Raw genomic sequence first — 56,732 nt, forward strand, 5'->3', positions numbered from 1 at the left:
TACGGTGACGACGGTCTGTGGTCGGGTTCGTTGTACGTCTTCGACCAGCGCCAGACCGTCGAGTTCTCCGATCATGCGGCGATCATCGGAACCTGTTCGCGCTGCGGCACTCCCACGTCGCGGTACATCGACACGGACGACGGCCGCGGTCGTGGGTTGGCTCTGGTCTGCACCGAGTGCGTCCCCACGTGACAGTGCCGTTGCCGTTCCGGGACGGCCTCGCACCGCTGCGGCATCGGTTGCCCCACGGCGAGCATCCGGCGACCACGCTCGAATACCTGGAGAGCGTGCTGCCCGGCGACGCGTGGCGGGCGACGATGGCGGCGGGGGAGGTGGTCGACGAGCGCGGCCGCCCGTACAGCGAGGACACGGCCTATCGCGCCGGTGCCGTCGTGCACTTCCACCGGATCCCGGAGCCCGAGGTGCCGGTTCCCTTCGAGATGGAGATCCTGCACGTCGACGACGCGATCGTCGTCGTCGACAAGCCCCACTTCCTTGCGACCATCCCGCGCGGGCGTCACATCACCGAGACCGCGACGGTGCGGCTGCGGCGGCTCTTCGACGAGCCGGACATCACGCCGGCCCATCGGCTCGACCGCGCCACCGCGGGAGTCCTGATGTTCACCAGAGCAGCCCGATTCCGCCGGGCGTACCAGGACCTCTTCGTCGACGGGAGCGTGGACAAGGAGTACGAGGCCGTCGCCGGATTCGACCCCGGCCTCACCTTCCCGCGCAGTGTCGAGAGCCGGATCGTCAAGGAACACGGCGTCATGACCGCGCACGAGGAACCGGGTGAGCCGAACAGCGAGACACGGGTGGAGATCATCGAGAGGGTGGGCGACGCGGCGCGCTACCGGCTCTTCCCTCGCACGGGCAAGACGCATCAGCTGCGCCTGCATCTCTCCTCGCTCGGCATCCCGATCCACGGCGACCCGTACTACCCGACGTTCACGTCCGTGGCGCCCGACGACTTCTCGACACCCCTGCAGTTGCTCGCGCGCCGGTTGAGCTTCACCGATCCGCTCACCGGCGACCCCCGCACCTTCCGCTCACGGAGAGAACTCCGGCTCGTCTGATTCCGGCCGGCCTCCGGCCTTTCCACTCTCCGACCCCGGCCGTCCTCCGGCCTTCCCGCTACATGAGCCCGTTGGGGTCGTCCACCTCGACGTCGTGGCCGTCGCCGCGCAGTCGCTCGATCAGCTCACCGAGCAGCCGCACCGCAGCTCCGTTGACCGCTCGGGCGGGCTCGAGCTCGAAGCCGATGCGTGTCGGCTCGTCCGGAAGGTCTGCCAGGACGCGGCTCATGATGTTCTCCGCGCCGGCGAACCGGATGTCGCCCTGCAGCTCGTACACCGTGCGGCCGTCCTCCTCACGGGCCCGGCGCACCGCGGAGTGACCGGACGGGGCGATGTCCATCATGTGCAGATCCATGTCCCGCGACAGTCGCTCGAACACCTCGACCCCGCGCACGCTGTTGCCCCGGTCGTCGAGTCGTGGGGAGTGGACGGCGATCCCGAGCTGACCGGGCAGCACCCCGATGATCGCGCCGGACACACCGCTCTTCGCGGGAATGCCGACGTTCGCGATCCAGTCGCCCGTGCCGTCGTACATCCCGCACGTGGTCATGGTCGAGAGCACCTGTCGCACGACGGCGGACGTCGCCACCCGCTCGCCGCTCTCGGGATGGACACCGCCGTTCGCCATCGTCGCGGCGAGCATCGCGAGATCGGGTGTGGTGACGTCGATGCTGCACTGCCTGGCGTACCCGGTGACGACCTCGTGTGCATCGCACTCGAGGACCTTCACCGAGGCGAGCATGTGGGCGAGCGCCAGGTTCCGGTCGCTCGACTCCATCTCGGCGTCGAACACGTCGTCGTCGATCGAGAGGTCGCGGCCGACGAACGCGGAGTGCAGCGCGAGGATCCGGTCGACGCGATGCTCCACGTCACGCCCCTCGACCAACGAGTGTGCCGCGATGGCACCGGCATTGATGAGCGCGTTGCGCGGGCGGCCGGTGTCGCGTTCGAGCGAGATCTCGTTGAACGCGTCGCCCGACGGCTCGACGTCGATCTTGCGGTGCACGGCGTCGAGCCCACGGTCGGCCAGCGCGAGGGCGTAGGTGAGTGCCTTGGAGATGGACTGGATCGAGAAGGACGAGTCCACGTCGCCGGCGCAGTAGACCGTGCCCTCGACGGTGACGACGGCGACCGAGAACACGTCGGGGTCGGCCTCCGAGAGGATGCGGTTGCCCGTGAGGACCTCGCCGCCGTCCGAGTCCCGGCAGGCGCGCAGCACGGCCTCCAGGTAGTCGGTGATCGGTGACGTCACCGTGGCAGCCACTCGACGTGCGCGCGCCGGAGGATGTCGTCGGGAGTGACGGCGTGCAGTGCGTCCAGGTAGGCGACCGCGAACGAGCCGGGCGCGGTGGCGGTCTCGGCCGCGATGTCGGCGGCGACCGTCGCGTGCGTGTGGGCCGCGATCGTCGCGACTCCGTGGTCGTCGACGGCGGCGCAGTACGCGGCGACGAGAGCTCCGAGCGAACACCCGGTTCCGGTCACCTTCGTCATGAGGACGCTGCCGCCGTGCACCGTCGCGAGTCCGCCCTCGTGGGCGATGTGGTCGATCGCCCCACTCGCGGACACCGCTGTCGAGTAGGCGAGCAGGCCACGTGCGGCGTCGACAGCGTCCGCCGGATCGTCCGAGCTGTCCACGCCGCGTCCGGACCCGTTCCGCTCGTCGGTGTCGAGTCCGGTCAGGCGGTGGAGACCGATGATCTCGGACGCGTTTCCCCGGACGGCTGCGGGTCGGTGCTCGAGAAGGTCGCGGGCGAGTGCGCCGCGCCACGGCAATCCACCGGCAGCGATGGGGTCCAGCACCCACGGGGTGCCCGCCGCCGCGGTGGCCGCCGCGGTGGCCAGGTACACCTCACGCAGCTGCGGCTGGGGCGTGCCGAGGTTGATCAGCACCGCGTCGGCCACCCCGGCGAACAGCGCCGCCTCGTCCTCGTTGTCCACCATGGCCGCACTGGCACCGGCGGCGAGGAGCACGTTCGCGGTGAAACCCGCTGTGACGTAATTGGTCACGGCGTGGACGAGGGGCGCGCGGTCACGCAGCGCGACGAGCGCGTCGGCCACGGAGGTCGTCGGGTCGGTCATGAGACGGGTATACCCGCTCGGTGCTTCGCGTCACCTCACGCGGTACCGGTGGCGCATGGTCCCCGGTGTGTTGTAGCCTTATCGCAGCTGACAGGTCGTAGTTTTTGTGTGTTCGTGTTCATGCACGCTCGCTGGGAACTTGTAGTTGCGAGCGTGTGCGTCTTTCTGAGGAAACTCGGAGTTCGTCACGTTCAGTGCCGGCCCGGGTTTCACACGGTGTGAAACTCGAAGTATCAGCTGTAGGGAGCAACACCATGACTCAGGGCACCGTCAAGTGGTTCAACGCCGAAAAGGGCTTCGGCTTCATCGCTCAGGAAGATGGACCTGACGTGTTCGTCCACTTCTCCGAGATCCAGGGCACCGGCTTCAAGAGCCTCGAAGAGAACCAGCGCGTCGAGTTCGAGGTCACCTCGGGCGCCAAGGGTCCTCAGGCGAGCGGCGTTCGCGCGATCTGATTTCGGAGTAACCCACCGAAACTTCACACTGGGGCCGGACACCGACAGGTGTCCGGCCCCAGTGGCATGTCCGGGGGTGGGTCGCACACAGGTTTTCGGGCGGACGCTCGGCGCTCGTTCGACGCTCGGGTTAATGTTCCATCACAGCCACGAGCGAAACGGAGCACACCCGTGCCGAACACCCTTTCCAGAGCAACACTCTCCACCGTCGCAGTCGCGAGCGCGTTCACCCTGGTCACCGCCTGTGGGTCAGCGCCGGAAGACAGCGCGAGCGGCGGATCCGACTCGGGTGACTTCACCCCGTGCATGGTCTCCGACTCCGGCGGCTTCGACGACAAGTCCTTCAACCAGCTGAGCTACGAGGGCCTGCAGACCGCGGCCGGCGAACTGAACGTCGAGCCGATCACGGTGCAGTCGAACTCCCCGACGGACTACACGCCCAACCTGAACAACCTCGTCGATCAGGGCTGCGGACTGGTGGTCACGGTCGGTTTCGCGCTCGCGGACGCCACCAAGGAAGCCGCGGAGCAGAACACCGACGTCAACTTCGCCATCGTCGACGACTCGTCCATCGAACTGGACAACGTCAAGCCGCTGACCTACGACACGGCGCAGTCCGCGTTCCTCGCCGGCTACGCCGCAGCGAGCTACAGCAAGACCAACACTGTCGGTACCTTCGGCGGATCGCAGTTCCCCACCGTCACCATCTTCATGGACGGCTTCGCCGACGGTGTGAAGTACTTCAACGAGCAGAAGAACCGCGACGTGCGCGTCATCGGTTGGGACGTCGACGCCCAGAACGGCTCCTTCACAGGTGGATTCGAGGCGAACGAGGTCGCGAAGAACACCGCGCAGGGCCTCATCGACCAGAACGCCGACGTCATCTTCCCGGTCGGTGGTCCGATCTACCAGTCCGCTGCCCAGGCCATCCGTGACGCGAACCGTCCGATCGCGCTGATCGGCGCCGACGCCGACGTGTACGTCTCCGACCCGTCGGTGTCCGACCTGGTGCTCACGTCGGTGACCAAGGGCCTCGCCACCAGTACCGAGGAAGTGGTCAAGGCGGTCGGCGACGGCTCCTTCGACAACACCCCGTACGTCGGCACGCTCGAGAACGACGGTGTCGGCATCGCTCCGTTCCACGATTTCGAGTCGCAGGTCGATCCGGCTCTGCAGGGTGAACTCGACACGATCCGCGCGGGCATCATCGACGGATCGATCACGGTCACGTCGCCCTCGTCGCCCAACTGACGATGGCGTCGAACGACACCGCGTCCACGCTCGACAGCAGCCCCGGGCACGACCTGCCGAAGCTCGAACTCCGGGGCATCACCAAGCGTTTCGGTTCCCTGGTCGCCAACGACCACATCGATCTCACGGTCGAGGCGGGCGAGATCCATTGCCTGCTCGGTGAGAACGGTGCCGGGAAGTCGACGTTGATGAACGTCCTCAGCGGCCTGTACCGGGCGGAGGAGGGCGAGATCCTCATCGACGGGGAGCGGCGCACCTTCGCCGGCCCCGGCGAGGCGATGACCGCCGGGATCGGCATGGTGCACCAGCACTTCATGTTGATCCCGGTGTTCACCGTCGCCGAGAACATCATCCTGGGCAACGAGAAGACGACGTTCGGCGGTCGCCTCGATCTCGACGCGGCTCGTGCGCTGGTACGGGAGGTGTCGGCCCGCTTCGGATTCGACGTGGATCCGGACGCGACAGTGGGCGATCTCCCGGTCGGCGTGCAGCAGCGCGTCGAGATCATCAAGGCGCTCTCCCGCGAGGCCGACATCCTGGTCTTCGACGAGCCGACGGCGGTCCTCACCCCGCAGGAGACCGACGAGCTGATGACGATCATGCGTCAGCTCGCCGAGGCGGGAACGGCCATCGTCTTCATCACGCACAAGCTGCGTGAGGTGCGCGTGGTCGCCGATCGCATCACCGTCGTCCGCCTCGGGAAGGTCGTCGGCCAGGCCGAGCCGACCGCCACCGACGGCGAACTGGCGTCCCTCATGGTCGGTCGCGACGTGCAGTTGCGCGTCGCCAAGGACCCGGCGCAGCTGGGGGATGCCGCGCTGGTCGTGTCGAACCTGACGGTTCCGGGTGCTGCCGGCCCGGTGGTGAACGACGTGTCCTTCGAGGTGCGCGCCGGCGAGATCCTGGCGATCGCGGGCGTGCAGGGCAACGGTCAGACGGAGCTCGCCGAAGCACTGCTGGGTCTGCATCCGGCGATGACCGGTCAGATCACGCTCGACGGTGCCTCGCTGGTCGGTCGCGACGTGAAATCCGTGCTCGACGCCGGTGTGGGTTTCGTTCCCGAGGACCGCACCGAGGACGGACTCGTCGGCGAGTTCACCATCGCCGAGAACCTCATGCTCGACCGGTCGCACGGCGGGCCGTTCTCCGCTCGTGGCAGCATCGTGCGGTCCTTCCTCCGGTCGTTCGCGTCGGAGAAGGTGTCGGAGTTCGACATCCGCACGCCGAGCATCGACACGGCCGTCGGCAGACTCTCGGGCGGTAACCAGCAGAAGGTCGTGCTCGCACGGGAACTCGGGCGCGATCTGCGCCTGCTCATCGCGTCGCAACCCACGCGCGGAATCGACGTGGGATCCATCGAATTCGTGCACAAGCGCATCGTCGCGACGCGGGACGCGGGCACCCCCGTCATCGTGATCTCGTCCGAGCTGGACGAGGTGTCGGCGCTGGCCGACCGCATCGCGGTGATGTACCGAGGCGCCATCGTCGGCATCGTGTCCGGCGACGCCTCACGAGAAGAGTTGGGACTGCTCATGGCCGGAGGCCACTCCACCGACGCGAACACCGAGGGAGCCGCGTGACCGCGACGGACACCGCGACGCCGCCGTCCACGTCCGAGTCGGTGCTGCGCAAGATCGCCAGTGGCAGTGTGCTGCTGTCCCTGCTGTCGGTCCTGATGGCGTTCGTGGTCGGCGCGATTCTCATCGCCGTCACCGATCCGCAGGTGCGTGAGACGGCGGGCTACTTCTTCTCGCGGCCCACGGACATGCTCTCCGCGATCTGGGACTCGGTCTGGGGCGCCTACTCGGCGCTCTTCCAGGGCAGTGTCTACAACTTCCGACGGCCTCGGTTCGCGGACGGTATCCGTCCGCTCACCGAGACCCTCACCTTCGCCACCCCGCTGATCGCCGCGGGTCTCGGTGTCGCGCTGGCGTTCCGGGTCGGCATGTTCAACATCGGCGGCCGCGGCCAGATGCTGATCGCCGCCGCGTGTGCCGGCTACGTCGGGTTCACCTTCGACCTGCCGCCCTACGTGCACCTCATCGTCGCGATCCTGGCCGGTGTCGTCGGCGGCGCGCTGTGGGGCGGCATCGCCGGACTGCTGCGAGCGCGGACCGGCGCGCACGAGGTGATCGTGACGATCATGCTCAACTACGTCGCGTTCTACCTGATCTCGTACCTGCTGCGCACTCCCGGCGCGCTGCAGGCACCCGGCTCCAACAACCCCAAGACGCCCGCGATGATGGACGACGCGATCCTGCCGTCGCTGTTCGGATCGAAGTACTCGCTGCACTGGGGCTTCCTCCTCGTCATCGCCGTGACCGCAGCTGTGTGGTGGTTGCTCGAGAGGTCGAGCGTCGGCTTCCGGTTCCGTGTCGTCGGGGAGAACGCCTCCGCGGCCCGCGTGGCCGGCATCAAGGTCGAGCGCGTGTACATCTACGCGATGGTCCTGTCGGGTGCTCTGGTCGGGCTCGCCGGTGTCGCACAGGTACTCGGTACCGTCACCACGGGTTTCTCCGCTGACATCGACGCCGGCATCGGATTCGACGCCATCACGGTGGCACTGCTGGGGCGCTCGCGTCCGTGGGGTGTGTTCGCCGCCGGCATCCTGTTCGGAGCCTTCAAGGCGGGGCGGCTTCGCGATGCAGGCCGCGGAGTCGATCCCCATCGACATCGTGCTCGTCGTCCAGTCGGTCATCGTCCTGTTCATCGCCGCGCCGCCCCTGGTGCGAGCGGTGTTCCGACTACCCGAACCTCGAGCGAAAGGGGTGAGCTGATGAGCACACTCGCCACGGCTCCTCCTGACGCCGGGTCCCGTCCCGCCGCCTCCTGGAAGCTTCCCGTCGTCCTGGGTGTCGTCACCGTCGTCGCGCTGCTGGCCTTCGGGCTGCGGGGCGACAGCGGCACCAGCACGTTCTCCCTGGCCAGTGACAGCGACTTCGTCAGGTTGCCGGACGTGGGGCTGCCCGCGCGCGCCACGTGCATCGCGCTCGTGATCCTGCTCGCCGCCCTCACGCTGGTCAGTGCGGTTCGCACCCGGGCGGGGCAGCGCACACCGGTGGCGGTCACCGCGGTGTTCGCCGTCGCGTTCGTCCTGCTGTTCCTCACGTGGTCCGCGGTGGGCGAGACCATTCCCGTGCCGGGCCTGCTCCTCGGAACCGTCGCCCTCAGCACGCCGCTGATCTTCGGTGCGCTCGGCGGCGTCGTCTCCGAGCGCGTCGGCATCATCAACATCGCCATCGAGGGCCAGCTCCTCGGCGGCGCGTTCGTCAGCGCGGTGGTCGCGACGCTCACCGGGTCGCCGTACGTCGGTCTCGCCGCGGCCCTCGTGGCAGGAGCCTTGGTGGGCAGCGTCCTCGCGGTGTTCTCCATCCGGTACTTCGTCAACCAGGTCATCGTCGGCGTGGTGCTCAACGTGCTCGTCGTCGGGCTCACCAGCTTCCTGTACTCCAAGGTGCTGGTCCCCAGCGCCGCGACACTGAACACGCCGCCGCGCTTCCCTCGCATCGAGATTCCGCTGCTCTCGCAGATCCCGATCATCGGTCCGGTGCTGTTCCGGCAGACGGTCATCGAGTACGTCATGTACATCGCTGTGGCGGCCGTGTTCGTCGGCCTCTTCCGCACGCGGTGGGGCCTGCGGTTGCGCGCGGTCGGTGAGCATCCGCGCGCCGCGGACTCCGTGGGTATCGACGTCGCACGCACCCGCTTCTGGAACGTCTGCCTCGCGGGGGCCATCGCCGGCATGGGCGGCGCGTACTTCACCCTGGGGTCGGTCGGTGCGTTCGGCAAGGAGATGACCGCCGGTGCCGGCTACATCGCCCTCGCCGCCGTGATCTTCGGACGCTGGGATCCCGTCCGTGCGACGTTGGCGGCCCTGCTGTTCGGATTCGCGTCCAACCTGCAGAACGTGCTGGGCATCATCGGCTCGCCGGTACCCAGCGAATTCATGTTGATGCTGCCCTACGTGGTCACCATCCTGGCGGTCGCCGGGCTCGTCGGGAAGGTGCGTGGTCCCGCCGCGGCGGGCAGACCGTATCCCTGATCGGCGTCCGATGTTTGTCGGGCGCCGACAGCAGGGAAACCCCCCCTGTGGACGGTCGTACGGCCGCCCGTGCTCGAAGAAGGGACACCCGGAACTCATGTCACGCATCGCAGTCGTCGGCGGCCACGGCAAGATCGCCCTGAAGCTCGCGAAGATACTGACCGAGAGTGGGCACCAGGTCACCTCGCTGATCCGCAATCCCGATCAGACCGCCGACATCGAGAAGACCGGCGCAACCGCCGTCGTCGCGGACGTCGAGGCGCAGACCACCCAGGAGATCGCCGGAACCGTGACCGGCCACGACGCCGTCGTCTTCGCTGCCGGCGCCGGGGGTGGCGATGCCGACCGCACCTACGCCGTGGACCGCGACGCCGCCATCCGCTGCATCGACGCGGCGTCCGCGTCGGGCGTCCCGCGGTTCGTGCTGGTGTCGTACTTCGGTGCCGGACCGGATCACGGTGTCTCCCCGGACGACTCCTTCTACGCGTACGCCGAGGCGAAGGCCGAGGCCGATCAGCACCTGAAGAACAGCGACCTGTCCTGGACCATCGTCGCGCCGTCCGGTCTCACCGACGACGCCGGCACCGGCTCCATCACCACCAAGGAGCAGGGAGCGACGGGCGCCTCGGTCAGTCGCGACGACGTGGCCGCGGTGATCGCCACCGTGCTCGACACCCCGTCCACCGCCGGCCGCATGATCGAGTTCGACCAGGGCGAGACGCCCATCGCCGACGCGCTGAGCTGACTCCCGGTCGGAACGGTCACCGGGTGAGAGGCTGGCCCGGTGACCGTTCGACTCTTCGCCACCGATCTCGACGGGACGCTGCTGCGCTCCGACCGGACCATCTCCGCGCGCACCGCTGACGCCATGGCGGCAGCGCGAGACGCGGGGATCGACGTGGTGTGGGCCACCGCCCGTGCTCGGCACTCCGTGCACGAGTTCGCCAAGCAGAGCGGTTTCCGCGGAATTGCGGTGTGCGCCAACGGCGCCGTCCTCATCGATCTCGCCGACGGGACACCCGTGATCACCGAGACGGTGGGGATGGACGTCGCCGTCGGCCAGGCCGCGGTCGACCGGGTGCGCGCCCTCGTACCGGGAACCGTGGTCGCCGCGGTCGGACCCACCTCGTTCGTCGCGGAGACGGGATACGCCGCGTTGTGCGTGTTCTCCGACCATCACCGCGACCCGTCCACCATGGACACTGTCGTGGGTGGTGATTTCCCGTCCGACAGCGACCGGCCTCCGGCCTTCCCGTGGTTGCGGGAGGACATGGTGAAGATCGTCGCCCGCCACGCCACCGTGCCGAGCGTCGATCTCTACCGCGCGTTGCTCGCCGGCGGTGTCGACGATGTCTCGGTCACCCATTCCGGCGCGCCCTACGTGGAGATCGCCGCGCGCGGAGTGTCCAAGGCGACCGCTCTGGCGGCGCTGTGCGAGCGCCGCGGAATCGCACGGCGGGAGGTTGCGGCCGCCGGCGACGCACGCAACGATCTGGAGATGCTCGCGTGGGCCGGCACCGCGATCTGTCCGTCCAATGCCATCCCTGAGGTGCAGGCTCTCGTCGATCGGGTGGTCGCGAGCAACGACGACGACGGCATCGCGGAGTACCTCGAGGAGTTGGCACACCCCCACGTCGGTCAGGGTTAGGCTACCCTCAGCTGCATGACCGACGCAGCGACCAGCGAGCAGACCAAGGGCTGGCAGGGCACGGTCCTCAAGCTGATGGGCGGCTCGGACGTGCTGCTGACCGTCCTCGCGGCGGAGGACGTCACCCCGCACTACCGTCGGTTGACGGTCTCCGCGGGTGGACTGTTCACGCGTAAGCCCGTGCATCCCACGATGTGGTTGCGCCTGTGGTTTCCCACCGACGACGGCAGTGCCTCGCTGCACCACCGTGCCTACACGGTCGTGAACCCGGACCCCGAGAACGACCGCTTCGACCTCGAGTTCGCGCTGCACGACGGTCCGGCCGCGCACTGGGCACGACGCGCCGCCCCTGGCGACACCCTCGAGGCGACCTTCCAGGGCTCGAAGTACGCGGTACCGGACCCGCTTCCCGCCGGGTACCTCATCGCGGGAGACAGCGCGGCACTTCCCGCGGTGAACTCGTTGCTGGCCGCTCTGCCCGACGATCTTCCCGTCACCCTGTGGCTCGAGACCGTGCACGACGGCGACGACGCGCTCCCGCTCGCGGCGACGAGCGCCACGCAGGTACATCGAGTACGACGGCGTGACGGCGGTGCCTCGATGGTGGAGGCCGTCTCGGCCGCAGCGTTCGACGCGTCCCGCCACGCCGCATGGGTCGCGTGCGACACGGTCACGACGCGCTCGATCGCGTCGATCCTGAAGTCCGACTACCGCGTTCCGCGCAGGTCGGTCAAAGCTCAGGGGTACTGGATTCCCTGAGCGTCACGCACGACGGGGGCTGTCAGGGACGACCGTGATACGTCTTGGCCGCGGTGGTGGACAGCAGGGCCACGATGACGAACCCCATCAGGCCGTTGACGATCGCGGAGCCGAACGCAGCGGTGATCGCTCCCGCGGCGAGGAACGGCAGCACGATGATCGCGACGACCACCAGTCCGGCGATCCAGCTGAAGAACGTGTTCGGTGACGGCACCGCCTGGAACAGCAGGAGCATGAACGCTCCGGCGAGGATCGCGGCGAGGGCGCCGTACACACCGGCGATCCAGGGATCCTCCAGTCCGTACATCCAGAACACGCTGGTTCCGGTTCGGTTGTAGACGGCCTGGACGATCGCCGTGGCCACCCATCCTGCGATGAACGTGGTGATGGCGGTGGCGACGACTCCGCCGATGAACGGGCCGACGTCGAACTTCAGTCCGGACGATGCGGGCTTCTGCGGTGCGTAGCGCTGACCACCGGGCTCGGCGTAGGGCTCCTGCCGACCGTAGGCCCGAGTGCGGTCGTCGTAGCCGTAGTTGCCGACGTCGCGGTTGTCGGAGTCGCGCGGGTAGCGATCGCTCATCTGCCCAGTCCTCTCGATCGGCCGCGCACGCGTCAGCGCCGCAGCGTTCAATGGCCCAACCCTAGCTGCGTGTACCCGTCACCGGTGGTACCGCACCGGCCCGTCGGATCTCGTCGTCGAGCGCCGCCGCGATGGTCTGGGCCGTGGCGGGCAGCACCGCCACCACGTCGGTCGCGTGCACCAGGTAGCGCCCGTCACCGAGCGCGTCGATCCACCGTCTGCCGGCGATCGCCTCGAGCGGGCCGTCGCCGCCGTGTCCCACGACGATCTCACCGAGCCCCTCCCGTGGCCCGTCGAGGATGTGGATCACGCGATCGCGGTCGGTGTCGCCACGCGAATCGTGCAGGTGGGACGACGGAGCGCGGACCACGTCGTCGCGGGACACGGACGACGGCGTCACCCGTCCCGCGCGGCGGTGGGGCAGCGCCGCCGTGAGGGTGTGGGTCATGCGCTCCGGTGGTACGGCGTGAACGTGAACCGTGCCGCCGGTGTCGGAGGTCGGTCCCGGGTCCTGGACCACCACGACGGCGAGCGGGAAGGCCGGAGGCCGGTCGGAATGGAGCGGGAAGGCCGGAGGCCGGTCGGAATGGAGCGGGATTGCGGAGTACGAGGTTGCGGCTCGAATGCGCACGCGTCGATCGCCCGACTCCACCCCGCAGGCGGTGACCTGGAGTCCGGGTCCGCCGAGCAGGGACGCGACGGCCAGCAGCGATCGGTCGCCGAGGCGGCGGCGGGCGGCCTCGCGTTCCGCACGCAGATCCGCGGCTGTGCGGGCGTGCGTGGTCCAGGAGAAGGGGAACGGCACTCGATCGCGGCCGATCCGGTCGAGGAGTACGGCGAACTCGAGTGACGTGAGGTGCCACGAGGCGACCCCCGTGGGAGCCGCTCGAACGATCACCCGATCACCGGGGGAGCGACGAGTGGGAGCTCCCCGACCAGGCGGTCGCCGTTGTCCGCCGTGACCAGGTAGCCCGCCGTGGTGTGGTCGCCGTCCTGGTCTCCGCCGGCGCGGCTCCCCGGCATCATCGCGCCCGGTCCGGAGGCCGCCGCGCGGGTGCCCGCGCCGGAACCGCCCGCGCCGGCTGAGGTCGCGCTCTGCAGGACGGGGCCGGTGGTACCGCCCGAGGGGCCGCGCCCGGACGAGGATCCCGGACCGAGTGTCCGCGCGCCCGACCCACCGGATCCCGCCGATGACCGCTGCCCTGCGGTCCCGTACCCGGCGGGGGTCGAGCCGCGCCCGAAGCCCGCGGGTGAAGTCAGGGCAGGCCGGGATCCCGACGGGCCGACCGGTGCCGTGCTCACGGGTGCGACACCCGGCGGCGGAGCTGCGCCGTTCGGGGTGCTGCTCGTGCCTGCTCCCGCGGAGTTCTGGGCGGCGGCCGCAGGCTGTGGCCCTGCGACGGGCGTCGAGTCGCCGACCGACGCCGCCGTGGTCGGTGCGGGAGTCGCCGCGAGCGACGAGAGTGCCGTCGAACCGAGCGATGCGGCGTCGACACCTCCGCGCATGCCACCGGCCGCCGAGGACGAGGAACCCGACGCGGACCCGCTCGCCGGATCTCCCGGCGGCGTCAGCACCGGCACGCCGTGATCGGCTCGGACGGCGGTGGGGACGTAGGTGCCGTTCATGACCGCCACGGCCTCGGCGCGCCGCTCCTCCTCCTCGGCCATCATCGCGGTGATCGATCCGGCCGCGCCGACGGGTCCGAGGAACGCGGCCGTCATCGCGGTGCGCGCCCAGTCCGACGGTGTGAACGACTGGGGGGCGGGCATGGTGGCGCGGGTGAGCGCGAACCCGTCGCGGGACTGCTCGAGCTTGCCCGCGACGATGTCCATGAGGTCGAGGGTGCGCAACGACTCGGTGCGGTACGTGGTGATCGCGGCGAGCGCGGAGTCGGCCGCGGCGCCCTGCCAGTCGGTCCCGAGCACGGCGCCGAGGTCGTTCCACAGGGTCCACACCAGTGCGGTCGCCCGGGTGTGGGCCTCGCGCCACATCGCGGCACCGGAATCGAGGAGCTCCGGCGTGAGTTCGGTGGTGTTCGCGAACATCTCGGGGTGCGACATGCCGTCGAACGCCTCCGGGACCACGACGCTCGCGCCACTCGCCGTGTCGCCCACCCTGGACCTGTCGACGGCCTCGCGCGCGACCCGGACGGCGTCGTCGGCGTGGAACTCCGCCGTCAGTCGTGCCGCGGACTCCGCCGCGTCGCTGTCGTGTCCCGTCGCGAAGTCGACCATCTCCGACGCCGCGTCCGAGATCGTCTCGCCCGCGGCACCGATCACCCCCGTGATGTCGAACCCCATGTTCGTGTCCTCCCCGACCGCGGTGTCACGATCCCCGTGACATTCGACGCGCGGACCGGCCGCACGGTTCCGCGTACGGTTGACGCGTCTCTCCCACGCGCGGCGATGCTCCTCGAGAGATCGCCGACGCTCCCGACACCGAAGGAACGTGCACCATGTCGGACCACTCAGTGCCGGGCGAGGTTCGCGAGAGCACTCCGTCCGGCGGGCCGCCCGTGGGCCGGCTCGCCGTCGTGACAGTCGTTCTCGCGATCCTGTTCGGGACGCCGCTGTGGACTCTCGCGTTCACCGGCGCGGACTGGCCGATCGCCGCGAAGATCATCGCGACGGTGGTCGCGGTCGGTGCTGCCGCCGCACTCGTGGTCGGCATGGCGAAGGGGCACGGCCGGGCACACTCCGACCGGTGGGCGCGCATCGGGGACACCCTGCTCGGACTGGTGTGGATCGCGTTCGTGTGGTCGATCATCGGGCTCGTCGTACGGCTCGGGCTCGGCGTCGTCGGGGTCGACGATCCGCTGCGATCGCGCATCGTCGCCGGCGCCGTGCTGGCCGTCATCGTCGCGTTGGCGGTGTGGGGACGACGCGAGGCGATGCGGCTGCCGCGCACGAAGCACGTGACGGTGACGCTCGATCGACTCGGCGCCGGACTCGACGGGCTCCGCGTCGTCCTGGTGACGGACACGCACTACGGTCCGATCGAACGGTCCGTCTGGTCCTCCGACGTCGTGGCGGAGATCAATCGCCAGGACGCCGACATCGTCTGTCACGTGGGTGATCTCGCCGACGGGTCGGTGGAGCGTCGACGCGAGCAGGTGGCGCCCCTGGAACGAGTGCACGCGAAGTCGGCGCGCGTCTACGTCACGGGCAACCACGAGTACTTCGGCGAGGCCCAGGAGTGGCTCGACCACATGACGTCACTGGGTTGGGACTCGTTGCACAACAGGCACATCACCGTCATGCGCGGTGGTGACAGGCTCGTCGTCGCCGGGGTGGACGACAGGACCGCGCGCGGGTCGGGCGAGGTGGGTCACGGCGCGGATCTGACCGCCGCGCTGGCGGACGCGGAACCGTCGCTGCCGATCTTCCTGCTGGCGCATCAGCCGAAGCAGATCGACGCGGCAGTGGCGGCGGGAGTGGATCTGCAGGTCTCCGGGCACACACACGGCGGGCAGATCTGGCCGTTCGGATTGCTCGTCCGACTCGATCAACCGGTCGTCCACGGCCTCAGCCGACACGGCGCCCGCACGCAGCTCTACACGAGCCGGGGCACGGGGTTCTGGGGTCCACCGTTCCGTGTCTTCGCACCGAGCGAGATCACCGTGCTGACGTTGCGGTCGAGCTCTCTGGTGTGACAGTCGTGGCGGCGCCGACGCCGGCCACCGCGTCCGCCCAGTGCCCGGAGCGGACCAGGGCAAGGGTGAGGAGGAGCCGGTCGTCCGGCGCGGTGATGGATCGGCCGGTCAGTTCCTCGACCTGATGAAGCCGATAGATCACCGTGTTCCGGTGGCAGTACAGCAGTTTGGCGGCGTTGGTGGGTGAACCGTCGGTGGCGAGGACGTGCGCCAGAGTTCGGAGCAGTACCTCCCGCTGCGCGGGCGGGTGTCCGTTCAGCGACCCGAGTGCGTGGGACACGACCAGATCCGAGATCTCGTCGTCGGCAGACATGACGATGTGGGGCAGTCGGTCCGTGGCCACCGCGGCGGGAGTGTCGCCGGCGCCGATGGTGGCCGCCGTGCGCGCGGCAGCTCGGTACGCGGCGGCGAAGGTCACGAGTCCGTCCGTCGACGCGGCGATGCCCACCGGTCCGACCGCGCGTGCGGCGAGAGCCTCCGCCACCGAGCTGAGGTCCGCCTTGGCCGGGCACACGACGCCGAACTGAACCCCGTCGCGAATGTGCCAGTGCGACAGTGATGTCACGCCGTCGACGGCGTCCTCTGGTGAGGTCAGGGGTGGGTCACCTCGCTCGGACAGCGGGCCCACCACGCACGCGATCCGATGCTGTGCGGTGAGCCCCAGTGTGTTCCGCGCATCGACGACGAACGCGGGATCGGCTCCGCGCCCGTCGCGCAAGCCGTCGAGAACGGCGAGGATCTTCGTGACGTCGCGCTGCTGCATCCGTGCGGTCTCACGCCGGTACGAGTCGACGAGAATTGTGTTCTGCGCATCGAGTGCGTGCCACAACCGTTGGCCGGCGACGAGAAGCAGTCGCGGCTCGAGCAGCCCGGGATTCGCGCCGCGAGCGTTGACGAGTTCCTCCCACAACGTTCGACTACCGAGGGTGTACGCCTTGAGCACGAGTTCCATGGGGATGCCCTGGCGCGCGCGTTCGCGACCCGTGCGCCGCCACACCTCGGTGTTGTCCTCGCTACCGTGCTGCGTGCCGCTGAGCTTGCGCAGCCCCAGACGGATGTGTTCCCGCGTGCTGCGACGGACCACGGCCGTGATGTCGGAGCCGGCCTGGAGATAGTCGGGGTCCTGCTCGAACAGGGCCAACGTGATGGAGTCGGCGATGGCGTCCGCCTCCGGGATCAGCGTCGCCCACGCGCGTTGGATCGCGGCTCGTTCCTCCGCCGACAGCCGTCCGCGGACAGGATTCAGCCCCGATCCACGGCCGATCGACGGCGACGCCATGCGCGCATTTTTGCGCACAGCGCCCGACGGTTCGAGCGGTTTGACCGAAATTGGTGCCCGCGGCATGACCCTTTTCGTGCGCGGAGACCATATCGCCGACTGTGCGGAGTGACCATAGTGAGTGCCACCGAGATGTGAGGTGGGCCACTGTGTCAACGATCGAGACCATGACCGAGTCCGTGTTCGAGCTGTCGTCCGTCACCGTGTCGTTCGGCGGCATCGTCGCCCTGTCGGACGTCGGACTCGATGTCCGACGAGGCGAGGTCGTCGGAGTCATCGGACCCAACGGGGCGGGCAAGACGACACTGTTCAACGTGGCGTGCGGCCTCGTCGCGCCGCAGTCGGGCACGGTGACCCGGAACGGCCGGGTGGTACGCCGGCTGAAGCCGACCGCGCTGGCGGCGCTCGGTATGAGCCGCACACTGCAGGGCCTCGGGCTGTTCGACCGGATGACCGTGGTGGAGAACGTCATGGTCGGTGCGGACCATCTCGCCCGGACCTCGATCGTCGCCGGGCTGCTCGGACTCGCTCGGAGCGGGGCCGACACCGCCGCGATCCGCGACCGGGCTCTGGCCACGTTGTCCGAACTCCGCATCGACGAGTACGCCGACCGGTACCCGCCCAGCCTGCCGTACGCGGTGCGCAAACGCGTCGCGCTCGCGCGGGCGCTGGTGGGGGAGCCGACGTTGCTGCTTCTCGACGAGCCGGCGTCGGGTCTGTCGAACGCGGAGATGGACGAGCTGGGTGAGCTGGTCCGCGGACTCACCTCGAGGATGTCGATCCTCCTGGTCGAGCACCACATGGATCTGGTCATGAGTGTCTGTGATCGGTTGGTGGTCCTGGACTTCGGGAAGGTCATCGCGCGCGGGACACCCGACACGGTGCGCGAGGATCCCGCTGTGCTCGCCGCCTACCTGGGGGACGAGGTGGACCGTGACGCGTGACGTCGTGCGGGACGAGGCGACCCGCGACGCCCTGACAGTGTCCGATCTGACGGTGCGGTACGGCGCCGTCACCGCGCTCGACTCCGTGTCGCTGCGGGTGCCCCGCGGCGCGGTCACCGCGGTGCTCGGGGCCAACGGTGCCGGCAAGACGACCCTGCTCCGGACGATCTCGGCGCTGCACCCGCCGGTGTCCGGCCACATCCGGATGGGCGAGGTCGACCTCGTCGGAGCGAGTCCGGAGTCGATGTCACGGCGTGGACTGTCGCACGTGCCCGAGGGCCGCGGGGTCATCGTCGAACTCACCGTGGAGGAGAACCTGCGTCTGGGAGCGTTGGGCCGCAACAGGTCCGCGGCCGTGGTGGGGATCGACCGCGTGCTGTCCATGTTCCCGGCTCTCGCGGAGCGTCGGGCGTCGACCGCGCACACGCTGTCGGGCGGTGAGCGTCAGATGCTGGTGATCGGGCGCGCCCTCATGGCGACCCCCACGATCCTGCTGCTCGACGAACCGTCGCTCGGGCTCGCTCCCCGCGTGGTGGCGCAGATCTTCCAGACGCTGCGTGACTCGGTCGACTCGGACGGCCTCACCGTCGTGCTGGTCGAGCAGAACGCCCGCAGCGCGCTGTCCATCGCCGAACACGCCGTCGTGCTGTCCCTGGGAACGGTGGCGCGGGAGGGTCCGGCGGCCGACCTCGTCGGCGACGAGGAACTCCGCCACGCCTACCTCGGCTTCTGACCACCCTCACGAAAGGACGACAGAGTGCAACAACTGCTCACCATCGTCATCAACGGAGTGACCAACGGGATGGTCTATGCCGCATTCGCTCTGGCACTCGTGCTGATCTGGCGCTCCACGCGCATCGTGAACTTCGCGCAGGCGCCGATGGCGATGATCACCACCTACGTGGCGCTCGTCGTGGTCGATGCCGGCTACTCGTACTGGGTCGGCTTCGCCGCCGCGCTCGTGTCCGGTCTCGTGCTCGGCGCGCTGATCGAGCGACTGATCATCCGGTACGTCGACAGTGCGTCGCACATCAATCCGGTGATCCTCACCCTCGGTCTCTTCATCGTGATCCACGCGGTGGCGGCACTGGTGTTCGGCAACCAGTTCCGGTCCTTTCCCGCTCCGTTCGGTCTCGACGGTCGGCGCATCGGGTCCGTGGACGTGGCGCTGACGGGCAACGACATCTACAAGGTCGTCGCGGTGCTGGTGGTGCTCGCCGCGCTGGTCGCGCTGTTCCGGTTCACCGATCTCGGACTCACGATGCGCGCCAGTGCTTTCAGCCAGGAGGTGTCGCGCCTGCTGGGAGTGCGCGTGGGCCGCATGCTCACGCTGGGATGGGCGTTGGCCGCGGTGGTCGGGTCGGTCGCGGGTCTGCTCATCGCCGGCGGGTCGCTGGTGCACCCCGGTTACATGGACTCCGTCGTGGTGTTCGGATTCGTGGCCGCCGTGCTCGGCGGTCTCGACAGCCCGGTGGGCGCCGTGGTGGGCGGACTGCTGATGGGTGTCGGGCTGAGTGCGGTCAGTGGCTACATCGGGCAGGACCTCGTGTCCTTCGCGGCGCTGGTCATCCTCATCGCGGTGTTGTTGTTGCGTCCCAACGGATTGTTCGCTGCCGCGGCAGCGAGGAGGGTCTGACATGACCGTGACGACGACCGACAGGCCCACCCTCTCACCCGCACGCTCGCGCGTCGCCCGCGTGGTGTCGACTCCGGTGCGGCGGCACCTGCTCGGCGCTCTGCTGGCCCTCGTCGTGGTGATTCTCGTGCTGGAGAGCGTCAGCACGTTCCGGCAGAGCCAGCTGACATCGGTGGCGTATCTCGCGATCGCCGCGGCCGGGCTGACCGTGCTCACCGGACTCAACGGTCAGCTCTCCCTCGGGCACGGCGCGTTCATGGCGGTCGGCGCGTACACCGCGGCACTGATGTTGCGGGCGAACGAGTCCGGCTGGTCGGTGCCTCTGGTCCTGATCGCGGCCACTGTCGTGGCCGGTCTGGTCGGGGTCGTCGTCGGGGTCGCCGCGGCGCGATTGCACGGGCCCTACCTGGCCGGCGCGACGTTGGCGCTCGCCGTCGCCGTCCCTGGTCTCGCGCTGTACTTCTCGGAGTACCTCGGGGGCGAGCAGGGTCTCATCGTGCCCAGTCCCGACGTGCCGGCCGCGCTCGACGACATCGCCTTCTTCGTCACCGGAAACGAGCTGACGTCCACGAAATTCGTGGCCTACGTCGGGTGGTTCCTGCTCGTGCTGGTGTTCTTCCTGCTGGCCAACGTGTCGTCGAGTCGCGTCGGACGGCGTTGGCGCGCCGTGCGTGACGACGAGGTGTCGGCCGAGATCGCGGGGATCGACCTCGGGCGGGCACGGGTGCTGGCCTTCGTGGTCAGTGCCGCGTGTGCCGGTGCCGCCGGGGCCATCATGGCGATGGCCTCCCGCATCGCCGCGCCGAGCGGGTTCACGCTGGTGTTGTCCCTGACCCTGCTCTCCGCTGTGGTCATCGGCGGACTCGGTTCGCTGACAGGCGCTCTCATCGGTGCCGCGCTCCTCACCTACATCCCGCCGGTGGTGACCAACCTGGGCCTCGACGCCGGGTTGAGCAGCCTGCAGGCCGCGGAACTCGCGCCTCTGGTCACCGGCATCTTCACCGTGGTCGTGATCCTCTTCGCGCCACTCGGACTGGTCGGCACGGTCCGCGGTCGTCTCGTACAGCGTCGTCTGAAGAGAGAAGGAGTTCGATGAACAGGATCCGAACATGGGCGCAGCGGGGCACCGCTCTCGCTGCGGCCGTCGTACTGGTGGCCTCGTGCGGCGCGGGTGGCCGTGAAGAGTCGGAGGAGTCCACGGAGGGCTCGACCGTCGGGATCACCGACACCTCGGTGAAGATTGGTGCGCACTATCCCCTGACGGGAGTCGCCGCTCCCGGGTACAGCGAGATCCCCACGGGCGCCAAGGCCTACTTCGACTACGTCAACGCCGCCGGCGGGGTGAACGGTCGGCAGATCGAGTACCTCGTGCGTGACGACGCGTACGACCCGACCACCACCACACAGGTGGTCAACGAGCTGGTCCTGCAGGACGAGGTGTTCGCGATGGTCGGCGGTCTGGGCACCGCGACCCACAGCGCGGTCATCGACTTCCTCAACGAGGAGGGCGTCCCCGATCTGTTCGTGTCCTCGGGCGCGATCATGTGGGGCAACGATCCGGCCAAGTACCCCAACACCTTCGGGTGGCAGCCCGACTACCAGGTCGAGGGCAAGATCATCGGCGACTGGGTGCAGAAGAACCGGCCGGACGCCAAGGTGGGCCTGTTCCTGCAGGACGACGACCTCGGCCGCGACAGCGAGGCCGCGGTGCGCCAGTACCTCGAGGATCAGATCGTCGGCGTCGCCCGCTACACGTCCGGCAACACCGACGTCGCCCCGCAGATCGCGTCCCTCCAGGCGGCGGGTGCCGATCTGATCCTGGGCTTCAACGTCCCGTCGTACACGGCACTGAGCCAGTTGGTCTCCCGCCGACTGAACTACACGCCCGAATGGTTCTACAGCTCCATCGGTTCCGACGTGGACCTCGTCGGGTCGCTGCTCGGACGCTTCTCCCAGGGCGCGGTGACCGACGGCGCCTCGTCGCTCGAGAACATGATCTCCCTCGAGTACATCCCCGGCATCGACTCGCCGGACAACCCGTGGACGCAGTTGTGGCAGAAGGTGTGGGCCGCCAACGGAACCGGTGAGGAGCTGACCAACTACCGCATCTACGGCATGAGCCACGCCTACGCCTTCGTGCAGGCGCTGCAGGCCGCGGGCGAGAACCCGACCAGGGAGTCGATCGTGTCGGCGCTGCAGTCGCAGGGCAAGGACCTGCCCGGCCCTCAGCTCGCCCCGTTCCGCTACTCCGAGGACAGTCACCTCGGCATCTCCGGTGCCAGCGTCTACAAGATCACGAACGGAAAGCCGGAGAACCTGACCCCGGTCCTGGTCACGGACATCGGCGACTCGGCCGTCGAGGAGTACACCGGTGAGGAGGCAACCCCACCGGAGAGCGGCATTCCCGACACCCAGCCGGCGGGATGACTTGGTCGGCGGGATGACCCGGGGGCGGGGGCGTCGACACGCCCCCGCCCCCGTCACGTGTCGGCCCCGCTCGTCGGCAGTGGCCTACCCGCCGTGCGCTGTTCCATGCAGGACGGCCGTCGCGAGAACGGCAGGGTGAGCCCGTCCGGCCCACGTGCCGACCAGGGCGTCGCGATCGGCCGGGTCGTCCAGCGGGACGCGATGCAGGGTGAGCACGGCGGTGCCGACGTCGACGACGGTGTCGGTGCCGCGGGTGTCGACCGACGGCGCGTGGACGTCGGGAACGTCGGCGCCGGCCTGTCCGGTTCCGTGGACGAGTGCGGTGACTTTGCGCTCGGGCCCGGGCTCGGAGTACTCGAACGCCGCCTGAGTTCCGCCCGTGAGAACGGTCCGCAGCAGCGTCGCCAGATACACCGGATCGTGCGCCGCGTCGTGAACGTGGCGGGTCCCGAGCACGCTGTGCTCCATGGTGGTGATCAGCGCCGTCTCGGCGCCGGGTAGCGGTGCCGATCGGTACGTGAGAGGCACGTGCAGGATCGTCCCGTCGGCGGCGCGGAGCAGGTGCGACTCCAGTCCCACCTCGCCGTCGGGATCGTCGAAGCGGTAGGCGTCGACGACCTCGAGCGTGCCGACGTCGATGCCTGCCGCCCACGGCTGCAGCGGAACCCACTGCCGCAGCAGGTCGATCTTGGTGGGAACGATGGTCGCGCGATGAATCAGGGCCACGCCGCGCACGCTACGCCGCGGTGTCAGTCCTCGGCGGAGGTCTCGGCGGCAACGGTGCCGAAGATGTCCGCGCGTCCCACGCCGTCGAGTACTGCGTGCCGGAGCTCGGGTGGCACCAGCAACACCTCGCCGCCGACGAGCAGTCCCTGGTCGATGAACGCTCGGAGCTTCGCGGTCACCAACTCCGCCGTCCGCTTGTCCTCGCCCTCGAGGTCGTCGTAGTTCTCGTCCAGGTTGCCCTCGGGCGGGTCCGGCGTCATGGCGGCCAGCACCGCCTGGGCGACGAAGCTGTCGGCCACCGAGGCGGAGACGTCGATCTCGTCGTCGGCGGACAACTGCGCCGTGACGTGCGCCGCGACGACGGTGCGCAGAGCGTCCGCCTCGCGCGCCCGGACGTTCGCCGCGAGTGGTCCGGGAGCGGCGCCGGCGTCCGAGATCTCCACGACGCCGGACGACACGGCGGTGGTCCAGGCGTGGGCGAGTTCGGGCACGTCGGCGGGCATCTGGAACGTCGACGCGGGCACGGTGAGCCCCAGCGCGGCGGCCACCTCCTTCGCGTCGATCGGCCGACCGGTGCTCGACCAGGCGAGCAGGGCGTCGACGTCGCGGACGATCGCGAGCTCGGCCAGTGCCGCCGACTCCGCGTCCGCGGTCACCTCGGGCAGGGTGATGTCCTCGGGCGTCAGCGTGTCGGGGACGCCGTCGACGAAATCGGTGAGGTCCTCCATGCAGTGCTCGTAGTCGGCGTCGCTGCCGCTCCAGATGTCCTCGTCGTCGAGGAACGTCAGATAGGACAGGGCGCTGAACACGAGGTGGAGCGCGGCGTCCTCGCTCGCCTCGGTGTTCTGCGCGAGGACGGATTCGGCGGCGTCGAGAACGAGGTGGGCGTCGTCCGGGGTCCAGGCCGTGGGGGTGAATCCCTCGTGGACCCGGGTGAGTTCACCCAGGAGCGACTCGACGACGCGACGCGTCGGCTCGACGTCTCCCGCGCCCTCCTGAACGGCCATCCACGTCACGAAGCGAGCGAGCACCCGTTCTGTCGTGGACGCCGTCGGCCCCGAGGTCTGTCGGCGTCTCCGCGCCGCGGTCTTGGCGGCGCGCTTCTGCCCGCGGTTGCCCGGTCGGTTGGATCCCATGCGCCGACCTTAATGCGGTCACCGGTCCGGTCGTCCCGTCAGGTCGACGCGGGCTGTGACCCAGATCATGTGTCGTCGGCGCGCGCTTCTCCGTTCTCTGTACGACTCACCTTCATACGAACACGAGCGCGCCCGGTAGGGGCAGCGTCGAAAGGAGTGCATCATGGCCGACTTCATCGAGAAGGCTCAGAACAAGGTCGACGAGGCCGCAGGCGCCGCGAAGAAGAAGGCCGGAGAGGTCACGGGCGACGATTCGCTGCGTACCGAGGGTGCAGCCCAGCAGACCAAGGCGGACGGCAAGCAGGCCGCCGACAAGGCCGGTCAGGCTGTCGACGACGCCGCGGGTGCCGTGAAGGACAAGGCCGGGGACGTCGCAGACAAGGCGGAGAACGCGGCGAACAAGGCTTCCGACAAGGCCGACGAGGTCGCGGACAAGGCTGCCGGCAAGGCGAACGAGGTGGCCGACAAGGCCGGGGACGTCGCGGAGAAGGCAGCCGACAAGGCGAACGAGGTCGCTGCCAAGGCGCAGGACAAGGCCGGCGAGGTCGCCGATCGTGCCAAGCACGCCGCGGACAACGTCGCCCAGCAGGTGCGCAGCTTCGACGCGAACTCGTCCGACGTGAAGAAGGCCTCCGCGGTGAGCGCCCCCGTCATCGCCGCCGTCGTCGGTGCGATCGTGGCCGTCGTCGTGGTGCGCCGTCGGCGCAACGCCCCGCGCCGGGTCGCCCAGAAGCGACTGTCGGTCGCGCAGAGCTTCGGTCAGGATCTGGCCGAGACGGTGAAGCACAAGCTCGACCGCTGATCACCGAGAGATATCCGGGTCAATGCTGCGGACTGTTCGTTCGAACGAGGGGGCAGCGTTGATCTGATCACCGTGCACCGTCACCACGGAGCACAGTGACCACCATCCGAATGCGGCGTCTGCACGGGGCAGGCGCCGCATTCGTGTGTCCGGACACTGCCGACCGGTTCCGCGGGAACCGAACATGAGTCCTGCCCGTCCATGCCTGCACACGCCGCCGACGACCGGTCGCCGGCGCCGGGCGGGGGGAGCACGGCATGGAACACACGGCTGTCGACGCGGCGACCATGGTGGACGCGGCCAGGTCGTTGGGCAGGGTGTCGCTGGATCTCGAGCGGGAGGTCGCGGAGGCCGCCTCGGTCGTCGCCGCGGTGTCCGCCTCGTGGCAGGGCCTGGCGGCGACGGCGTTCGTCGACGGGTGGGGCACCGTTCATCACGGCGCCCGGTCGGTGGTCGCGGCGCTCGAGGACTCAGCGGGTCGACTCGAGATCGCAGCCATTGCTTATGCGGGACAGGACGACACGTCCGCGGCCGCGATCGCGGGTGCGGTGTGACGGGCTACCGAGTCGACCTGGCCGAACTGGATGCCGTGGTCGTGAGGCTGACGCGGTTGGCCGAGGCCACGCGGGTCGCACTCGACGACGTGTCGGTGCGGGTGTCCGCCCTGCCGTGGGAGGGCACGGCGGCAGAGGCTCATCGCGCCGCGCAGAGCGCATGGTCAGCTGGGGCTCGCGAGATGGCGGTCGGTGTCGAGACCATGAGAGACGCTGCGCGCCGGGCACACTCGTCGTACACCGCGGCCCTCCAGTCGAACAGCCGCATGTTCGGGCGCGACTGATGGCGCCCCCGGTCGTTCTCGACGTGTCACCCGAGGTCTACGCCGAGGCGGCTCGGTCGGTGTATCGCGCGGACGAGATCATGGCGAGTGCGGTGAACGTCCACCACGGTGCGTCGCGCGCGTGGGCCGCGATGGCGGGAAGCGACGCCGCGGGTGAGCAGTGGGGCCGGGCGTACGACGGATCCGTCGTCGATCTCTCCCGCGCACTCGCCACGACGTTCTCGGCGACGTCGGTGCTGGCGCGGCTCGTCGATCAGGCGGGTGCGAATTACGTTGCGGCGGAGTCGATCGCGGTGGTTCCGAGTACCCCGCCGCCGGCAGGACGGGCACCGTCCGCCGCGCGGCAGCTCGAGTACCCGAGCGCGGTGGGTGACCTCGGCCCGGGGCTCCAGGGTGCGGTGGAGCTGGCCGACGCGGTCGGCGTGCCGTGCCCCAACGGCGACACCGACGCACTGCGGGACGCGTCGAGCGCGTGGATCGTGCTGGGGCAGGCGATGCTCGACGCACGGTCCGAGGTGCTCGGTGCCGCAGCCGATCTGGGTGCCGTGGACGTGCCGGAACGGGACGCGATGGTGCGGGACCTCCGTCGACTGTCCGAGGCAGTGGAAGCGGTGGCGGGTGCGTGCTCGGGGCTGGCCGCCGCGTGCCACGACTACGCCCGAGCAGCTCGAGAAGACGCGCCGCGACATCCGCGACCTGATCGAGCAGTTCGCAGTGGAGGAGGCGGCGGCCGTCGCGGTCGGTATCGGGTTGGCCTTCGTGTCCGCGGGACTGTCGGCCGCGGCGGGAGCGGCGATCACGGCCGGTCGTTTCGCACGTACCGCCTCGAGAGTGCGCGCGGTCATCGCGGCGCTGCACGCGTTCGCTCGGATGCGGCGCACCGAGACGTCGATGGCGACGGTGCGACGAGCTGCCGACGACGTGGAGGATCTGACCACTCGTGTGCCCGTCGGCCTGGACGACGTCAGTGCGGCGGAGCGTGCTGCCGGTCCGCCGCCGGCAGGGTGGTCGTCCACTCGTGCGCTCGACGACCACTTCGCGCGCCACGGCGCCGAGGTGGGTGCACGGTCGGCCGACGAGTACGCGGACCTCGCGGCGCGGTTCCGCACGGAGGGCTCGCACCAGGTCAAGGTCGGCCCGGACGGCACCGTGCGGATGTACGACCTGGAGACCAACACGTTCGCGTCCTACACGCCGGACGGCACCACCAAGACATACTTCAAGCCCGGATCCGGTGCGTCGTACTGGGACCGCCAACCAGGAGTTCCGGAATGACCACTCACCTCTGCCCGGTCTGCCACTACCCCGGTCTCGCGGACCCGCCGTGGTCGGAGGCGGGCCCGTCGTACGAGATCTGCCCGTCGTGCGGCTACGAGTTCGGTGTCACCGACGACGACCTGGGGGTGACGCCCGAGTCCTGGCGCCGACTGTGGATCGACCGCGGGCATCCCTGGAGCTCGACGGCACCGCCGCCGCCCGGCTGGGACGGCGCACGGCAACTCCGGCGCTGACGTGCGGGAAGGCCGGAGGCCGGTCGGTGGACTGCGGGAAGGCCGGAGGCCGGTCGGTGGATCTCCAGTGTCAGGGGAGCAGGTGCGAGTACGCGGAGCACGTGGAGGCGACGCCGATGTAGACGAGTCCGTCCGACTGCTCGTCCGACCATCCGCGCACTCGCGTGCGGTCGGCGGTGTCGGCGAGGATGTCGACTCCGGTGCGTCCGACGGCGAGGTCTCGGCAGATCGAGGTGACCGAGGTGTCCATGAAGGCGGCGGTGTCCGGGTCGGTCGGGTAGCCGGCCATCTGCATGATCTCGGCGAAGGCGTCGAACGGTTCCTCGGCGGCCTGCTGGGCGAGGGGAGCGATCTGCACCGCCGGGGTGTCGAGGACGACGGGCGCGTCGACTGCGGTGACCGGCGCGGCGGGTGCGGGGGCGTCCGAGGCACTGGCCGTGGCGGGGGCACTGTCGGACAGCACCATGGTGGTGGTGGCTGCGCCGGCGAGCACGGTCACCGCGGCGCCGATCACCGCGATCCGTCGTCCGGTGCGAGTCGGTCGCCGATGTGCTGGCATCACGTGTCCTCGGTTGGTGGGTCAGTCGCTGACTTATACCCATTTCCGAGCAGAATGTTACTGGAGTCTCACAGGAATCAGGGAGGACGCGCGCATGGAGAAGGTGACGGCCCGGACTCTCGGGGCGTGGGTCATCACGGTGAATCCCCGCAGGACCGACGTCGCCTCGTTGCTCGCCGACGGGCACGCGGGCGGTGACTGGTGCGTGGCGCCCAACTACCGTTCGCGCCTCATGGCGGCCGGTCAGCCCATCCTGCTGTGGGTGAGCAACCGATCCGGCGTGCACCCCGCGCGGGGATTCTGGGGCGTGGGGACCGTGCTCGGCCCCGCTGTCGACATGCACGATCCCGACGATGCGCGCCTGCACGTTCCCACCGAGATCACCATTCTCGGCGAGCCCGTGACGGCCGCGGAGTGCGCCGGGACGGCCGGGCTGGACCGACTCGAGATGCTCCGGTCGCCCCAGCAGTCGAATCCGTCCGTGGTCACCGCCTCGGAGTGGTCGCTCCTTCGCGCTCGTCTCGAACGGGCACCGGAGGCGCCCGGCCTTCTCTAGTGTCCGAGGTATGACAGCTGATGTTCGCGCGAGCACGGTCGACGCAGTCCTGACGAGGTCGGCGCGTCGGTACCCGGACCGGGCAGCCCTGGAGTTCGACGGTCGAACGCACACCTATGCGGAACTGGACGCGGCGGTGTCCCGCGTCGCTCGGTACCTGGTGTCGACGGGGCTCGCACCGGGAGAGCGGGTCGCGGCCTACGGCACCAACTCCGACTCCTACATCGTCGGGTTCCTCGCCTGCTGCCGTGCCGGGCTGGTGCACGTGCCGATCAACTACGCCCTCGTCGAGGACGAGTTGACCTACCTGGTCGGCCAGTCCGGTGCTCGCGCGCTGCTGGTCGACGACGCTCTGGCGCCGGCGGTCGACGCCGTGCGGACGGGTCTCGATCTCGACGTCGTGCTCTCTCTGCAGGAGCTTCTCGACCTTCCCGACGTGTCGGTCGCGCTGCCCACGGTGCTGACCACCGATCTCGCCCAGTTGCTGTACACCTCGGGAACGACGTCGAAGCCCAAGGGCGCGATGATGTCTCACGGTGCGCTGGTGAGCGAGTACGTCTCGTCCGTCCTGGCACTGGCGTTCACCGCCGACGACGCCCCGCTCATCGCGATGCCGCTGTACCACTCGGCCGGCATGCACGTGTTCGCCCTGCCGTACCTGTCGGTCGGCGCGACGGTGCGCCTGATGGCGAAGCCGGACGTCGCGGAGATCCTGCGCCGCGTCGAGGCCGACCGCATCGGTTCGCTGTTCCTGGCACCGACGGTCTGGGTCCCTCTGGCGGGACACCCGGATCTCGAGACCCGCGATCTGTCGTCCCTGACCAAGGCGCAGTACGGGGCATCGATAATGCCGGTCACGGTGCTGGAGCGGCTGCGGGCGCGGTATCCGGACCTTCGGTTCTTCAACTGTTTCGGACAGTCGGAGATCGGTCCGTTGGCGACGGTGTTGCAGCCGGAGGAGCACGATGCACGGCCCGCCTCGTGCGGGCGCGCCGTCTTCTTCGTCGAGACGCGGGTGGTGAACGCCGACGGTGAGGACGTGGCGGACGGTGAACCCGGCGAGATCCTCTACCGCTCACCGCAGTTGTGCGACGGGTACTGGGAGAACCCGGACGCCACGGCCGAGGCCTTCCTCGACCGATGGTTCCACTCCGGTGATCTGGTGACCCGGGACGCGGAGGGATTCGTGACGGTGGTGGACCGCATCAAGGACGTCATCAACACCGGCGGCATCCTGGTGGCGTCGCGGGAGGTCGAGGACGCGATCTACACCCATCCGGCGGTGGCCGAGGTCGCGGTGATCGGCGTTCCGGACGAGAAGTGGATCGAGGCGATCACGGCGGTGGTGACGGTGAAGGACGGTCGTGCGGTGACCGCCGAGGAGATCATCGCCCACGTCTCGGGTCGCATCGCACCGTTCAAGATCCCCAAGCAGGTGCGGTTCATGGACGAATTGCCGCGTAACCAGAGCGGCAAGCTGCTCAAGCGCGCGCTGAGGTGATCGAACCGGCGTTCGGCGTGTTACCTGTGTGACTGGTGTGACTGGTGGTACTTCTGACACCGAGAGCTTCCGCGTGTCGCGGTAGCCGAATCGGTCGGGGAGTGCGGTCATGCAGGTCGGTAGACGCGTTGCGCAGATTCTGTTGGTGGTGGCGACGGTGATCGCCACCCTGTCGGTGCCGACCGCGTCGGCGGCGAGTCCGTATGTCGGACGCCAGGGCATCGGGCTCAACGGCATCGACTTCCGAAGCAGCTCGAGCGCCCAGCAGGCACAGGCGACCCGGGTCGCGGGTACGGGCGCCAGGTGGGTCCGCATCGAGATCGACTGGTGGTACGTCCAGGACGGTGGGCCGACCGCCTACAACTGGTCTGGTCCGGACGGTGCTGTGGCGGCGGCCAAAGCGAAGTCCCTCAACGTCCTGCTGCTCATCCAGAAGACACCGCCGTGGGCTCGGACCACCAGCGACGGCAGCACACCGCCCACGAACCCGGACGACTACGCGACGTTCGCCGCCAAGGTCGTGACCAGGTATGCGCCGCAGGGGGTTCGGTCGTTCGAGGTGTGGAACGAGCCGAACCTGTGGATGTTCTGGGCCGATCCGGTGACGGGTAAGCCGAATGTGCAGGGTTACGTCGATCTGCTGAAGGCGGCCTACCCGAAGATGAAGGCCGCCACCACCAGTGCCATCAGCATCGTGGCCGCCGGACTGTCTCCCTACGGCACCACGGGTCAGAGCCCGGAAGGGCACGCCGTCTCACCGATCACCTACCTCGATCAGATGTACGACCTCGGCGCCGGACCGTACTTCGACGCCGTCGGCTGGCACCCGTACACCGCGCCCGCGTTGCCGAACGACACTGCCGACTGGAACGCGTGGTCGCAGATGAGCGTCGACTTCACCAATCCCGACGGCACGATCTACCAGAAGAGCGCGCGCACGATCATGACCGAGAACGGCGACGCCGGGAAGCTCATCGTCATGACCGAGGCCGGCGCCGCTACCGCGGGCGACCCGAGCGTCAGCGAGCAGGTACAGGCGACGGCCTACCGACAGGCCGTCGACAACCGCCTGTCCTACTCGTGGGCCGGGCCGATCTTCTTCTACGAGACCACAGACCGCGCCGCGATGACCGCGGTGAACCCCGACAAGGAGAACTACTTCGGGGTCTACCGCTCGAACGGGGTGGCCAAGCCGGCGGTGACCGTTCTCAAGAGCGTGCGCTGAGCTCACTCACACCCGACGCCGTCTCCGTCGCGGTCCAGGTGCGAGCCGTAGCCGGGGTCGCCCACGCGGACGGGCGCTGCGCCGGCGTTCCGAGCCGCGGTGCAGTTCGTGTAGTACGTCGATCCGGACGACTCGGGAACGACGGCCGGCGCGACGTACGGAGCCGGTGCGGGTACCGGCGCGACGAACGGCACGGGCGCCGGGACGTAGGCGCGGTCGACGTCCGGCACGTCGACGTCCGGCACTTCGACGTACGGGGTCTCGACGTACGGCACCGTCGTGGTGGGCGGCGGTGCGTACACGGTGACGGTCTCGGGAGTGGTCGTGACGGCAGTGGTCGTCGACGTCGTGGTGGTCGGCCGCGGGGTGGTGGTCGTCGCGCGGGGAGTGGTGGTCGGTGCGGCCGACGTGGTGGTGAGGGTGGTCTCCGCGCTCGCGGCGACGGGTTCGGGTTCCTGCATCAGCCCCAGTCCGACGACGGACAGGCCCACGAAGGCGGCGACAGCGGCCGTGATCTTGCCCTTGTTGCCCTTCTTGCGGGCCTCGATGTGGGGCGGCTGGAACGGCGGCGGATACGCGGTCATGCAGGTCCTCAGGTGAATGGCAGCAACGGGTCACACCACACGTCGCGCGGGGCGCGCGTCACGTTACAGGCTGGTCGGTTTCCGCCGGAACCCGCTGCTCAGGGCAGTGCGGTCAGAGTTCGGACCACGTCCGAAGAATGCAGGACATCGGTGACCACGCGATCGATCCGCCCGGCGTCCTCCGCGCCGACGAGCCGTTCGATCTTCTCCAGTATCTGGACGTGGTCCAACGGGAAATGGTCGACGTCGCCCACCGGATCCGGTGAACCCGCCGACACGGTCTCGCCGGAGACGAGAACGATGTCGACCTCCGCGGCGCGTCGGTCGGGCAGCAGCGCCGTGAGCGCGGGCGACGACTCGACGTCCACCCGTGCGCTGAACTCCTCCGCCGCACGGAAGGTCGCGCTGCCGGGCGTCAGGGTCTCCACGTCGATGCTTCCGGCCACCACCGCGGCGGACACGACGAACGGCAGCGAGAACATCGCACCGAGCCGCGTCGAGGGGTGCCGACCGAACAGGGGTTCCGCCAGCGCGTGGGTGCGGACGCGCACGCTCGCGATGTCGGCGGTATCCAGGTTCGTGCGCAGAGCCTGCACGATGTCGACGGCGGCGTGGGTGTACGAGCAGCTGGCATGGCGCTTCGCGTACCCCTGATCGAGGGCGAACGTGCCGTCCGGCGCGGGTGCGAGCCTGTCGGCATCGAGAGTGCCGACGATGTCCCCCAGGGTCGTCGCCGCCGCGCCGCTGTTGTGCACCAGTCCTGCCGAGGACAATCGTGCGGCGTCGAGTCCCGCACGGACGGCGCCGCCGATCCACAGGTTCCGGGCGAAGTTGCCCGCGAGCACCACGGCCCACGGTGCGACGTGCACGAGCGCGGTCGAGGCGTCGATCGCGGCCGCCGTGCGCTCGGCGTCGAGATCCCACACGACGGCAGCGGCGGCGGCGGCGCCGGTCGCTCCCCAGTGTCCGTGGGTGTGCCACTTCGGGTCGCGGGTCAGTGCGGCGCCGAAGCGGGTGGCCACCTCGTAACCGGCCACCACGGCAGCGACGAACCGGTCGCCCGACACCGGCTGCGCGCTGAGGCGGGCCGCTGCGACGGCAGCCGGGAGCACATGGGCGGCAGGGTGACCCGCCGCGTACTTGTTGCCCTCGTCCAGTTCCAGGCAGCACGAGGCGATCGCGTCCAGGTAGGCCGCGGTCTCCACGCCGGTGTGGGCGCCGCGACCGACGGTGACCGTCGTGCCCGGTTCGGCTCGCCACCGCGTGAGAAGCGCGGTCAGTTCCGGTGTCCGCGCTCCCGCCAGGGTGACACCCAGAAGGTCGAGCAGCACGGTGCGGATCCGACTCTCGTACGCGGTACCGGTCGCGGGTAGGTCCACGCAGAACCGCGCCAGATCGTCGATGCGCATCCGCACCTGTTCCGCTGGAAGGAACGCCGTCGAGTCGGTCATGCGGCAACGCTAGGACTGACGCTCGTGCTGGTCAATACATCTGCCGGACGTGATCAGGGCTGCTAGGGTCGGCATCGACAACAGTCAGGCATCGCGGTGTCTCCGGTGGCGATCCGCTCAGCGGAACACAGCTCGCCGTGAACCCCAGTCCAGAGGAGAGAATCGAGCCATGTCGGACAGACTTCTCGAGGCCGTCACGGCCGGTGTACGCACGGTCGATCTCGGACGCCAGCTGCGGGTCGGTATGCCGCAGTCGCCGAATCACCCGCAGTTCTGGCACACGCTTCCGCGTCGGCACGGTGACATGACCCGGTCGGACGGCGGCAGCGCCGCGAACGACATGATCACCACCGGAACGCATGTCGGAACCCACATCGACGCGCTCGCCCACGTCTCCCACGAGGGGAAGATGCACGGCGGTGTCGACGCGGCCGAGGCCGGTGTCGGCGGCAAGTACGTCGAGCTCGGCGTGCACACGATCGCGCCGATGATCCGCCGTGGCATCCTGCTCGACATTCCGGCCGTGCGCGGAACCGAGCGACTCGAGGGCGGCGACGAGATCACGGTCGACGACCTCGAGTCCGCCTGCGCCGCCCAGGGTGTCGAGGTGTCGGCCGGCGACGTCGTGCTGATCCGCAGTGGGTGGGCGCAGTTGTTCGACGAGGGTCAGCCCTATGTCGGTGGTCCGTCCGGGGTTCCCGGCGTCGGCGAGCCCGGCGCGCAGTGGCTCGCGTCCCGAGAGGTGCACGCCGCGGGCGCCGACACCATCGCCTTCGAACGCCTCGCGCCGGGCGGTGGCCACGCGCTGCTCCCCGCTCACCGAGTCCTGCTGGTGGAGAGCGGCATCTACATCATCGAGGCCCTCGATCTCGAGGAGCTCGCACGCACCCGGACGTACGAGTTCACCTTCGTCCTGGTGCCGCTCAACATCTTCGGCGCCACGGGATCGCCGGTGCGCCCCCTTGCGGTGGTGTCGGCATGACCGAGTCCACACTCGCCCGCACGCTGGCGGAGTTCGCGGTGGAGCACTCGTTCGACGATCTGCCTGTCGACGTGGTCGACAGCATCGGGCTCCGCGTCCTCGACACGCTCGGGATCGCGATCGCGGCCACGGAACTCGACACCAGTGCGATGGCCGCCGCGTGGGCGCGGGAGCAGGGCGGCCGGGCCGTCGCCTCGGCCGTCGGCGTGGAGGAGAACCTCCCGCCTACCCTCGCGGCCTTCGTCAACGGGGTGCTCGCGCACTCCCTCGACTTCGACGACACCCACCTGCCCTCGGTACTGCACCCCAGCGCGTCGGTGGTACCGGCCGCACTCGCCGCGGCGCAGCAGCACGGTGCCTCCGGCCGGGACCTGGTGCGCGGCATTGCGATCGGCCTCGAGGTGTGTGTCCGCCTCGGCATGGCGGGTTTCGATCCGGAGACGAAGAACTCGGTGTTCTTCGAGAACGGGCAGCACGCCACGTCCATCTGTGGAGCCATGGGCGGCGCGGCCGCTGCCGCGGTGATCGGCGGCGCCTCGGCCGACGGCATCGTCGACACGCTCGGTATCGCGGCGTCGATGGCGGCCGGCATCATCGAGGCGAACCGCACCGGTGGCACGGTCAAGCGCATGCACTGCGGGTGGGCGGCGCACTCGGGCGTGTCCGCGGCGGGTCTCGCTCGGCACGGCATCACCGGACCGCCGACGGTGCTCGAGGGCAGGTTCGGATTCTTTCAGGCGTGGTTGCACCAGAGCGGGCGCGCCGCCGAGATCACCGACGGCCTGGGCAGCACCTGGGCCGCGCCGGGTCTCTTCGTCAAGCCCTACCCGGCCAACCACTTCACGCACGCGGCTCTCGACGCGGCGGCCGCGTTGCGGAGTCGGGGCATCACGCCCGCGGACGTCGAGCGGTTCGTCCTCGGTGTCCCCGCTGCCAACCTCCGGACCATCGGCGAACCCATCGAGGTCAAGCGCACACCGCAGACCGGGTACATGGCTCAGTTCAGCGGGCCCTACGCGGTGGCGGTGGGCATGCTCGGTGGCGGTGGACTCGGTGCGGTACTGGACGACTACACCGACGAGAAGGCCACGTCGACGGAGCGTCGCGACATCATGGCGCGCGTCGACGTCGTCCCGGACGCACAGTGCGACGCCATCTTCCCGCACCAGTTCCCGGCCGTTCTCACGGCGCACCTCACCAACGGCACCACCGTCGTCGAAGAGGTGTTGACCACGCGCGGTGGACCGGAGCGGCCGTTGTCGTTCGAGGACGTTCGAGCGAAGTTCTCGGCCAACGTCGACGGTCTGCTGAGCGTGCAGGCAGCCGACGCCTTCGCAGCGCAGTGCGCCGGCCTCGCCGACCTCGAGGACCCGGGCGTGCTGTTCGATTCGATTCGTACTCTGGGGAATTAGAGTCGGACGCGGGCCAGGATCTCCCGGGCGCCGCGGACCACGGCTTCGTCGACGAAGCGTCCGTCGTCGTCGACCGTAGGCCCACCGGCCGCCCGGTCGAACAGGTCGACGAGGCGCTCGGCCCGGCGCACGTCGTCCGCCGCCGGTGTCAGGGCATCGTTGATCACGGGCACCTGACCGGGATGCACCGCGGTGCGGGAGCGGAAGCCCATGTGCACGAAGTGCGCGGTGGTGGTGACGAATGCGTCGAGGTCGCGGAACTCGGTGGAGGTCGGTGCGATCGGCGCCTCCAGACCCGCTGCTGCGCAGCCGATCACGATGTCCGCGCGGATGGCGTCGATCACGTGCTCGGTGTCCGCCGCGCGGGTGATCCGCAGATCGGCCAGCAGGTCCACCTCGCCGATGCCGACGGTCACCAGTCGGGAACTGCTCGCCAGGTCGGTCAGGCCGCGCAGGGCGGCCGCGGTCTCCACCAGACCCACCATCGCGATGTCCGCGTCTCCGAGTCGCTCGTCCGCCTCCGCGAGGGAGGCCGCCCCGCACTTGGCCACGATGATCCCGGTGACGCCGGGTCGGGCCGCCGCGGCGAGGTCCTCGGCGAGGAACTCGGGTGTCACACGAACCCACACCTGCGCTCCACCGTCGCGCGGACGGTCCAGCCACTGCGCGACATCGTTTCTCGCCGTGTCTTTCTGCGCGAGTGGGACCGCGTCCTCGAGGTCGAGGATGACGGCGTCGGCCGGTCCCGAGACGGCCTTGTCGAACAAGGCGGGCTTCACGGCCGGCACGTAGAGGAACGAGCGCGGCATGCGGCGGGTCATCGGGCGGCCCGCGCTTCGAGGCTCTGCGTGATCGCGCGCGCGGCGGCCAGCACCTGACCGGCGTGCGCCACGTGATCGTCGTCGGCGGTGGAGGAGTAGCGGAAGGCCGGTCCGGAGGAGCTGACCGAGCCGAGCACGTGGCCGGCCGCGTCGAAGAACGGGGCGGCGATGGAGGCGGCGCCGGTGTTGCGCTCGTTGATGGAGGTCCCGTAGCCGGTGTCCCTGATCTCCTGGAGCCGGGCCAGGAACGTCGTCTCGTCGGCGTCCGGAGCGCTTCCCCGCAGCTCCTCGAAGGCCTCGTGCGCGTAGTGCGGCGGAAGGAACGCGAGGATGGCGCGGCTCGAGGCGCCGGAGTGCAGCGGGTACTGCGGGCCGATCTCCACCACCATCTTCACCTCCTGCGGGCTCTCGTACTGGTCCAGGTAGACCCGCCGATGCCCCACCAGGACGGACAACGTCGCCGTCTCGAGGGTCTGCGCACGTAGTCGCCGCAGGATGGGAGCGGCGATGGAACGGACGTCGAGCTGGCTCCATGCCTTCGTGCCGAGTCCGATGGCCGCCGGGCCGAGGGAGTAGGTGGACTCGCCCGCCACCGGCTGCACGATCGAGCGCGATGCCAGGGACTGCAGGATCCGGTGCACCACAGCCTTGCTCAGGTCCAGGCGGCGCGCGAGCTCCGTGACACCCAGTGCCCGGTCGGACTGCGCGAAGGACAGCAGGACGTCGGCCACCCGATCCGCCGATTCGGTTCCCGTCGACGCGGAGTCGGTGCCGGTCGAGCTGGTAGTTGCGGCCATGGGGCCAACCTTCCACATTCGCTGAGTACGTGCGCGGCTTCGGCGCGTTCCGCTGAGCGAACCATACCCGTAACAAGAAAGTCATCAAAGAGCCTGTTCTGACCCAGTGATGCGTGTAATACTCAGTACTGCAGGGAATAGCCACCCACTAAGTGGTGCGCTGAGCGGAACACAGGCCGTGTCCTTCGGTCACACGGTTTCCCGAGACTCGGCGCCTCGATCGGCGCGGAAGGCAGATCCAATCATGAGAAAAGTCGTAGGCGTGCTCGCCGCAGTGGCCCTTCTGGGCACGGCTGCGTGTGGATCCTCGTCCGGATCGGACGGTTCGGGTCCCATCAAGATCGGATCCGTGCACCCCACCACCGGTGCGCTGGCCGGTGTCGGTGGACTGATGAACGACGGTGCCGCACTGGCCGTCGAGGACATCAACGGTGCCGGCGGCATCTCCTCGCTCGAGGGGCGTCCACTGGAACTCGTCACCGGTGACAGCCAGGGCAAGGCGGAGGTCGGCCAGAGTGAGGCGCAGCGTCTGATCGACGACGGCGCGGTCGCCCTGGTGGGCACCTATCAGAGTGACGTGACGCAGAACGTCGCATCAGTCGCCGAGCGCTCGCGAGTGCCGCTGGTCATCGACGTCGCGGTCGACGACAAGATCCTCGACCAGGGTTACCAGTACGCGTTCCGTATCCAGCCGAACGCCTCCAGCATGGGTACCGACGGCGCCAAGGCGCTCGCGGCCATCGAGGAGCAGACCGGCCAGCCGATCGATCGCGTGTCGTACCTGCACATCGAGGGCTCGTTCGGTGACAGCGTGTTCGACGCCTTCGAGAAGGAGGCCGCGAACCAGGGCATCTCCTCGGTGCAGGAGATCACGTACCCGGCCACCAACTTCTCCGACGCCACGACGCAGGTGCGCGAGGCCGCGGTCTCCAACCCCGACGTCATCGTCGCGACGGGCTATTACCCGGACGGTCTGCTGATCGCGAAGGCCGTCGAGCAGTTGAACGTGAACGTCAAGGGTGTCTACGGCATCGCCAACGGCGCCTTCGACGACAGTTCCTTCCCTGCTGCCGCCGGCACCGCCGGTGAGGGCGTGCTGTCCGCCAACTACCACTTCGACGCCACCAGCGACCGGGTCAACGACATCCGCTCGCGCTTCGAGGAGAAGTACGGCCGTCCGATGGAGACGGCGGCGATGCTGTCCTACCAGGCCGTCGAGGTCATCGCGGCGGGACTCGAGGACGGCGCCGACGCGGATCCGGAAGCGTTGCGCGAGGCCATCTCCGGCGTCACCATCGACGATCCTCTGCTCGCCTTCTCCGGTCCCATCCAGTTCGACGAGACCGGTCAGAACTCCAACGCGACGGTCATCGTGATGCAGGTGCGCGACGGCCAGGTCACCCAGGTCTTCCCGGACGAGTTCGCCACCGAGGCCATCGAGTTCCCCGCGGGAGCGGGCCGGTGACGGTCGTCGCCGAGAGCGCGGCCACGGAGAAGACCCGGCGCGCCGTGAATCCCGGCGTCGCCGTCGGGGGAGCGCTCGTGGTGATCCTCGCCGTCATCTTCTTCGTCGGCGGTAAGGACCAGGGCCTGGTCGGCCAGGCCATCGTTTCCGGGCTGCTGCTCGGCGGGGTCTACGCGCTGATCTCGGTCGGCCTGACACTCATCTTCGGTGTGCTCGGCATCGTGAACTTCGCCCAGGGCGCGATGCTCACCCTGGCGATGTACATCGTGTACGCGCTCTCGACGGCGGGGTTGCCCGTCTACGTGGCAACGCTTCTCGCAGTCCCCGTCATGTTCGTGTTCGGCATGATCGTGCAGGCCACCCTGCTCACCAAGCTCACCATCGGCGGGAGCCACGAGGGGCCGCTACTGGTGACACTCGGGTTGTCGTTGCTCATCATCAACGTGCTCCTCATGGTCTTCGGTGGTCGGCCCAAGTCGGTCGAGGCGCCCGTGGACGGATCGATCTCGATACTCGGCACCGTCGCGGCCTGGCCTCGGGTGCTCGCGTTCGTCGGTGCCGCGGTCGTGGCCATCGCGCTGAAGTCGGTGCTCGAACGCACGCGCCTCGGGTTGTCGATCCGCGCGGTGGCGTCGAACTCGGAGGGCGCCAAGCTCGTCGGAGTCGACATCGGCCGCGTCTACGCGCTGACGTTCGGTATCGGCGCGGCCTGCGTGGCCGTCGCCGGCGGTCTGATGACACCGTTCACGTCTCTCACCCCGTCGGTGGGCGAGCAGTTCACGATTCTCGCCTTCGTCATCGTGGTGCTGGGCGGTCTCGGCAGTGTCGTCGGAGCCATGGTCGGCGGCATCGTCATCGGTCTGGTCCAGACGGTCGGCGCCCTGTACCTCCCCGGCACCGGATCGCTGATCCTCGTCTTCGCCGTGTTCGTCATGGTGCTCTTTCTCAAGCCCGAAGGTCTGTACGGAGGACGCCGATGACCACCACGACGGATGTCTCGACGGACTCCGCGTCCGACACGCGGCTGAAGGACTCCTGGCTGCGACGCCAGTTGCTCACGCTCGTCATCGGATTCGTGGTCGTCGCCGCGTTCCCGCTCGTGCTCGGCGAGCAGGCGCAGACGGTCGCGGTCCGGACGCTGATCTTCGCGATCATGGCGGTCGGCTGGAACCTCATGAGCGGCTTCGGCGGCATGTTCAGCTTCGGTCACGCGGCGTTCTTCGGCATCGGCGCGTACACCGGTGCGTATCTGCTGGTGGAGCACGGCATCTCGCCGTGGATCTCCATGCTCGTCGGCGCCGTGGTGTCCGCCGCGGTGGGCACCACCATCGCCTACCTGTGCTTGCGCTACCGGCTGGCCGGGTCGTACTTCGCCCTGGCGACGTTCGCCTTCGCGCAGATGTTCCTGCTGCTCGTGCAGAATCTCGAGGTCTTCAACAAGACCGAGGGCTTCAACGTGCCGATCCTGCCGCGTGATTCGTGGTGGATGCTGCAGTTCGAGAAGGGCAGTGCCAATTACCTGTGGATCCCGTTGGTGATCCTGGCGCTCGCGGTGCTGGGCACCATCTTCTACGTCCGGTCCCGGCCGGGGCAGTACGTGCAGGCGATCCGTGACGACGCCACCGCCGCAGCCTCTCTCGGCATCGACACGATGAAGTACCGGCTCATCGCGGTCGCGGCGAGCTGCGCCCTCACGGCCGTGGCCGGCGTGTACTACGTGCAGTACTACTTCTTCGTGGGCCCCGAGCAGGCATTCGGATCCGCGGTGTCCGTCGAGGCCATCGTCCCGGCCGTCATCGGCGGCATCGGGACCATCTGGGGACCGGTGCTCGGCGCCGCGGTCATCGGGCCGCTGTCGGAGCTCATCAACGAGCTGCTGCGCAACCCGCCCGCGTTCCTCGAGTTCCTCCAGGGATCCATCGGACTCGACGTGGCGGTCTACTCGGTGATTCTCATCCTGATCGTGATCTTCCTGCCCAAGGGGATCTTCGGCACGATTCGCGAGAGGTGGCGCAAGTGAGCGTCCTCAGTATCGAGAATCTCAGCAAGTCGTTCTCGGGCATCCACGCGGTGCGCGACGTCAGCATCGACGTCCCGGACGAGCAGTTTCTCGGCATCATCGGCCCCAACGGCGCCGGCAAGACCACCCTGTTCTCGCTGTTGGCCGGCGAGCAGCCGCCGACGTCGGGTCGCGTGATCTTCGACGGCACCGACATCACGGGGTGGCCCGCGGACCGCATCGCGCGCGCTGGGTTGGTGCGTACGTTCCAGTTGATGCGGCCGTTCGAGTCGATGTCCGTTCTCGAGAACGTCACCATCGCCGCACTGTCCAAGCGTAAGTCGCGGAAGGACGCGCGTCGGCACGCTCTCGAGGTGCTCGACCGGGTGCAGCTCTCCGACCAGGTGGGCGGGACGGTGTCGACGATGTCGACGGCCGGACTCAAGCGACTGGAGCTGGCCCGCGCTCTTGCCATGGAACCGCGGGTGGTCCTGCTCGACGAGGTGCTCGCGGGACTCGTTCCGGCGGAACGTGCGCCGATGATCGAGCTGCTGCGCTCCCTGCACAGCGGCGGGCAGACGGTCCTGTTCGTCGAACACATCATGGCCGCGGTCATGGCGTTGTCCGAGCGTCTGGTCGTCATGCACGAGGGCGCGGTCCTCACAGCGGGGGATCCGCGCACCGTCATCGAGGACCACCGCGTCGTCGAGGCCTATCTGGGTGAGGAGACCGCATGATGCTCGAGATCGACGATCTGCACGCCGGCTACCGGCGACTGGAGATCCTGCACGGTGTCACGATGCATCTGGAGAAGGACGAGATCGTCTCTCTCATCGGAGCCAACGGCGCCGGCAAGACCACGACGCTGCGCGCCCTGTCGGGTCTGGTCACGCCCAGCAAGGGCCGCATCATGTTGGACGGCAGCGACATCAGTGGCAACCGCGCCGATCGCATCGTCCGGTCGGGACTGGTGCACGTCGCCCAGGACCGCGCACTCTTCGGTTCGCTGCCGGTCTCCGAGAACCTGGAGATGGGCGCGTACACCCAGAAGCGCGGGTCCACGAAGGAGTCGCTCGACCGCGTCTTCGATCTGTTCCCCATTCTCGCCGAGCGGCGGACCCAGCGCGCGGACACCATGTCCGGCGGTCAGCAGCAGATGCTGGCCATCGGCCGCGCCATGATGTCGAAGCCGCGTGTGCTCACGCTCGACGAACCGTCCGTCGGCCTGGCGCCGAAGCTCGCCGCCGAAGTCCTCGAGGCCATCGTGCGGATCCGCGAGACCGGGGTGACCGTGCTGATCGTCGAGCAGAACGCCGCACAGGCACTCGCGATCTCCGACCGCGCCTACGTCATCGAGAGCGGATCCATCGTGCTCACCGGTACGGGAGCCGAGCTCGCCCACGACGATCGCGTCAAGGCTGCGTACCTCGGCATCTGATGCCGCACCTCTCGTCAGGAGTTTCCCCGTGCGATTACTCGCATACACCCCCATCCATGTCGACTTCGCCGAGTTCCGGCGACGTCAGGAGCGGTACGACGCACTGAGCCCGGTGGGCGTGTCCGTCGTCCTGCGCAACATCGGTCCCGATGCTCCGCGCGCGCTGGACACCGAGGCCGACGTCCGAGCGTCCGAAGTGGCGCTGGCCGCCGCCTTCCGCGCGTCCGATCCGGACGAGTTCGACGGATACCTGCCCGACTGCGTGCTCGATCCGTGTGCGGAGGAGGCGGACTCCTTCGAGCGTCCCCTGTACGGACTGACGCGACTCACCGCGTCGTTCTACGCCTCGCAGGGCCACCGCCTCGGCGCCCTCGCCCGCAATGCCGCCATCGCTGCCGAACTCGACCGCCGCGTGGCGGGGTACGGCATCCCCGCCGAGCCGACCGTCGTCATGGACCTGTCGTTCGACGACATCGCGGACTCGCGGGCCTGGGCCGACGCGGTCACCGTCCACGCTCGTGCGCTGACGTGTTCGGTGGCCATCAACGCGTGCTCGGCGGTCGATCTCACCGGGCCGCGAACCACACCGCTGGTCGTGGATCCCACGGCCACCGCCCTGCGCCTGCTCGCACTGCGCGACGACCTGGAGCCGGCATCGTGAGCGCGGACGGACCCGATCTGATCGTCGCCGGGGCCGGCGGCGGACTGATCGCCGCGCTGCGTGCCGCCGAGCACGGACTCGACGTGCTGGTCGTCGAGGCCAGCGACCACTTCAAGCGCGGCAACAACACCGCGATGTCGACGGCCATGATCCCCGGCGCGGGGTCCCGCTGGCAGCGTGAGGCGGGCATCGAGGACTCCCCGGAGACGTTCGTCGAGGACGTGCTCCGCAAGACGAAGGGCACGGCCGACGCAGAGCTCGCCGGAGCCCTCGCCCGCGTGAGCGCGCCACTCGTCGAATGGATGGCGGATCACCTCGAGGTGCCGTTGTCGCTGGTCACCGATTTCGCCTACCCTGGTCACTCGGCACTGCGCTGCCACACCGTCGAGGGTCGGCACGGAAGCGTGTTGCTCGAGCACCTGGTGCGCGCGGTGACGGCGGAGCCGCGCATCGACGTTCTGGCACCGGCCCGGCTGACCGACGTCCGCGTCGACGACGGTCGCGTCACCGCCGCGGTGATCACGCTCCCGGACGGGTCGACCGAGACGATTCCCACCGACGCGGTGCTGTTGGCCACCAACGGGTACGGCGGCGACCACGAGCGGGTCGCCACCCACGTCCCCGAGATCGCGCAGGCTCGCTACCACGGCAGCGAGCATTCCCGCGGAGACGCGCTCACCATCGGTGACCGTCTCGGCGCCGCGACCGCGTATCTCGATGCGTACCAGGGGCATGCGGCGCTGTCGAAGAAGGCGTCGACTCTGGTCGGGTGGGCCACCGTCATGCACGGGGGCGTCGTCCTCGACCTCACGGGACGACGCTTCGGTGACGAGACGACGGGCTACTCCGAGTACGCCGCCCATCTCGCGGCCCGCCCGGAGTCCGAGGGCGTCATCGTCATCGACCGCAACATCCACGACAAGTGCCTGTCCTTCACCGACTTTCGTCAGACGGTCGATTCGGGCGCCGTCGTGTGGGCGGACACGCCGGCCGAGCTGGCCGACGCGCTGGGGCTCCCCGCCGATGCCGTCGTCGACGAACTCGCGGCCGTCGAGAGGTACGCACGGAGTGAGGAGTCGGACCCGCACGGGCGCACCTCGTTCGAGCACGAGCTCACCGGGCCGTACGCCGCGATCCGCATCGTCCCCGCGCTGTTCCACACCCAGGGCGGCCTCGTCGTCGACGGGAACGCTCGGGTCCTGCGACCCGACGGCACCGCGATCGAGGGACTGTTCGCCTCCGGCGGCGCTGCGATGGGCATCTCGGGCCACGGCGCCGCGGGGTACCTCGCCGGCAACGGATTGCTGCCCGCACTCGGACTCGCTTATCTGGCCGCAGATCTCGTGGCCGGTACTCATCACTAGAGAAGGATTGTCATGACGAAGCTTCTGATCACCAATGCCCGAGTCGTACGTCCGGGCGCCGATCATCCCGAGGGCGGCGAATTCCTCGACCTGTTTATCGAGGACGGGAAGTTCACCCGCATCGAGGCGGGGATCGATCCGTCCAGCGCCGACACCGTCGTCGACGCCGCCGGCAAGGTCGCGTTCCCCGGAGTGGTGGACGCGCACCAACACTGGGGCATCTACAACCCGTTGGGCGAGGACGCCTACACCGAGTCCAGGGCCTGCGTGCAGGGCGGTGTCACCACCTCGCTGTCCTACATGCGCACCGGTCAGTACTACATGAACACCGGTGGTTCGTACGCCGACGTGTTCCCGACGGTGCTGGAGGCCACCGAGGGCAAGCCGTTCGTCGACTACGCGTACCACCTCGCGCCGATGTCGAAGGAGCACATCGCCGAGATCCCCTCGCTCATCACCGATCACGGTGTGACGTCGTTCAAGATCTTCATGTTCTACGGCAGCCACGGGCTGCACGGGCGCTCGACCGACCAGAGCGAATTCCTCATGACGCCGGAGGGCGAGCGCTACGACCTCGCGCACTTCGAGTTCGTCATGCGCGGCATCCAGGCCGCACGGGAGCAGCTCGGCGACAAGGCCGATCACATCTCGCTCTCGCTGCACTGCGAGACCGCCGAGATCATGAGCGCCTACACCAAGCTCGTCGAGGAGGAGGGAACGCTCACCGGCCTCGCGGCGTACAGCGCCTCGCGTCCGCCGCACTCCGAGGGGCTCGCGGTCACCATCGCGTCGTTCCTCGCCGACGAGACGCAGCTGCCCAACATCAACCTGCTGCACCTCTCCTCCCGCAAGGCCCTCACTGCCGCCATGCGGATGGCGAAGGCGTTCCCGCACGTCAACTTCCGTCGCGAGGTGACCATCGGTCACCTGCTCGCCGACATCGACACCGCCTACGGACTGGGCGGCAAGGTCAACCCGCCGCTGCGCCCGCGCGACGACGTCGAGGCCCTGTGGGAGCACCTGCTCGGCGGCGACATCGACTGGGTGGTCAGCGATCACGCGTGCTGCAAGGACGAGAAGAAGTTCGCCGAAGACCGCGGCGACATCTTCGCGGCCAAGTCGGGATTCGGCGGCGCCGAGTACCTGCTGCCGGGACTGGTCAGCGAGGGCCGCAAGCGCGGACTCAGCTGGCGTCGCATCGCGGAGCTGACGTCGCTCAATCCCGCTCGTCGCTACGGACTTCCGGGCAAGGGCGAGATCGCCGTCGGCATGGACGCCGACCTGGCACTGGTCGATCCCGATCACACGTGGACGGTGCGTCCCGAGGATTCGGAGTCCACGCAGGAGTACACCCCCTTCGAGGGCTTCGAGCTCGGCGCGAAGGTCACCGACACGTTCGTGCGTGGCCGCCGCGTACTCGACAACGGCGCTGTCGCGGGGGAGCCGACCGGCCGCTACCTGCACAGGCCCTACAAGTGACCGGGCCACTGGAGGGGATTCGCGTTCTCGACGCGTCGACGATCCTCGCCGGTCCGCTGGTCGCCCAGATCCTCGGCGACTTCGGTGCCGACGTCGTCAAGATCGAGCACCCCACCAAGCCCGACGGGATGCGCGGTCACGGCCTGGACAAGGACGGCCACCCGCTGTGGTGGACCATGGTCAGCCGGAACAAGCGCGGCATGACGCTGAACCTCGGCAAGCCCGAGGGGGCCGACGTCTTCCGCAAGCTCGTCGCGGACGCCGACGTGGTGGTGGAGAACTTCCGGCCGGGCACCCTCGAGAAGTGGGGCCTCGGCTACGACGTGCTGTCCGAGATCAATCCGGGTCTGATCCTGTTGCGTGTCACCGGTTTCGGCCAGACCGGGCCCTACTCGACGAGGCCGGCGTTCGGCACTCTGGTCGAGTCGATGAGCGGGTTCGCCCACCTCACCGGCTCGGCCGACGGACCGCCGACGCTTCCCGCCTTCGGTCTGGCGGATTCGCTGGCCGGTATCGCGGGATCGTCGGCGGTCTCGATGGCCCTGCTGCACCGGACGAAGACGGGAAAGGGTCAGCAGATCGATCTCGATCTGCTGAGCCCCATAATGACGGCGGTCGGGCCCGGCATCATCTACGCCGACCAGTTGGGCATCGACCAGGAGCGCACCGGTAACCGGTCGAGCAACAACGCGCCCCGCAATCTGTATCGGACCAAGGACGAGCACTGGCTGGCGATCTCCACCAGTGCCAACTCCATCGCCGAGCGCGTTCTCCGCCTCGTCGGTCACCCCGAGGTTCTCGACGAGCCGTGGTTCGCCACGGGCCGTCAGCGCGCGGCCCACGCCGACCTGCTCGACGGATACGTCGGTGGGTGGATCGCCGAGCGCACGCGCGACGAGGTGATCGCGGCCTTCGAGGAGGCCGGCGCGGCGGTCGCCCCCGTCTACAAGCCGAGCGAGCTGCTCTACGATCCGCAGGTCAACGCCATCGAGATGGTCACCACAGTCGAGGACGACGCTCTCGGGCCGGTGCGCATGCAGAACGTCATGTGGCGCATGGGGGAGAGCCCTGGCAGCATCCGCCACACCGGACGTCCGCACGGCGCGGACACCGACACCGTGCTCGCCGAGCTCGGTCTCAGCGACGACGAGGTGCGCACCCTGCACGAGACCGGCATCGTCTGACCGCTCGAGTGGGCACACTGGTGTCCATGACGTCAGCACACAGTGTCGCGAAGGATCTCGGTCGACGGCTTCTCTGGTGGGGCGGCGGCAGTGTCGCGGTCGGTGCCGCCGCAGCGTTGGGCGGCGGCTCTCCCGCGGTCCGTGCTTTCGGCATCCAGACCGCGGGCTGGGGCGCCATCGATCTCGCCATCGCCGGGATCGGGGCGGCCCGGTCCACCGAGGTTGCGGCCGACAAGCTGCGGAAGACCTTGTGGATCAACACTGGACTCGACGTCGTCTATGTCGCCCTGGGTGCACATCTCCTGTACCACCGGCCCACCTTCGGCGGGAGGGTTACGCCGCAGCAGTCCTCCGGGCACGGTGCCGCCGTCGTCGTGCAGGGTGCGGCTCTTCTGGTGCTCGACAGCGTGCACGCGAAACGCTTGTGACTCAGGACTCGGCATACCGTCCGGTCCGAGGGGCACACTGGACTGGAGTCCGCGGACCGACGTGGGCCTCGTGGCCGGTGCGTCCGTCGGGGGCGCACCGGCCGCCCTCATTGTGTGGCTGAAATACCCACCGTGTAATTCTCATTTGTCAAGTACCGACACATGCTTTTGTTGCGGCATGCCCACTTTTCGGTAACACTCACCACATCAGTCACATGAGTCACGTGAGTCACACAGTCGATCGGTGGGGGTCGGAGTATGCGAGCACGAAGTCGGCAGATCGCGGTGGGGGCCGCGCTGACGTTGGTGGCCAGCGGTCTGGGTGTGCTGTCGGCACCGGTCGCGTCCGCGGAACCGTGCGGTGGTCTCGGTGGCCCCGGCTCGTCACTGCTGGGCGGCTTCTTCGGTAGCAGCGGCTCGAGTGGCGGCGGGGGCAGCAACCCGCGCGGGACTCAGCAGCCGCTCGCCCCGATCCGCAGTGGGAACACACAGTCCGTGGGGTGGGTGACCGGACCTCTCAGCGCCAACAACACGTACGACCGTTTCGGCATCTCGGGTACCGATCTCGGCATCAGCTGGGACAACGGCGCAGGCCAGACGCTCATGGCGTTCGGTGACTCCTTCGGCAACTGCTCGGTGAACGGGCAGCAGTGGCGCAACAACCTGCTGCTGCGGTCCAGCGACGACAACCTCTCCGACGGCATCACCGTTCCCGACGCCGTGCCCGGCGACAGCGCGTCCGGCTCCATCGTCCTGCCGGCGACGCCTCGGTACGCCGAGCAGATCGTCCCGACGCTGCGGTTGCCGGAGATCGAGGTGACCACCATCCCGACGGCCGCCATCGCCATCGACGGCGTGCAGTACCTGAACTACATGTCCGTGCAGAGTTGGGGAGCCCCCGGCCGGTGGGTCACCAACTTCTCGGCCATCGCGACGTCGAGGGACAACGGGCAGAGCTGGACGACGGACCCGATGACCATTCGCGTCAACAAGGGCGTCACGATTCCCGGTGTCGCTCAGGTCAACGAGGCCAACGGCCGATTCCAGATGAACGCATACGCCAAGGGTCCCGACGGCTGGCTGTACCAATTCGGAACGCCCAACGGCCGTTTCGGTGCAGCCTTTCTCGCCCGTGTGCAACCGGCGGACATCCTCGACCTGACGAAGTACGAGTACTCCACCGGTGATGTCGCGCGCCCGTGGTCGACCGATGTCGCCGATTCGAAGAAGGTCGTCGACGAACCGGTCAGCGAGCTCAGCGTCTCGTGGAACGCGTACCTGAAGAAGTACGTGATGCTCTACGGCGACGAGAACCAGGGCTCGATCGTCGCCCGCACCGCCACGGATCCGCAGGGACCGTGGAGCCCGATGACAACTCTGCTCGGGCGTGCGGAGACCATCGGCGGCGTCTACGCCCCGTACATCCACCCGAAGTCGAGTGGGCGTGACCTGTACTTCACTGCCTCGCGCTGGTCCGACTACAACGTGATGCTGTTGAAGACGGATCTCGATGCGCTGAAGTGACGGCTACTTCGGCGTGATGCGTTGTGCCGCTTCGCTGTCGGTGGACTCGTAGTTCCGACCCATCTCGGTGAAGGTGTCGGCGAGCGACGACGCGATCGCGATGTGCGCCTGAAGCAAGGTCGACAAAGACCCCGGCCCACCCACCGCGAGCTCGGAGTACTTGCGCGCCAGCGCCAGGCCGGAGGGGAGGGTGCCGAAGCCTCCGAGTGAACCCATGAGGCTGACGTGGTCCTCCAGGTTGACCAAGTCGTCAGCGAATCGTTGTGCTGCATCTGCGCAACGGCGGGCAGCGTCGGGTGTGATTTTCAGGTCGAACAGGGGGTTCACGGAACTCCTCGTCAGCGCGGAAAGTAGGGCTCTAGTACGTCGGAAAGGTCGACTGCCCGCGTACAAGGGTTGTCGAAGTCGGCGGCATCTGCTGCTGCTCGGACACGGATGATCGCCGAGCCCCCGTGCGTGGTGAATGCGAGAAAGCATGACTTTCCGGCTTCTGACCCGAGTTCCGTGTATGACAACGCCTCACGATCACCCGCTTGGACCGGCAAAACATTGGTAGCGCGCGGATTCGCTGCAACCTCCGCAATCGAGGTGTCAGTCGACAGCACGCTGACGAAGAACGAATCCTGCCGAAACGAGCAGTACTTCCATTGGCTTCCGTCCTGATCGAACTGACCCGAGTCGACGATCTCCGCGTTCACGCCCGCAGCCGCCACGGCGTCACTCGGAATGGTGCACGGATCCCACAGCTCCGCGACGGGTTCGCCCGAGACGCCGGGGGAGCAGGCGCCGCAGAACACGAGCGCAGCCACGGCCACCCCACCTCGAATCCATCGCACTCGAACTTGGACGCGGTCAGCGGCCCGGCGGTTCCCATGCGGATCCGCGCGGGTTCTGGTCAGCCGCGCGCGGTCCAACCGGCGCGGGTGTCCGAAAGGTGCTCGGATGCGCCGCGACCGCTGGCCGCGCAGCTCCCAGCACTGCGCGCAGGCCACGGACTTGCGCGTACTGCTGCACGGTGCGCGTCTGCGGCGCCGACCGACGCGCCGATCCGCGCGACCGTCAGCACCCCCGCTCACCACAACCGGCGCACCCGACCGGAGCGTGCGCGGACAAGCGAGCACCAGCATCCGCGCACCGCCCAGCACCGTGCGCAGGCCACGTCCAGCGCGTACTGCCGCGCAGTGCGCGCCGGCACCCACCCGCCGGTACCCACCCGCCCGCCCGCACCCGGTCGCCACGCCGCCAACCCCACACCCCCGCCCACCGCGAGCGGTAGCGTCGACACGGTGATCTCCGCCGAGGACTGCGCCCGCGCACTGCGCCGCGCGGGCCTCGACGACGTGCTCACCGACGGCACGACCCGCGCTGCCTATTCGTCGGACGCATCGCTCTACCGCGTGCACCCGCTCGTCGTCGCTCGACCACGGAGCGCCGAGGACATCGCGGCGGCCGTCGCGGTGTGCCGCGAGACCGGGGTTCCGCTCACCATGCGCGGCGGCGGCACGTCTGTGGCCGGCAACGCGGTGGGTACCGGAGTGGTGCTCGACGTCAGCCGACACCTGAACCGGGTGCTCCACGTCGATCCCGAGGCGCGCACCGCGACTGTCGAACCCGGCGCCGTGCAGTCGGTGGTGCAGAAAGCAGCGGCGCAGCACGGGCTGCGGTTCGGTCCCGACCCGTCCACCTTCACGCGCTGCACCGTCGGCGGTATGATCGGGAACAACGCGTGCGGCTCGCGCACTCTCGGCTACGGCCGGACCTCCGACAACGTCTCCTCGCTCGACGTGGTGACGGGCAGCGGGGAGCAGCTGCACCTGCCGAGGGACACCACGTCTCCGACTCTCGACGCGCTGCGGCAGATCGTCTCCGGCGGACTCGGAACCGTCCGAACGGAATTCGGCACGTTCGGCCGCCAGGTCTCCGGCTACGCGCTGGAGAACCTGTTGCCGGAGAACCGTTTCGACGTCCGCCGGATGCTGGTGGGCAGCGAGGGCACGCTCGCGGTCACCACGCGCGCCACCGTCGATCTGGTGACGGAGCCTGCGTTCCGCATCCTCGTCGTTCTCGGGTACCCGGACATCGCCACCGCCGGTGACGCCGCGCCCACCGTCCTGACGTTCACGCCCACCGCATGCGAGGGCATCGATTCGCGCATCGTCGACGTCGTCCGCGAACGCCGCGGACCGCATGCGGTTCCGCCTCTTCCCGGCGGCGCCGCGTGGTTGTTCGTCGAGGTCGTCGGAGATTCCCGCGAGCAGGCCATGGACCGAGCCGACGCGGTCGCACGCGGTTGCCGAGCGGTCGACTCCCTGGTGGTCACCGACGCGGAACGCACCGCTCGGCTGTGGCAGATCCGAGCAGACGGAGCCGGACTCGCAGGGCGCAGTCCCGCGGGGTTGCCGGCACACGCCGGGTGGGAGGACGCGGCGGTACCGCCGGCCTCGCTCGGCCGATACCTCCGCGACTTCGACGACCTCATGACGCAGTACGGGGTGACCGGGCTGCCGTACGGGCACTTCGGTGACGGGTGCCTGCACGTGCGCATCGACCTGCCGCTCGACAAGCCCGGCGGGACAGGGGTGTTCCGCCGGTTCCTCGTCGACGCCGCCACGCTGGTGGCGCGGTACGGCGGGTCGTTGTCCGGTGAGCACGGCGACGGCCGTGCGCGCAGTGAGCTCTTGCCGCTGATGTACTCGGCGGACGCACTCGCGTTGTTCGGCGCCGTCAAGCATGCGTTCGATCCCGACGGCATCCTCAATCCCGGTGTGCTCGTGGATTCTCGACCTCTCGATGCGGATCTCCGTGTCCCGTCCGCGAAGCCTCGGACGCTGCTCGCGATGGCCTACGCCGAGGACGGCGGCGACTTCAGTCAGGCCGTGCACCGGTGCACGGGCGTCGGCAAGTGCCGCGCGGACACCGCCGGCACCAGCGGGGTGATGTGCCCGTCGTACCTCGCGACTCGGGAGGAGAAGGACTCCACCCGCGGGCGCGCCCGGGTACTGCAGGAGATGATCAACGGCACCGACGTCACCGGCGGGTGGCGCTCGCCCGAGGTGCACGATGCCCTGGATCTGTGCTTGTCCTGCAAGGGATGTGCCTCGGACTGTCCGACCGGTGTCGACATGGCGTCGTACAAGGCGGAGGTGCTGCACCAGAGCTACCGACGTCGGCTACGCCCTGCGGCGCACTACTCGCTCGGGTGGCTCCCGCGCTGGGCTGCTGTCGCCGCTCGGGCGCCGCGCGCCGTCAACGCTGCGGCGCGGCTTCCGGGGGTGGGGCCGCTTGCACTGCGGGCGGCGGGCATCGATCCGCGTCGCTCGATACCCGAGTTCGCCCCGAGGACGTTCCGGCAGTGGTTCCACGAATCGCACCGGCCCACGACCGGTGATCCCGTCGTGCTCTTCGTCGACTCCTTCACCAATCACTTCACGCCCGAGGTGGGCCGGGCGACGGTGCGTGTGCTCGAGGCGGCGGGCTACCGGCCGCGGCTGACCGAGACGCAGCAGTGTTGCGCTCTCACGTGGATTTCGACCGGTCAACTGGACGCCGCGAAGCGCATCCTGGGACGCACCGTGGACGCCCTGACCGAGGCGTCGGACGGCGGTGTTCCCATCGTGGGTATCGAACCGTCGTGCACCGGTGTACTACGAAGCGACGCAACGGAACTGCTCGGCAAGGAGCGCGCCGCACAGGTCGCCGAGGCCACCCGCACGCTGGCTGAACTGCTCACCGAGCGCGGGTGGGAACCGCCGTCCCTGAACGGCCGAGAGGTAGTGGCGCAGCCGCACTGTCACCATCACGCCGTGATGGGCTGGGGCGCCGACGCGACTCTGCTCGAGAGAGCGGGCGCCGATGTGCAGCGCCTCGGTGGTTGCTGCGGGCTCGCCGGGAATTTCGGCGTCGAGAAGGGGCATTACGACGTCTCGGTCACCATCGCCGGTCAGCAACTTCTGCCGGCGGTGCAGTCGGCGGCGGACACCGCGTCGATTCTGGCCGACGGCTACTCCTGCCGTACCCAGCTGTCCGATCTCACGGATCGCCGCGGTGAGCACCTCGCGCAAGTGTTGGCGAGCGCGTTGCCTGATGAGACGGAGTGACGTGTAACACTCGTCGAGGTGGGGTATGCCCTGCCGAAACAACCGTCCTGGGGGGACATCGTGGCTTTCGATCTGACGCTCACACCGGCCCAACACGAGTTGGTCGGTCGTGCTCACGACTTCGCCGAGAACGTGGTGCGGCCCGTCGCGCAGCATTACGACAAGGAGCAGGAGTTTCCGTGGCCGGTGCTGCAGGAGGCGGCGCGGGCGGGCTTCTACTCGCCGTTGTTCTACCGCGACCTCATCGGTGACCCGACCGGGCTCTCGCTGCCGGTGTTCATGGAGGAACTGTTCTGGGGTTGTGCGGGAATCGGTCTCGCGGTGGTGATGCCGGCGCTCGCGCTGTCGGCCATCGGCCAGGCGGCGACGCCGGAGCAGATGCTCGAATGGGCACCGCAGTGCTTCGGCACCCCGGACGACCTGAAGCTGGCGGCGCTCGCCATCTCCGAGCCCGAGGGCGGCAGCGACGTTCGCAACCTGCGGACCACCGCGCGGCAGGACGGCGACGACTGGATCATCGACGGCCACAAGATGTGGATCGGCAACGGTGGCATCGCGGACGTGCATGTGGTCAACGCCAATGTGGACCCGGAACTCGGTCACAAGGGCCAGGCCCTGTTCATCGTCCCCGGCGGGACCCCCGGACTGGAACTTGTGCGCAAGCTCGACAAGCTGGGGTGCCGCGCCTCCCACACCGCGGAGCTGAAGTTCGACAGTGTCCGCATTCCCGGTGCCAACCTCCTGGGCGGCCTCGACAAGCTCGAGCACAAGCTGGCCAAGGCCCGTGAAGCGGAGAAGACCGGGATCAGAGGTCGCTCCGCCACTCTCGGAGCGCTCGAGCAGACACGACCGATGGTGGCCGCTCAGGCACTCGGAATCGCCCGTGCTTCTTTGGAATACGCGACCAAGTACGCCAACGAGCGTGAGGCGTTCGGGTCGCCGATCATCGACAACCAGGGCATCGCCTTCCCGCTGGCGGACCTCGCCATACGTATCGACGCGGCGCGACTGTTGACGTGGCGCGCCAGTTGGATGGCCGCCACGGGTGTGGCCTTCGAGCGCGGCGAGGGGTCGATGGCCAAGCTCGCCGCCACCGAGGTCGCGGTGGCCTCCACCGAGCGGGCGATCCAGACGATGGGCGGGTGGGGCTACATCACCGACCACCCGGTGGAGAAGTGGTACCGCGACGCCAAGCTGTACACCATCTTCGAGGGCACCAGCGAGATCCAGCGCGTCGTGATCAGCAATGCGATCGCGCAGCAGGACGGCGCTCCGCCGCTGCACGTACAGATGGATGCCGAAGGGTCGGCGCTCAACAAGGCGTTCGGCCGCGGAACCGAGACGCGCACCAAGGTGATGGACAAGGCGATGGCGGCCAAGGACAAGGTGCCCGAGCCGGTCCTGCGCGGCGCCATGAAGTTCCTGCAGCCGCCCAGCCGCAAGTAGCCGCGTCGTTTCGAGGCACTGCCGCCGGGTACCGCCCTGCGCATGGTCACCTCGGAACGCCCACAAGGCGTCGTGCCCGACCGCGGAGTCGCCCTGCCCGGCATCGTCCTCGGTGTCGGGCTGGGCGGTTTCGTGGACGGCATCCTGCTGCACCAGATCCTTCAGTGGCACCACCTGCTGAGCAGTACGGGCGACGACAACATCGGCCTGCAGCCCTATCCCGTCGACACCGTCCACGGCCTCGAGATCAACACGCGGTGGGACGGCGTCTTCCACACGGTCACCTGGCTCGCGGTCCTACTGGGTCTCGGAATGCTGTACTCGCGTGTCACCGGATCGCGCGGGCGGGTGTGGGCGTCGCGAGTGCTGTGGGGATGGGTTCTGGTCGGGTGGGGCCTGTTCAACCTTGTCGAGGGCATCGTCGACCACCACCTGCTGGGAATCCACCACGTTCGCAGCGGTCCGAATCAACTGTGGTGGGACCTCGGCTTCCTCGCCCTCGGTGTCCTCCTCATCGCCGGCGGCTGGCTCATGCAGCGCAGCGCACGTCGATCGCGATGATGCTCGCGCACGACACCCATCACGGCAGCGGTGGTCTCGGACCGGTCGTGATCCTCGTCGTGGTGGCAGCCGCGTATGTCGTTGCGGCGGAAAGCTGCAGGCATGAGCCGCGGGGATGGAACCCGTGGCGCACGGTGAGCTTCCTCGTCGGCATCGGGCTCCTCGTTCTCGCCGTGGTCCCCGCACTGTTGCCCTACCCGGACGGCGACTTCCGCGGCCACATGCACCAGCACCTGCTTCTCGGCATGTACGCGCCATTGGCGCTGGTACTCGGTGCCCCGATGACGTTGGTGCTGCGCTCGGTGTCGCCGCCGAACGGCCGTGCCATCGGCCATGTCCTGCGCTCGCGGCCGGTGCACGTGATAGCGAACCCGATCGTCGCGCTGGCCCTGAATCTCGGCGGTCTCGCGCTGCTGTACTTCACCCCGCTCTACGTGGCGACGACACACAGCGCGACGCTGCACCTCCTGGTGCACCTGCACTTCTTCCTCGCGGGGTGTCTGTTCGCGTGGGTCATCGCCGGCCTCGACCCAGCACCGCATCGGCCTTCGGTACCCACCCGACTCTGGATACTCCGGGGCAGCGATTCTCGGCCATGCCGTCCTGTCGCAACTCATCTACGCGGGACTCCTCGTCCAGATCCCGGTTCCCGCCGATCAGCGCCAGGGCGCCGGTGAGCTGATGTACTACGGCGGCGACATCGCCGAACTGCTTCTGGCGCTGGCGCTTCTGCTCACCTGGCGACCGGCACGACGTCGCGAAGAAACGCCAGCTGGTCGGCGATGATCCGGGGGAAGAGCGGCTCGACGTACGGGTCGAAGTGACCACCCTCGTAGGTCACCACGGTGGCGCGCGGGATCTTTCGTGCGGTGCGCAGCGCGACGTCCGTGGGAGTGATGGCGTCCTCGGTGGCGATCTGGACGAGGGCGGGGCACTGAATGTTCGCGGCGGTCTTCCCCGGTGAGTACAGGCCGATGTGGAGCAGGATGCGGGCGGCGACCGTCTCGGGGTAGTCACCGGTCTGCAGTCCCGACGCGTCGAGAAGGCGGTCACGTCCCACCGCGGCATCGGGCGACACCATGGCGGCTACGGCACCCGGTTCGCCGATCGAGTCGATGTAGCGGGGCTCGCGACCGAGCAGAGCCCGGATCTGGTCCGAGAGGGCTGCCGGTGCGAGACGCAGGGTCTGGCGCAGGCCCGCGGAGCGCACGGCGGCGATGCCGTCGACATGCGGGACCTGCGCGATGATCGCGGCCAGGCGTTCGCCCGTGCCCGCCAGGGTGAGGACGTGGCCCCCGCCGAACGAGGTGCCCCATGCGACGACGCGGTCGGGGTCGACGCCGTCGAGTCGCCGGGCGAAGGCCAGCGCGTTGCGCCAGTCCTCGAGCTGTCTGCGCACGTCCAGGAGCTGCCGGGGGGTTCCTTCGCTGTCGCCGAAGTGCCGGTAGTCGAACATCGCGACGACGTAGCCGGCCTGCACGAACTGGTCCGCGTAGGCGGGGAGGCGCAACGCGCGCACCGATCCGAAGCCGTGGGCCATGACGATGATCGGCGCTGAACCGGTGAGCCCGGCAGGTCGGAGGACCGAGATCGCGCAGCGATCGGAACCGGAGTCGAACCACAGGTCGTCGCGAACGGTGTCGTGCATGCGGGCTCCTCTTGATTGGCGTTCAAGAGAACGTAGCAGCGTCTTGATCGTGCATCAAGATATGGTGACCGCATGCCTCGGAACAGACGTCCGCAGGATCGGGAAGAGAAACGGGCCGAGATCGTCGACGCCGCGACGGCCCTGTTCGTCGAGGCCGGATTCGACGGCACCCCGCTGAGCCGGATAGCGCAGAGCGCCGGCGTCACACCCAACACCATCTACTGGTACTTCTCCGACAAGGACGAACTGCTCGTCGCCGCCCTCACCGAGATCACGGCGACGGCGTTGACGCGCTTCGCGGAGCTGGAGGTGACGTCACCGCAGGAACGGCTGACGTGGGTGGTGACCGAACTCGAGCGCTACCACCGGTTGGTGGACACCGTGCACGCCCGCGCTGCGGTGTCGGCTCCGATCGACGAGTGGCACAACGGTTTCCATGCCATGGCCGATGCGCTGGTCGCGGAGGAGGAACTGCGCCACGTCGGCGTCGCCGAGGAGCGGATCGCCGCGCGGACCAAGGTCGTGGTGTTCGCCGTCGAGGGCATGCTGACGCATCCGCAGAGCGCTGCAGACAAGGCTGCGATCGTCGACGCCCTGTTCACCTAGACGACCGGGGTGTCCTGCCGAGGCACTCCTCCGCAGGGACTTCCCCCGTGGACCGGCACCGCGAATGCTGGACACCAGCACCACCGACGAGAGGAACCG

At 68.9% G+C, this 56,732-nt stretch carries 58 protein-coding genes (1 of these 58 running past the window's edge); 41 read left to right on the forward strand and 17 right to left on the reverse strand.

Annotated features, from left to right (window positions below; all coding sequences use genetic code 11):
- Positions 1-192, forward strand: partial view of a rhodanese-related sulfurtransferase gene (locus QE449_RS05020; protein WP_307108328.1) — the 3' end only. The gene continues 657 nt to the left of window position 1, outside the view; 192 of the gene's 849 nt are visible here — the last part of the coding sequence; its start codon lies off the left edge, out of view; the stop codon is at positions 190-192.
- Positions 189-1,076 carry a pseudouridine synthase gene (locus QE449_RS05025; protein WP_307108329.1) on the forward strand — a complete coding sequence of 296 codons (888 nt, stop codon included), beginning with the start codon at positions 189-191 and terminating at the stop codon, positions 1,074-1,076. The genes QE449_RS05020 and QE449_RS05025 overlap by 4 nt, the downstream gene beginning before the upstream one ends.
- Before the next feature lie 58 nt (positions 1,077-1,134).
- Here the strand turns inward: QE449_RS05025 and glsA are convergent, their stop codons facing one another.
- Both glsA and thiM read right to left on the reverse strand, forming a co-directional pair.
- The gene (gene glsA, locus QE449_RS05030) at positions 1,135-2,328 is read right to left on the reverse strand and encodes a glutaminase A (protein ID WP_307108330.1); all 1,194 of its coding nucleotides are present in this window, start codon (positions 2,326-2,328) and stop codon (positions 1,135-1,137) included.
- Entirely contained in the window at positions 2,325-3,155 is an 831-nt protein-coding gene (thiM, locus tag QE449_RS05035) for a hydroxyethylthiazole kinase (protein WP_307108331.1), read from the reverse strand. The genes glsA and thiM overlap by 4 nt, the downstream gene beginning before the upstream one ends.
- 254 nt (positions 3,156-3,409) lie before the next feature.
- Here thiM and QE449_RS05040 point away from each other — a divergent pair, with 254 nt between their 5' ends.
- The 7 genes from QE449_RS05040 to QE449_RS05070 all read left to right on the forward strand — a co-directional run bounded on the left by QE449_RS05040 (position 3,410) and on the right by QE449_RS05070 (position 11,310).
- A complete protein-coding gene (locus QE449_RS05040) occupies positions 3,410-3,610 on the forward strand; it encodes a cold-shock protein (RefSeq protein ID WP_027504730.1) in 201 nt (66 codons plus the stop codon).
- Between the two features lie 171 nt (positions 3,611-3,781).
- A complete protein-coding gene (locus QE449_RS05045) occupies positions 3,782-4,861 on the forward strand; it encodes a BMP family protein (protein ID WP_037184768.1) in 1,080 nt (359 codons plus the stop codon).
- A 2-nt stretch (positions 4,862-4,863) separates the two neighbouring features.
- Positions 4,864-6,441, forward strand: coding sequence for an ABC transporter ATP-binding protein (locus QE449_RS05050; RefSeq protein ID WP_307108332.1), 1,578 nt, complete (start codon positions 4,864-4,866; stop codon positions 6,439-6,441).
- Positions 6,438-8,903, forward strand: coding sequence for a hypothetical protein (locus tag QE449_RS05055; RefSeq protein WP_307108333.1), 2,466 nt, complete (start codon positions 6,438-6,440; stop codon positions 8,901-8,903). Before QE449_RS05050 ends, QE449_RS05055 begins: the two co-directional genes overlap by 4 nt.
- Before the next feature lie 97 nt (positions 8,904-9,000).
- A complete protein-coding gene (locus tag QE449_RS05060) occupies positions 9,001-9,648 on the forward strand; it encodes an SDR family oxidoreductase (RefSeq protein WP_027504733.1) in 648 nt (215 codons plus the stop codon).
- A 39-nt stretch (positions 9,649-9,687) separates the two neighbouring features.
- Complete coding sequence (locus tag QE449_RS05065; RefSeq protein ID WP_307108334.1) at positions 9,688-10,551, forward strand: HAD hydrolase family protein; 864 nt, start codon at positions 9,688-9,690, stop codon at positions 10,549-10,551.
- Positions 10,552-10,566: 15 nt separating this feature from the next.
- Positions 10,567-11,310 (forward strand): siderophore-interacting protein, encoded by a 744-nt coding sequence (locus tag QE449_RS05070; RefSeq protein ID WP_222632959.1) that lies wholly within the window; start codon positions 10,567-10,569, stop codon positions 11,308-11,310.
- Positions 11,311-11,332: 22 nt separating this feature from the next.
- On the opposite strand, the gene QE449_RS05075 is transcribed toward QE449_RS05070, so the two are convergent.
- The 3 genes from QE449_RS05075 to QE449_RS05085 all read right to left on the reverse strand — a co-directional run bounded on the left by QE449_RS05075 (position 11,333) and on the right by QE449_RS05085 (position 14,194).
- The gene (locus tag QE449_RS05075; protein WP_051613116.1) at positions 11,333-11,893 is read right to left on the reverse strand and encodes a hypothetical protein; all 561 of its coding nucleotides are present in this window, start codon (positions 11,891-11,893) and stop codon (positions 11,333-11,335) included.
- Positions 11,894-11,954: 61 nt separating this feature from the next.
- Positions 11,955-12,791: an ESX secretion-associated protein EspG gene (locus QE449_RS05080; protein WP_307108335.1), complete on the reverse strand. Its 837-nt coding sequence runs from the start codon at positions 12,789-12,791 to the stop codon at positions 11,955-11,957.
- Positions 12,788-14,194 (reverse strand): hypothetical protein, encoded by a 1,407-nt coding sequence (locus QE449_RS05085; protein WP_307108336.1) that lies wholly within the window; start codon positions 14,192-14,194, stop codon positions 12,788-12,790. The genes QE449_RS05080 and QE449_RS05085 overlap by 4 nt, the downstream gene beginning before the upstream one ends.
- A gap of 155 nt (positions 14,195-14,349) precedes the next feature.
- Between QE449_RS05085 and QE449_RS05090 the strand changes: the two genes are divergently transcribed.
- The gene (locus tag QE449_RS05090; RefSeq protein ID WP_307108337.1) at positions 14,350-15,546 is read left to right on the forward strand and encodes a metallophosphoesterase; all 1,197 of its coding nucleotides are present in this window, start codon (positions 14,350-14,352) and stop codon (positions 15,544-15,546) included.
- Here QE449_RS05090 and QE449_RS05095 read toward each other — a convergent pair.
- The gene (locus QE449_RS05095; RefSeq protein ID WP_222632955.1) at positions 15,509-16,825 is read right to left on the reverse strand and encodes a CdaR family transcriptional regulator; all 1,317 of its coding nucleotides are present in this window, start codon (positions 16,823-16,825) and stop codon (positions 15,509-15,511) included. The two genes, QE449_RS05090 and QE449_RS05095, sit on opposite strands and share 38 nt — an antisense overlap.
- Before the next feature lie 167 nt (positions 16,826-16,992).
- Here QE449_RS05095 and QE449_RS05100 point away from each other — a divergent pair, with 167 nt between their 5' ends.
- The 5 genes from QE449_RS05100 to QE449_RS05120 are packed head-to-tail and all read left to right on the forward strand — an operon-like array spanning position 16,993 to position 21,832.
- Positions 16,993-17,769 carry an ABC transporter ATP-binding protein gene (locus QE449_RS05100; RefSeq protein WP_261775734.1) on the forward strand — a complete coding sequence of 259 codons (777 nt, stop codon included), beginning with the start codon at positions 16,993-16,995 and terminating at the stop codon, positions 17,767-17,769.
- On the forward strand, positions 17,759-18,502 hold the full coding sequence (locus QE449_RS05105; RefSeq protein ID WP_307108338.1) for an ABC transporter ATP-binding protein: 744 nt from the start codon (positions 17,759-17,761) through the stop codon (positions 18,500-18,502). The genes QE449_RS05100 and QE449_RS05105 overlap by 11 nt, the downstream gene beginning before the upstream one ends.
- Before the next feature lie 24 nt (positions 18,503-18,526).
- Positions 18,527-19,405, forward strand: a complete 879-nt coding sequence (locus tag QE449_RS05110) for a branched-chain amino acid ABC transporter permease (protein ID WP_027504741.1) — start codon at positions 18,527-18,529, stop codon at positions 19,403-19,405.
- 1 nt (position 19,406) lies between these two features.
- Positions 19,407-20,501, forward strand: coding sequence for a branched-chain amino acid ABC transporter permease (locus QE449_RS05115; RefSeq protein WP_307108339.1), 1,095 nt, complete (start codon positions 19,407-19,409; stop codon positions 20,499-20,501).
- Positions 20,498-21,832, forward strand: a complete 1,335-nt coding sequence (locus QE449_RS05120) for an ABC transporter substrate-binding protein (RefSeq protein ID WP_307091540.1) — start codon at positions 20,498-20,500, stop codon at positions 21,830-21,832. Before QE449_RS05115 ends, QE449_RS05120 begins: the two co-directional genes overlap by 4 nt.
- Before the next feature lie 84 nt (positions 21,833-21,916).
- Here the strand turns inward: QE449_RS05120 and QE449_RS05125 are convergent, their stop codons facing one another.
- Positions 21,917-22,558 carry a hypothetical protein gene (locus QE449_RS05125; RefSeq protein ID WP_307108340.1) on the reverse strand — a complete coding sequence of 214 codons (642 nt, stop codon included), beginning with the start codon at positions 22,556-22,558 and terminating at the stop codon, positions 21,917-21,919.
- Positions 22,559-22,581: 23 nt separating this feature from the next.
- Entirely contained in the window at positions 22,582-23,694 is a 1,113-nt protein-coding gene (locus tag QE449_RS05130) for a hypothetical protein (RefSeq protein WP_051613118.1), read from the reverse strand.
- A 163-nt stretch (positions 23,695-23,857) separates the two neighbouring features.
- On the opposite strand from QE449_RS05130, the gene QE449_RS05135 reads away from it, so the two are divergent.
- From QE449_RS05135 to QE449_RS05145, 3 genes are all read left to right on the forward strand, one after another.
- On the forward strand, positions 23,858-24,496 hold the full coding sequence (locus QE449_RS05135) for a hypothetical protein (protein ID WP_261778159.1): 639 nt from the start codon (positions 23,858-23,860) through the stop codon (positions 24,494-24,496).
- 257 nt (positions 24,497-24,753) lie between these two features.
- Complete coding sequence (locus tag QE449_RS05140; protein WP_307108341.1) at positions 24,754-25,050, forward strand: WXG100 family type VII secretion target; 297 nt, start codon at positions 24,754-24,756, stop codon at positions 25,048-25,050.
- Entirely contained in the window at positions 25,047-25,334 is a 288-nt protein-coding gene (locus QE449_RS05145; protein WP_307091549.1) for a WXG100 family type VII secretion target, read from the forward strand. Before QE449_RS05140 ends, QE449_RS05145 begins: the two co-directional genes overlap by 4 nt.
- Before the next feature lie 37 nt (positions 25,335-25,371).
- Here QE449_RS05145 and QE449_RS05150 read toward each other — a convergent pair whose 3' ends face one another.
- On the reverse strand, positions 25,372-25,548 hold the full coding sequence (locus QE449_RS05150) for a hypothetical protein (protein ID WP_307108342.1): 177 nt from the start codon (positions 25,546-25,548) through the stop codon (positions 25,372-25,374).
- A 404-nt stretch (positions 25,549-25,952) separates the two neighbouring features.
- Between QE449_RS05150 and QE449_RS05155 the strand changes: the two genes are divergently transcribed.
- Positions 25,953-26,609, forward strand: coding sequence for a hypothetical protein (locus QE449_RS05155; RefSeq protein WP_307108343.1), 657 nt, complete (start codon positions 25,953-25,955; stop codon positions 26,607-26,609).
- On the forward strand, positions 26,606-26,845 hold the full coding sequence (locus QE449_RS05160) for a hypothetical protein (protein WP_027504748.1): 240 nt from the start codon (positions 26,606-26,608) through the stop codon (positions 26,843-26,845). Before QE449_RS05155 ends, QE449_RS05160 begins: the two co-directional genes overlap by 4 nt.
- A gap of 70 nt (positions 26,846-26,915) precedes the next feature.
- Here the strand turns inward: QE449_RS05160 and QE449_RS05165 are convergent, their stop codons facing one another.
- Entirely contained in the window at positions 26,916-27,404 is a 489-nt protein-coding gene (locus tag QE449_RS05165; RefSeq protein WP_155956948.1) for a hypothetical protein, read from the reverse strand.
- 94 nt (positions 27,405-27,498) lie between these two features.
- Between QE449_RS05165 and QE449_RS05170 the strand changes: the two genes are divergently transcribed.
- The 3 genes from QE449_RS05170 to QE449_RS05180 all read left to right on the forward strand — a co-directional run bounded on the left by QE449_RS05170 (position 27,499) and on the right by QE449_RS05180 (position 30,686).
- A complete protein-coding gene (locus tag QE449_RS05170; protein WP_051613120.1) occupies positions 27,499-27,960 on the forward strand; it encodes a hypothetical protein in 462 nt (153 codons plus the stop codon).
- Between the two features lie 10 nt (positions 27,961-27,970).
- Complete coding sequence (locus QE449_RS05175; RefSeq protein WP_307108344.1) at positions 27,971-29,461, forward strand: fatty acyl-CoA synthetase; 1,491 nt, start codon at positions 27,971-27,973, stop codon at positions 29,459-29,461.
- Between the two features lie 109 nt (positions 29,462-29,570).
- On the forward strand, positions 29,571-30,686 hold the full coding sequence (locus tag QE449_RS05180) for a cellulase family glycosylhydrolase (protein WP_307108345.1): 1,116 nt from the start codon (positions 29,571-29,573) through the stop codon (positions 30,684-30,686).
- A 2-nt stretch (positions 30,687-30,688) separates the two neighbouring features.
- On the opposite strand, the gene QE449_RS05185 is transcribed toward QE449_RS05180, so the two are convergent.
- Both QE449_RS05185 and QE449_RS05190 read right to left on the reverse strand, forming a co-directional pair.
- Positions 30,689-31,270, reverse strand: coding sequence for an excalibur calcium-binding domain-containing protein (locus QE449_RS05185; RefSeq protein WP_051613121.1), 582 nt, complete (start codon positions 31,268-31,270; stop codon positions 30,689-30,691).
- Positions 31,271-31,368: 98 nt separating this feature from the next.
- Entirely contained in the window at positions 31,369-32,721 is a 1,353-nt protein-coding gene (locus QE449_RS05190) for an MmgE/PrpD family protein (RefSeq protein WP_307108346.1), read from the reverse strand.
- Positions 32,722-32,890: 169 nt separating this feature from the next.
- Between QE449_RS05190 and QE449_RS05195 the strand changes: the two genes are divergently transcribed.
- Positions 32,891-33,703 (forward strand): cyclase family protein, encoded by an 813-nt coding sequence (locus tag QE449_RS05195; RefSeq protein ID WP_056442061.1) that lies wholly within the window; start codon positions 32,891-32,893, stop codon positions 33,701-33,703.
- Entirely contained in the window at positions 33,700-35,115 is a 1,416-nt protein-coding gene (locus tag QE449_RS05200; protein ID WP_307108347.1) for an MmgE/PrpD family protein, read from the forward strand. Before QE449_RS05195 ends, QE449_RS05200 begins: the two co-directional genes overlap by 4 nt.
- Here QE449_RS05200 and QE449_RS05205 read toward each other — a convergent pair.
- On the reverse strand, positions 35,112-35,924 hold the full coding sequence (locus QE449_RS05205) for a CoA ester lyase (protein WP_307108348.1): 813 nt from the start codon (positions 35,922-35,924) through the stop codon (positions 35,112-35,114). The two genes, QE449_RS05200 and QE449_RS05205, sit on opposite strands and share 4 nt — an antisense overlap.
- Before the next feature lie 8 nt (positions 35,925-35,932).
- The gene (locus QE449_RS05210) at positions 35,933-36,733 is read right to left on the reverse strand and encodes an IclR family transcriptional regulator (protein WP_037184784.1); all 801 of its coding nucleotides are present in this window, start codon (positions 36,731-36,733) and stop codon (positions 35,933-35,935) included.
- 244 nt (positions 36,734-36,977) lie between these two features.
- Between QE449_RS05210 and QE449_RS05215 the strand changes: the two genes are divergently transcribed.
- The 11 genes from QE449_RS05215 (at position 36,978) to QE449_RS05265 (ending at position 48,275) form a co-directional block, all read left to right on the forward strand.
- Positions 36,978-38,198 carry an ABC transporter substrate-binding protein gene (locus QE449_RS05215; RefSeq protein WP_027504754.1) on the forward strand — a complete coding sequence of 407 codons (1,221 nt, stop codon included), beginning with the start codon at positions 36,978-36,980 and terminating at the stop codon, positions 38,196-38,198.
- Complete coding sequence (locus QE449_RS05220) at positions 38,195-39,178, forward strand: branched-chain amino acid ABC transporter permease (protein WP_027504755.1); 984 nt, start codon at positions 38,195-38,197, stop codon at positions 39,176-39,178. Before QE449_RS05215 ends, QE449_RS05220 begins: the two co-directional genes overlap by 4 nt.
- Positions 39,175-40,218 carry a branched-chain amino acid ABC transporter permease gene (locus tag QE449_RS05225; protein ID WP_056442070.1) on the forward strand — a complete coding sequence of 348 codons (1,044 nt, stop codon included), beginning with the start codon at positions 39,175-39,177 and terminating at the stop codon, positions 40,216-40,218. The genes QE449_RS05220 and QE449_RS05225 overlap by 4 nt, the downstream gene beginning before the upstream one ends.
- On the forward strand, positions 40,215-40,934 hold the full coding sequence (locus tag QE449_RS05230; RefSeq protein WP_197027740.1) for an ABC transporter ATP-binding protein: 720 nt from the start codon (positions 40,215-40,217) through the stop codon (positions 40,932-40,934). Before QE449_RS05225 ends, QE449_RS05230 begins: the two co-directional genes overlap by 4 nt.
- A complete protein-coding gene (locus QE449_RS05235; protein WP_056442074.1) occupies positions 40,931-41,635 on the forward strand; it encodes an ABC transporter ATP-binding protein in 705 nt (234 codons plus the stop codon). The genes QE449_RS05230 and QE449_RS05235 overlap by 4 nt, the downstream gene beginning before the upstream one ends.
- Before the next feature lie 28 nt (positions 41,636-41,663).
- Positions 41,664-42,296, forward strand: a complete 633-nt coding sequence (locus QE449_RS05240) for a hydantoin racemase (RefSeq protein WP_285184463.1) — start codon at positions 41,664-41,666, stop codon at positions 42,294-42,296.
- Positions 42,293-43,660 carry an FAD-binding protein gene (locus QE449_RS05245; RefSeq protein WP_307108349.1) on the forward strand — a complete coding sequence of 456 codons (1,368 nt, stop codon included), beginning with the start codon at positions 42,293-42,295 and terminating at the stop codon, positions 43,658-43,660. The genes QE449_RS05240 and QE449_RS05245 overlap by 4 nt, the downstream gene beginning before the upstream one ends.
- 12 nt (positions 43,661-43,672) lie before the next feature.
- Complete coding sequence (locus tag QE449_RS05250; protein WP_307108350.1) at positions 43,673-45,139, forward strand: dihydroorotase family protein; 1,467 nt, start codon at positions 43,673-43,675, stop codon at positions 45,137-45,139.
- Positions 45,136-46,323, forward strand: a complete 1,188-nt coding sequence (locus QE449_RS05255) for a CaiB/BaiF CoA-transferase family protein (protein ID WP_307108351.1) — start codon at positions 45,136-45,138, stop codon at positions 46,321-46,323. Before QE449_RS05250 ends, QE449_RS05255 begins: the two co-directional genes overlap by 4 nt.
- 26 nt (positions 46,324-46,349) lie before the next feature.
- Positions 46,350-46,751 carry a hypothetical protein gene (locus tag QE449_RS05260; RefSeq protein WP_027504763.1) on the forward strand — a complete coding sequence of 134 codons (402 nt, stop codon included), beginning with the start codon at positions 46,350-46,352 and terminating at the stop codon, positions 46,749-46,751.
- A gap of 258 nt (positions 46,752-47,009) precedes the next feature.
- Positions 47,010-48,275, forward strand: a complete 1,266-nt coding sequence (locus QE449_RS05265) for a DUF4185 domain-containing protein (protein WP_307108352.1) — start codon at positions 47,010-47,012, stop codon at positions 48,273-48,275.
- A 3-nt stretch (positions 48,276-48,278) separates the two neighbouring features.
- On the opposite strand, the gene QE449_RS05270 is transcribed toward QE449_RS05265, so the two are convergent.
- Positions 48,279-48,602 carry a hypothetical protein gene (locus QE449_RS05270; RefSeq protein ID WP_307108353.1) on the reverse strand — a complete coding sequence of 108 codons (324 nt, stop codon included), beginning with the start codon at positions 48,600-48,602 and terminating at the stop codon, positions 48,279-48,281.
- Between the two features lie 11 nt (positions 48,603-48,613).
- The gene (locus QE449_RS05275) at positions 48,614-49,084 is read right to left on the reverse strand and encodes a DUF3558 family protein (RefSeq protein WP_307108354.1); all 471 of its coding nucleotides are present in this window, start codon (positions 49,082-49,084) and stop codon (positions 48,614-48,616) included.
- Between the two features lie 477 nt (positions 49,085-49,561).
- On the opposite strand from QE449_RS05275, the gene QE449_RS05280 reads away from it, so the two are divergent.
- The 4 genes from QE449_RS05280 to QE449_RS05295 are packed head-to-tail and all read left to right on the forward strand — an operon-like array spanning position 49,562 to position 55,056.
- The gene (locus tag QE449_RS05280) at positions 49,562-52,372 is read left to right on the forward strand and encodes an FAD-binding and (Fe-S)-binding domain-containing protein (RefSeq protein ID WP_307109681.1); all 2,811 of its coding nucleotides are present in this window, start codon (positions 49,562-49,564) and stop codon (positions 52,370-52,372) included.
- Between the two features lie 60 nt (positions 52,373-52,432).
- Positions 52,433-53,818 carry an acyl-CoA dehydrogenase family protein gene (locus QE449_RS05285; protein WP_307108355.1) on the forward strand — a complete coding sequence of 462 codons (1,386 nt, stop codon included), beginning with the start codon at positions 52,433-52,435 and terminating at the stop codon, positions 53,816-53,818.
- Positions 53,819-53,860: 42 nt separating this feature from the next.
- The gene (locus QE449_RS05290; protein ID WP_307108356.1) at positions 53,861-54,379 is read left to right on the forward strand and encodes a DUF2243 domain-containing protein; all 519 of its coding nucleotides are present in this window, start codon (positions 53,861-53,863) and stop codon (positions 54,377-54,379) included.
- On the forward strand, positions 54,376-55,056 hold the full coding sequence (locus QE449_RS05295) for a cytochrome c oxidase assembly protein (protein ID WP_307108357.1): 681 nt from the start codon (positions 54,376-54,378) through the stop codon (positions 55,054-55,056). The genes QE449_RS05290 and QE449_RS05295 overlap by 4 nt, the downstream gene beginning before the upstream one ends.
- A gap of 56 nt (positions 55,057-55,112) precedes the next feature.
- Here QE449_RS05295 and QE449_RS05300 read toward each other — a convergent pair whose 3' ends face one another.
- On the reverse strand, positions 55,113-56,027 hold the full coding sequence (locus QE449_RS05300) for an alpha/beta hydrolase (RefSeq protein WP_307108358.1): 915 nt from the start codon (positions 56,025-56,027) through the stop codon (positions 55,113-55,115).
- 72 nt (positions 56,028-56,099) lie between these two features.
- Between QE449_RS05300 and QE449_RS05305 the strand changes: the two genes are divergently transcribed.
- A complete protein-coding gene (locus QE449_RS05305) occupies positions 56,100-56,633 on the forward strand; it encodes a TetR/AcrR family transcriptional regulator (RefSeq protein WP_307108359.1) in 534 nt (177 codons plus the stop codon).
- Positions 56,634-56,732 lie beyond the last annotated feature (99 nt).

It is taken from the genome of Rhodococcus sp. SORGH_AS_0303, from assembly GCF_030819335.1.
Taxonomy (GTDB): domain Bacteria; phylum Actinomycetota; class Actinomycetes; order Mycobacteriales; family Mycobacteriaceae; genus Rhodococcoides.

Coding starts and splice junctions, on each gene's coding strand:
- QE449_RS05085 (WP_307108336.1), bottom strand. CDS start 14,194: ATGGGGTTCGACATCACGGGGGTGATCGGTGCCGCGGGCGAGACGATC.
- QE449_RS05215 (WP_027504754.1), top strand. CDS start 36,978: ATGAGAAAAGTCGTAGGCGTGCTCGCCGCAGTGGCCCTTCTGGGCACG.
- QE449_RS05225 (WP_056442070.1), top strand. CDS start 39,175: ATGACCACCACGACGGATGTCTCGACGGACTCCGCGTCCGACACGCGG.
- QE449_RS05205 (WP_307108348.1), bottom strand. CDS start 35,924: ATGCCGCGCTCGTTCCTCTACGTGCCGGCCGTGAAGCCCGCCTTGTTC.
- QE449_RS05050 (WP_307108332.1), top strand. CDS start 4,864: ATGGCGTCGAACGACACCGCGTCCACGCTCGACAGCAGCCCCGGGCAC.
- QE449_RS05100 (WP_261775734.1), top strand. CDS start 16,993: ATGACCGAGTCCGTGTTCGAGCTGTCGTCCGTCACCGTGTCGTTCGGC.
- QE449_RS05095 (WP_222632955.1), bottom strand. CDS start 16,825: ATGGCGTCGCCGTCGATCGGCCGTGGATCGGGGCTGAATCCTGTCCGC.
- QE449_RS05250 (WP_307108350.1), top strand. CDS start 43,673: ATGACGAAGCTTCTGATCACCAATGCCCGAGTCGTACGTCCGGGCGCC.
- QE449_RS05175 (WP_307108344.1), top strand. CDS start 27,971: ATGACAGCTGATGTTCGCGCGAGCACGGTCGACGCAGTCCTGACGAGG.
- QE449_RS05060 (WP_027504733.1), top strand. CDS start 9,001: ATGTCACGCATCGCAGTCGTCGGCGGCCACGGCAAGATCGCCCTGAAG.
- QE449_RS05235 (WP_056442074.1), top strand. CDS start 40,931: ATGATGCTCGAGATCGACGATCTGCACGCCGGCTACCGGCGACTGGAG.
- thiM (WP_307108331.1), bottom strand. CDS start 3,155: ATGACCGACCCGACGACCTCCGTGGCCGACGCGCTCGTCGCGCTGCGT.
- QE449_RS05140 (WP_307108341.1), top strand. CDS start 24,754: ATGGAACACACGGCTGTCGACGCGGCGACCATGGTGGACGCGGCCAGG.
- QE449_RS05200 (WP_307108347.1), top strand. CDS start 33,700: ATGACCGAGTCCACACTCGCCCGCACGCTGGCGGAGTTCGCGGTGGAG.
- QE449_RS05300 (WP_307108358.1), bottom strand. CDS start 56,027: ATGCACGACACCGTTCGCGACGACCTGTGGTTCGACTCCGGTTCCGAT.
- QE449_RS05260 (WP_027504763.1), top strand. CDS start 46,350: ATGACGTCAGCACACAGTGTCGCGAAGGATCTCGGTCGACGGCTTCTC.
- QE449_RS05210 (WP_037184784.1), bottom strand. CDS start 36,733: ATGGCCGCAACTACCAGCTCGACCGGCACCGACTCCGCGTCGACGGGA.
- QE449_RS05070 (WP_222632959.1), top strand. CDS start 10,567: ATGACCGACGCAGCGACCAGCGAGCAGACCAAGGGCTGGCAGGGCACG.
- QE449_RS05120 (WP_307091540.1), top strand. CDS start 20,498: ATGAACAGGATCCGAACATGGGCGCAGCGGGGCACCGCTCTCGCTGCG.
- QE449_RS05170 (WP_051613120.1), top strand. CDS start 27,499: ATGGAGAAGGTGACGGCCCGGACTCTCGGGGCGTGGGTCATCACGGTG.
- QE449_RS05135 (WP_261778159.1), top strand. CDS start 23,858: ATGGCCGACTTCATCGAGAAGGCTCAGAACAAGGTCGACGAGGCCGCA.
- QE449_RS05075 (WP_051613116.1), bottom strand. CDS start 11,893: ATGAGCGATCGCTACCCGCGCGACTCCGACAACCGCGACGTCGGCAAC.
- QE449_RS05190 (WP_307108346.1), bottom strand. CDS start 32,721: ATGACCGACTCGACGGCGTTCCTTCCAGCGGAACAGGTGCGGATGCGC.
- QE449_RS05160 (WP_027504748.1), top strand. CDS start 26,606: ATGACCACTCACCTCTGCCCGGTCTGCCACTACCCCGGTCTCGCGGAC.
- QE449_RS05295 (WP_307108357.1), top strand. CDS start 54,376: ATGATGCTCGCGCACGACACCCATCACGGCAGCGGTGGTCTCGGACCG.
- QE449_RS05165 (WP_155956948.1), bottom strand. CDS start 27,404: ATGCCAGCACATCGGCGACCGACTCGCACCGGACGACGGATCGCGGTG.
- QE449_RS05195 (WP_056442061.1), top strand. CDS start 32,891: ATGTCGGACAGACTTCTCGAGGCCGTCACGGCCGGTGTACGCACGGTC.
- QE449_RS05090 (WP_307108337.1), top strand. CDS start 14,350: ATGTCGGACCACTCAGTGCCGGGCGAGGTTCGCGAGAGCACTCCGTCC.
- QE449_RS05130 (WP_051613118.1), bottom strand. CDS start 23,694: ATGGGATCCAACCGACCGGGCAACCGCGGGCAGAAGCGCGCCGCCAAG.
- QE449_RS05180 (WP_307108345.1), top strand. CDS start 29,571: ATGCAGGTCGGTAGACGCGTTGCGCAGATTCTGTTGGTGGTGGCGACG.
- QE449_RS05265 (WP_307108352.1), top strand. CDS start 47,010: ATGCGAGCACGAAGTCGGCAGATCGCGGTGGGGGCCGCGCTGACGTTG.
- QE449_RS05040 (WP_027504730.1), top strand. CDS start 3,410: ATGACTCAGGGCACCGTCAAGTGGTTCAACGCCGAAAAGGGCTTCGGC.
- QE449_RS05115 (WP_307108339.1), top strand. CDS start 19,407: ATGACCGTGACGACGACCGACAGGCCCACCCTCTCACCCGCACGCTCG.
- QE449_RS05185 (WP_051613121.1), bottom strand. CDS start 31,270: ATGACCGCGTATCCGCCGCCGTTCCAGCCGCCCCACATCGAGGCCCGC.
- QE449_RS05290 (WP_307108356.1), top strand. CDS start 53,861: ATGGTCACCTCGGAACGCCCACAAGGCGTCGTGCCCGACCGCGGAGTC.
- QE449_RS05305 (WP_307108359.1), top strand. CDS start 56,100: ATGCCTCGGAACAGACGTCCGCAGGATCGGGAAGAGAAACGGGCCGAG.